At 42.3% G+C, this 42,917-nt stretch carries 46 protein-coding genes, 1 pseudogene and 1 riboswitch; of the genes and pseudogenes, 13 read left to right on the forward strand and 34 right to left on the reverse strand.

Going from position 1 to position 42,917, the window contains the following annotated elements; translation table 11 throughout:
- Positions 1–461: pseudogene (locus JL57_RS09640) on the reverse strand (c-di-GMP phosphodiesterase); the annotation flags it as partial.
- A gap of 170 nt (positions 462–631) precedes the next feature.
- Between JL57_RS09640 and JL57_RS09645 the strand changes: the two are divergent.
- Positions 632–1,384 (forward strand): TSUP family transporter, encoded by a 753-nt coding sequence (locus JL57_RS09645; RefSeq protein WP_034141841.1) that lies wholly within the window; start codon positions 632–634, stop codon positions 1,382–1,384.
- A 99-nt stretch (positions 1,385–1,483) separates the two neighbouring features.
- Here the strand turns inward: JL57_RS09645 and JL57_RS09650 are convergent, their stop codons facing one another.
- From JL57_RS09650 to JL57_RS09660, 3 genes are read right to left on the reverse strand one after another with little or no spacing between them, the layout of a single operon-like run.
- On the reverse strand, positions 1,484–2,608 hold the full coding sequence (locus JL57_RS09650) for a VanW family protein (RefSeq protein WP_034141842.1): 1,125 nt from the start codon (positions 2,606–2,608) through the stop codon (positions 1,484–1,486).
- 24 nt (positions 2,609–2,632) lie between these two features.
- On the reverse strand, positions 2,633–3,415 hold the full coding sequence (locus tag JL57_RS09655) for a PRC-barrel domain-containing protein (protein WP_034141843.1): 783 nt from the start codon (positions 3,413–3,415) through the stop codon (positions 2,633–2,635).
- A 21-nt stretch (positions 3,416–3,436) separates the two neighbouring features.
- Positions 3,437–4,114 carry a hypothetical protein gene (locus tag JL57_RS09660; RefSeq protein ID WP_034141844.1) on the reverse strand — a complete coding sequence of 226 codons (678 nt, stop codon included), beginning with the start codon at positions 4,112–4,114 and terminating at the stop codon, positions 3,437–3,439.
- A 352-nt stretch (positions 4,115–4,466) separates the two neighbouring features.
- On the opposite strand from JL57_RS09660, the gene JL57_RS09665 reads away from it, so the two are divergent.
- Entirely contained in the window at positions 4,467–5,513 is a 1,047-nt protein-coding gene (locus tag JL57_RS09665) for a sensor domain-containing diguanylate cyclase (protein WP_034141845.1), read from the forward strand.
- Positions 5,514–5,618: 105 nt separating this feature from the next.
- Here the strand turns inward: JL57_RS09665 and JL57_RS34015 are convergent, their stop codons facing one another.
- The 10 genes from JL57_RS34015 to JL57_RS09705 form a co-directional block, all read right to left on the reverse strand.
- Entirely contained in the window at positions 5,619–5,765 is a 147-nt protein-coding gene (locus JL57_RS34015; protein ID WP_291299905.1) for a hypothetical protein, read from the reverse strand.
- A gap of 199 nt (positions 5,766–5,964) precedes the next feature.
- Positions 5,965–6,579 (reverse strand): YigZ family protein, encoded by a 615-nt coding sequence (locus JL57_RS09670; protein ID WP_034141846.1) that lies wholly within the window; start codon positions 6,577–6,579, stop codon positions 5,965–5,967.
- Positions 6,580–6,590: 11 nt separating this feature from the next.
- Positions 6,591–6,971: a thioesterase family protein gene (locus JL57_RS09675; RefSeq protein ID WP_291299906.1), complete on the reverse strand. Its 381-nt coding sequence runs from the start codon at positions 6,969–6,971 to the stop codon at positions 6,591–6,593.
- 115 nt (positions 6,972–7,086) lie between these two features.
- Entirely contained in the window at positions 7,087–7,215 is a 129-nt protein-coding gene (locus JL57_RS34020) for a hypothetical protein (RefSeq protein WP_291299907.1), read from the reverse strand.
- A gap of 13 nt (positions 7,216–7,228) precedes the next feature.
- Positions 7,229–7,651 (reverse strand): CBS domain-containing protein, encoded by a 423-nt coding sequence (locus JL57_RS09680; protein WP_034141848.1) that lies wholly within the window; start codon positions 7,649–7,651, stop codon positions 7,229–7,231.
- Between the two features lie 229 nt (positions 7,652–7,880).
- Positions 7,881–8,600 (reverse strand): demethylmenaquinone methyltransferase, encoded by a 720-nt coding sequence (locus JL57_RS09685; RefSeq protein ID WP_034141849.1) that lies wholly within the window; start codon positions 8,598–8,600, stop codon positions 7,881–7,883.
- A 208-nt stretch (positions 8,601–8,808) separates the two neighbouring features.
- Positions 8,809–9,408: a TetR/AcrR family transcriptional regulator gene (locus JL57_RS09690; protein ID WP_034141850.1), complete on the reverse strand. Its 600-nt coding sequence runs from the start codon at positions 9,406–9,408 to the stop codon at positions 8,809–8,811.
- Positions 9,409–9,500: 92 nt separating this feature from the next.
- Complete coding sequence (locus JL57_RS09695; protein WP_034141851.1) at positions 9,501–9,788, reverse strand: FeoC-like transcriptional regulator; 288 nt, start codon at positions 9,786–9,788, stop codon at positions 9,501–9,503.
- 29 nt (positions 9,789–9,817) lie between these two features.
- Positions 9,818–11,905 carry a ferrous iron transport protein B gene (feoB, locus tag JL57_RS09700; protein WP_034141852.1) on the reverse strand — a complete coding sequence of 696 codons (2,088 nt, stop codon included), beginning with the start codon at positions 11,903–11,905 and terminating at the stop codon, positions 9,818–9,820.
- An 81-nt stretch (positions 11,906–11,986) separates the two neighbouring features.
- Positions 11,987–12,253, reverse strand: a complete 267-nt coding sequence (locus JL57_RS09705; RefSeq protein WP_291299908.1) for a FeoA family protein — start codon at positions 12,251–12,253, stop codon at positions 11,987–11,989.
- Positions 12,254–12,521: 268 nt separating this feature from the next.
- A riboswitch (TPP riboswitch) is annotated at positions 12,522–12,626 on the forward strand.
- A gap of 111 nt (positions 12,627–12,737) precedes the next feature.
- On the opposite strand from JL57_RS09705, the gene JL57_RS09710 reads away from it, so the two are divergent.
- The 4 genes from JL57_RS09710 to JL57_RS09725 are packed head-to-tail and all read left to right on the forward strand — an operon-like array spanning position 12,738 to position 15,599.
- Positions 12,738–13,028 (forward strand): thiamine-binding protein, encoded by a 291-nt coding sequence (locus tag JL57_RS09710; RefSeq protein ID WP_034141854.1) that lies wholly within the window; start codon positions 12,738–12,740, stop codon positions 13,026–13,028.
- A 2-nt stretch (positions 13,029–13,030) separates the two neighbouring features.
- Positions 13,031–13,795 (forward strand): ABC transporter permease, encoded by a 765-nt coding sequence (locus tag JL57_RS09715; protein ID WP_034141855.1) that lies wholly within the window; start codon positions 13,031–13,033, stop codon positions 13,793–13,795.
- 36 nt (positions 13,796–13,831) lie between these two features.
- Positions 13,832–14,830 (forward strand): ABC transporter substrate-binding protein, encoded by a 999-nt coding sequence (locus tag JL57_RS09720; RefSeq protein WP_034141856.1) that lies wholly within the window; start codon positions 13,832–13,834, stop codon positions 14,828–14,830.
- Between the two features lie 10 nt (positions 14,831–14,840).
- Positions 14,841–15,599, forward strand: coding sequence for an ABC transporter ATP-binding protein (locus JL57_RS09725; protein WP_034141857.1), 759 nt, complete (start codon positions 14,841–14,843; stop codon positions 15,597–15,599).
- 107 nt (positions 15,600–15,706) lie between these two features.
- Here JL57_RS09725 and JL57_RS09730 read toward each other — a convergent pair whose 3' ends face one another.
- The 6 genes from JL57_RS09730 to JL57_RS09755 form a co-directional block, all read right to left on the reverse strand.
- Positions 15,707–16,201 carry a DinB family protein gene (locus tag JL57_RS09730; protein WP_034141858.1) on the reverse strand — a complete coding sequence of 165 codons (495 nt, stop codon included), beginning with the start codon at positions 16,199–16,201 and terminating at the stop codon, positions 15,707–15,709.
- A 98-nt stretch (positions 16,202–16,299) separates the two neighbouring features.
- Positions 16,300–17,085: a VanW family protein gene (locus tag JL57_RS09735; RefSeq protein WP_045690973.1), complete on the reverse strand. Its 786-nt coding sequence runs from the start codon at positions 17,083–17,085 to the stop codon at positions 16,300–16,302.
- A 248-nt stretch (positions 17,086–17,333) separates the two neighbouring features.
- Entirely contained in the window at positions 17,334–18,479 is a 1,146-nt protein-coding gene (locus tag JL57_RS09740; RefSeq protein ID WP_034141859.1) for an MFS transporter, read from the reverse strand.
- Positions 18,480–18,761: 282 nt separating this feature from the next.
- Complete coding sequence (locus JL57_RS34025; protein WP_291299909.1) at positions 18,762–19,076, reverse strand: zinc-ribbon domain containing protein; 315 nt, start codon at positions 19,074–19,076, stop codon at positions 18,762–18,764.
- A 286-nt stretch (positions 19,077–19,362) separates the two neighbouring features.
- Positions 19,363–20,358, reverse strand: coding sequence for an asparaginase (locus JL57_RS09750; protein ID WP_034141861.1), 996 nt, complete (start codon positions 20,356–20,358; stop codon positions 19,363–19,365).
- 5 nt (positions 20,359–20,363) lie between these two features.
- Complete coding sequence (locus tag JL57_RS09755) at positions 20,364–20,855, reverse strand: HD domain-containing protein (protein WP_034141862.1); 492 nt, start codon at positions 20,853–20,855, stop codon at positions 20,364–20,366.
- 107 nt (positions 20,856–20,962) lie between these two features.
- Here JL57_RS09755 and JL57_RS09760 point away from each other — a divergent pair, with 107 nt between their 5' ends.
- From JL57_RS09760 to JL57_RS09770, 3 genes are all read left to right on the forward strand, one after another.
- A complete protein-coding gene (locus tag JL57_RS09760) occupies positions 20,963–21,943 on the forward strand; it encodes a glycosyl hydrolase family 18 protein (protein ID WP_034141863.1) in 981 nt (326 codons plus the stop codon).
- A gap of 254 nt (positions 21,944–22,197) precedes the next feature.
- Complete coding sequence (locus JL57_RS09765; RefSeq protein WP_034141864.1) at positions 22,198–22,473, forward strand: late competence development ComFB family protein; 276 nt, start codon at positions 22,198–22,200, stop codon at positions 22,471–22,473.
- Between the two features lie 330 nt (positions 22,474–22,803).
- A complete protein-coding gene (locus JL57_RS09770) occupies positions 22,804–23,478 on the forward strand; it encodes a Crp/Fnr family transcriptional regulator (protein ID WP_034141865.1) in 675 nt (224 codons plus the stop codon).
- Here JL57_RS09770 and JL57_RS09775 read toward each other — a convergent pair.
- Positions 23,475–24,335 (reverse strand): hypothetical protein, encoded by an 861-nt coding sequence (locus tag JL57_RS09775; RefSeq protein WP_291299910.1) that lies wholly within the window; start codon positions 24,333–24,335, stop codon positions 23,475–23,477. The genes JL57_RS09770 and JL57_RS09775 overlap by 4 nt on opposite strands.
- Positions 24,336–24,474: 139 nt before the next feature.
- Between JL57_RS09775 and JL57_RS09780 the strand changes: the two genes are divergently transcribed.
- Complete coding sequence (locus tag JL57_RS09780) at positions 24,475–26,721, forward strand: RNA helicase (RefSeq protein ID WP_034141866.1); 2,247 nt, start codon at positions 24,475–24,477, stop codon at positions 26,719–26,721.
- Positions 26,722–26,928: 207 nt separating this feature from the next.
- Here JL57_RS09780 and rd read toward each other — a convergent pair whose 3' ends face one another.
- From rd to JL57_RS09805, 5 genes are all read right to left on the reverse strand, one after another.
- Entirely contained in the window at positions 26,929–27,090 is a 162-nt protein-coding gene (gene rd / locus JL57_RS09785; protein WP_034141867.1) for a rubredoxin, read from the reverse strand.
- A gap of 171 nt (positions 27,091–27,261) precedes the next feature.
- Positions 27,262–27,711, reverse strand: coding sequence for a hypothetical protein (locus JL57_RS09790; protein WP_034141868.1), 450 nt, complete (start codon positions 27,709–27,711; stop codon positions 27,262–27,264).
- 45 nt (positions 27,712–27,756) lie between these two features.
- On the reverse strand, positions 27,757–28,449 hold the full coding sequence (locus JL57_RS09795; RefSeq protein ID WP_034141869.1) for an HAD family hydrolase: 693 nt from the start codon (positions 28,447–28,449) through the stop codon (positions 27,757–27,759).
- 702 nt (positions 28,450–29,151) lie between these two features.
- Complete coding sequence (ldhH, locus tag JL57_RS09800) at positions 29,152–31,320, reverse strand: L-lactate dehydrogenase (quinone) large subunit LdhH (RefSeq protein ID WP_034141870.1); 2,169 nt, start codon at positions 31,318–31,320, stop codon at positions 29,152–29,154.
- Entirely contained in the window at positions 31,321–31,899 is a 579-nt protein-coding gene (locus JL57_RS09805) for a lactate utilization protein (RefSeq protein WP_034141871.1), read from the reverse strand.
- A 695-nt stretch (positions 31,900–32,594) separates the two neighbouring features.
- Here JL57_RS09805 and JL57_RS09810 point away from each other — a divergent pair.
- Both JL57_RS09810 and JL57_RS34030 read left to right on the forward strand, forming a co-directional pair.
- Positions 32,595–33,374: a M48 family metallopeptidase gene (locus JL57_RS09810; protein WP_034141872.1), complete on the forward strand. Its 780-nt coding sequence runs from the start codon at positions 32,595–32,597 to the stop codon at positions 33,372–33,374.
- Positions 33,375–33,543: 169 nt separating this feature from the next.
- Positions 33,544–33,708: a hypothetical protein gene (locus tag JL57_RS34030; protein ID WP_291299911.1), complete on the forward strand. Its 165-nt coding sequence runs from the start codon at positions 33,544–33,546 to the stop codon at positions 33,706–33,708.
- Positions 33,709–33,834: 126 nt separating this feature from the next.
- Here JL57_RS34030 and JL57_RS09815 read toward each other — a convergent pair whose 3' ends face one another.
- Both JL57_RS09815 and JL57_RS09820 read right to left on the reverse strand, forming a co-directional pair.
- Positions 33,835–35,442, reverse strand: a complete 1,608-nt coding sequence (locus JL57_RS09815) for a prenyltransferase/squalene oxidase repeat-containing protein (protein ID WP_034141873.1) — start codon at positions 35,440–35,442, stop codon at positions 33,835–33,837.
- A 175-nt stretch (positions 35,443–35,617) separates the two neighbouring features.
- Positions 35,618–36,070 carry an N-acetyltransferase gene (locus tag JL57_RS09820; protein ID WP_034141874.1) on the reverse strand — a complete coding sequence of 151 codons (453 nt, stop codon included), beginning with the start codon at positions 36,068–36,070 and terminating at the stop codon, positions 35,618–35,620.
- Positions 36,071–36,658: 588 nt separating this feature from the next.
- Here JL57_RS09820 and JL57_RS09825 point away from each other — a divergent pair.
- A complete protein-coding gene (locus JL57_RS09825) occupies positions 36,659–37,876 on the forward strand; it encodes a nitrogen regulation protein NR(II) (RefSeq protein ID WP_291299912.1) in 1,218 nt (405 codons plus the stop codon).
- On the opposite strand, the gene JL57_RS09830 is transcribed toward JL57_RS09825, so the two are convergent.
- The 6 genes from JL57_RS09830 to JL57_RS09855 all read right to left on the reverse strand — a co-directional run.
- Positions 37,854–39,101, reverse strand: a complete 1,248-nt coding sequence (locus JL57_RS09830) for a hypothetical protein (protein ID WP_291299913.1) — start codon at positions 39,099–39,101, stop codon at positions 37,854–37,856. The two genes, JL57_RS09825 and JL57_RS09830, sit on opposite strands and share 23 nt — an antisense overlap.
- Before the next feature lie 67 nt (positions 39,102–39,168).
- Positions 39,169–40,245, reverse strand: a complete 1,077-nt coding sequence (locus JL57_RS09835; protein ID WP_034141876.1) for a P1 family peptidase — start codon at positions 40,243–40,245, stop codon at positions 39,169–39,171.
- 50 nt (positions 40,246–40,295) lie between these two features.
- Positions 40,296–40,877 carry a TetR/AcrR family transcriptional regulator gene (locus JL57_RS09840; RefSeq protein ID WP_034141877.1) on the reverse strand — a complete coding sequence of 194 codons (582 nt, stop codon included), beginning with the start codon at positions 40,875–40,877 and terminating at the stop codon, positions 40,296–40,298.
- A 108-nt stretch (positions 40,878–40,985) separates the two neighbouring features.
- Positions 40,986–42,146: a glycerate kinase gene (locus JL57_RS09845; RefSeq protein ID WP_034141878.1), complete on the reverse strand. Its 1,161-nt coding sequence runs from the start codon at positions 42,144–42,146 to the stop codon at positions 40,986–40,988.
- 9 nt (positions 42,147–42,155) lie between these two features.
- Positions 42,156–42,491 (reverse strand): hypothetical protein, encoded by a 336-nt coding sequence (locus tag JL57_RS09850; RefSeq protein WP_034141879.1) that lies wholly within the window; start codon positions 42,489–42,491, stop codon positions 42,156–42,158.
- A gap of 89 nt (positions 42,492–42,580) precedes the next feature.
- Positions 42,581–42,917 (reverse strand): hypothetical protein (locus JL57_RS09855; RefSeq protein WP_034141880.1); only part of this gene is annotated, 337 nt, incomplete at its 5' end.

Raw genomic sequence — 42,917 nt, forward strand, 5'->3', positions numbered from 1 at the left:
GTTTCAAGTTTTTCACGATCAAATAAGAGGGCCTTCCCTAAGACCGTCGAAAGAACGCATACATTGACAGAGTGGGCCAACAGTTGATTGTCTAAACTACGCATGTCCATCAAATTGACTAGAATATCCTTTTTAAACAAAATCTCTTCGACAATTTTCCTTATAATATTCTTTAAGCCAGAATCGTTAAGATTTTTCCCTAGCTGGATAGACCTCGTACTTTTCTCTAGAAATTCCATAGCTTCGCGACGATGTTCCTCCCTGATAACGTCTTCAACCTGAACGTCATCAAAACGATCATCTTCAATGTACAGAATAGAGAGACCCATATCTTTTAATTTTGCTATAAATAACGGAGTTAGTTTAACCCCTTTTCCTAACAGGATTCTGCCAGAACTGGAGAAGATGGTTTTTCCTAATACATCTCCTATTGTTAACGAATGAACACTTACTTGCCGCACTTAGAGGTTTGCTCCTTCCCTTGAAGCATCTTTATTACTATTACCATAGTATCATACAAACTTAGAAGATTATTAAATTATTTCTCAGTTTCTTGTTCAATGAGATGACGTAAACGTTCCTTGAGAGTATAATCAATAGGCAAATAAAATAGAATGAGGTATTTTTAAAAATGTGGTTTGATCTTTTCCTAATCTGTACCTTAGGTTTTGTGGCTGCGGCAGTCGACGCAATTGCCGGAGGCGGTGGACTTATTAGTCTCCCTGCATTACTGATGGTGGGTGTTCCCCCACATCTTGCACTTGGTACCAATAAATTTGCGGCTTCCATGGCTTCTTTAAACAGTTCCATTACGTTTGCACGCTCTGGAAAAGTGAACTTTTCACTTGTAAAGTGGCAAATTCCATTTACCTTAATAGGTGCTTTTCTGGGCGCTTGGGCAGTTCTCAGTGTAAGCTCAGCTTTTTTAAACAAAGCAGTCTTAGTCTTAATCTTAATTGTAGGAATTTACACCCTGTTACATAAAAATTTAGGAATGGAAAATCAGTTCAAAGGACTCGATTTTCCTAAAATTGTGATAGGATGTCTTTTTGCCTTTGCGTTAGGGTTTTATGACGGATTTTTCGGCCCTGGGACAGGGTCCTTCCTCATCTTCTCGTTTATCGCTCTCTATGGCTTTGACTTTGTCGTGGCTTCTGCAAATTCTAAAGTCTTAAATTTTACAAGCAATATTGCCTCGCTTCTCCTCTTCGCCTGGCATGGAAAGATCGACTTTTTTTATGGTATCCCCATGGCTCTCTCCATGATCTTAGGTTCCTATGTGGGAACCAAACTAGCAATACGACGAGGTGCTCAACTAGTTAAACCAATCTTTATCATTATGTCTCTGTTAGTTGCCGCAAAACTTATTTATCAGTCTATATAACCTCTCAACTAAATCAGCAAATGGGCTGTAAATCTTCAGCAAATAGATTGACCCCCTGCAGACGGCTAACCTTAACTTTGCCATCTATCAGGGAGTCTTCTATTTTGGATCCAGGTGCCAATCCACAGGACTTGTAGGATATCCCTCTGGGTTCTTAAGAGTCGGGTGTCGATCATCTGCCAGTCCAAATAGTCGTATTCTTAACCAGTTCTCCCCCGTTCGGGCACTGATTAATAGATACCCTTGCGTATCATTTCTAAAACGGAAATCAAGAAGACCATAGAAAACGGTGGCATCTTGTCCTTTTAACACGTAGGATATCGGTAAGGAATGCGTGTGCTTCTCTTCAATGGCCAAATTAGCCTGGCGGACGGCTTGGAAAAGAGTGCTTGAGTCTTGGCAGATGCCTCCACCATTCTCTTTAATCATGGAATTATCAACAAAGACAACTGCAGGCAAGTAACCAGCAGCCTCAGTCCTTTCTCCCACAACCCCGTTGAAAGAAAATACTTTGCCCGGTGGTATTAAGTGATCATTGATCGCCTCAGCAGCTATTCGCACGTTTTGGGTGCGTGGCACATTCTGAGAATTAAAATACGTTGTATAATCCCCTAGAATATCGTTAATTTTGGCTAAGTCAGCTGTACTGGGCTGTGCAGGAATTTCTCTGATAACAGCTTCAACCTGCTTGTACTCATGCTCTTGAGAAATCTTCACCCAGGTCGCTTCAACATCCATTTCATGCCCTGATTTTCCTTGTGTCTTTTCTAATCGCCCATGCTTATAAGCTATCGTTGCCTGAAGCATAGGTTGGTTAATAATCCCACTTATAGCCTTCAACTGATCTATAGTCTCATCTCTGTCCATTCCGAGCTGATCCGTCGAAATGTCGTTTTTGGAACGTACTAAGTTACTTAGGTGATCTGCAATCTTAGAGCCAGTTGAACGTGGAAAAACCTGATCTAACCATTGTTCGATTACCTTATGCGTTTGTTCTGCTTTCAAGGGAAAGACTTGATCTTCATAGGTGACAGAATTCGGAATTCTTTCTTTTAATTGAGCGGCTACCTGATCCCTATTTAAACCAGAAAAGTCCAGCCCCCAAACAATCAAACCTGATGGAGCCCGATCATTGGTACTACCATAGGAAACAACGGTCCCAATAACGAGGGTAACACATAATTGCAATAACAAGGCGATCAGAAGAAATCCAGTTTTTTTCATATAGCTTCATCCCATTGAGCTTTCTTAATTTTTTTGTAAATGGGAGGTTACTTCCATCAAGGTACTACGGGTAGTGATGAGAGTTACCATTTCAGGCGTAATCGTTTCTCCAGCCGCCAAAATGTCACCATTATCAAGGACAATGTTTTTCTCTACCTTTTTGCCGATGAAATATTGCAGTTGTCGTTGCTCAAATAAGTTAAAACCAGCTTCTGGTTCTCCGGCAGAATCAACTCCCGCCGTGTCCTGGATATCATCTGCCCTTGGGGTTGGTGCTGTTGAGTTGGAGGACGTTTGAGACAGGTTTTCAGTGTTTTGATCAGGAATCTGACGATTTTGAAGCATTTGATCTCCTTCGATAATCAATAATTCCTTGCCTAGTGTGATAATTTTTTCGGCACTAATTTCATTCATCTGACCCTCTGCTTCAAAAAGGCAAGCGGCAATACGACCTGTTTCCTCATCGATCAGTATTTCTTTCACTTCTCCAATGAGTTGACCCTTTTTAGTCAATACCTTTGTTCCTATAACACGGGTATCTTGCTTTAACAAATTTTGGGCTTCGATATTTTGGGCGACATCTTGGATAACATTGGGATCAGGAATCGTAATCGCAAACGCTCCAAGACCTAGAACGTCGGCAAAAGGAATGACCTTCGCTCCAAAATAATCTGTAGGTTGATCAATAATCAAAAAATCTAAAGTTTTCTCCTGCGGATTAAGGACAAAATCTTTTACAACCCCAACTTGAGTTCCGTCCGAAATACTAATAATACGCAACCCTATAATTTCTTTAGTCGGCTTCATCGTGAACAATCCCCCTAAGATTTAGTTTTTGTAGATATTTTCTTTCGTCATCCAGGCTTCAAACTGATGACTTAGTTCGGAATTGAATAGCGGTATATACCTTTTAACATACCCATCAAGCTGAGTTAGCGCGCATTTACGCTCGCCCAAATTGTTCCAAAGCCAATAACAATCCAGAATTAAATAAAAAGCAATATCAGGCATAGGATCGAGAGATAACGCTCGGAAAAAATAGGAAGCAGCCTGTTCAAAGTTGTCTGTATATTTTGCTTTAAATCCTAGATCAATCAGCTCATCGATGGACAGCTCGTTGTCAATTCCCTTAGGGAATTGATCAACTGTTAATATGTGATCGGTCATCTCCTTAGCAATACTAACTAGAGCCTCTTGAGTTTCGTCTATAGACTCCTGCTCTTCTTGAGCTTCTACTATGTTCTCCTGCTCTTCTTGAGGTTCTACTATGTTCTCCTGCTCTTCTTGAGGTTCTACTTTTCTCTCCTGGATAACAGTGATTTCTTCGGATATGTTTAGTTCGAGAGACACTACATTGATCTTTGATTTGTCCTTTTTAATTCGAATTTTTGGCCATAGTACCCCTGTAGAAATAAGGGTCAAAACGGACAAAATCCACCAATTTGTCCCTCCCATCCGAAGAGCCCAAGGGAACATTAAGACCGCACAACACAAAAAGAAGGCCATCAAAAATGCTCTCCTCTTGGTAATGCCAAATAGTTGGGCTTTCCAAGTCAAATACATTACAAATGGGATACTTCCAATAATGACGGTTATTTGATATGTCAGAATATAGGTCCTCCTTCATCCTGAACAGTCCTCTTAGAAAAATTCGACAGAAATCTCATTTCTCCTTCTTCTTACAATTCCGATTTTCAGGATAATAATTTACATTTGTCGGTATTTCGAACAATTTCTTTGCAACTATAAAAATTATTGCGAAGGATAAATACAATTTAGGGAGAATACTATAAAGGTTCAAAACCTTTTCTTCCATACAAGATTATAACAGCCAGTTACGGGGTGGGAGGCTTATACTATGTCAGATCCTAAAAACGACTCTATAGACATTACTGAGTTGTATCAGAGGATAAACGTCTTAGAAAACCAGCTTGAAGAAATCCGTTTACAAACACACGTCCTTTTAGATATTGCGCGTGCGCTTAATGCATCTCTTGATCCGAAGGTTATTGCTACTAATATAATCAGTGCAATCGTTTCTCTGATTAGTATTAATCAAGCGAGCGTTTGTCTATATAATGAAAAAAAACAAGACTTTGAGGTTATAGGAGTTTTCGACTCAGGAACTCTCTCTCCACAAATACCTCCCCAGCTTGATTTGTCATTTCTCTTCAAGGTACTATCGGACGGGGTTACGTATTATCGATCCCCTACAGGTTGTCAAGATTGGGAATGGATCTGTTGCCTACCTCTTCAGAATGCCCAACACAAAATTGGAACCATAAATATTCATTCCCTCCGACAAACGGAGATCACTCCCGAACAAATGAAATTTTTAGAAACAATAGCAGGTCAAGCCACTTCCGCTTTAGAAAATGCTCTTCTTTATGCCATTGTAGAACGTGAATCCATTACAGATGGACTTACAGGTGTGTATAACCACCGATACTTTCAAAAACGCTTGCGAGAACACATTTCACTCTGCCAACGTCGTAAGCGCTCAGTCACCTTTGGCTTACTTATCATAGATGTCGACAACTTTAAACAGTTTAATGACCGATATGGCCATCAATTTGGAGACACAGTACTTCAAACGATTGTAAGAGAACTCCAGCACAATTTAAGGGAAGAAGACCTGATTGCCCGGTATGGTGGAGAAGAGTTCGTCGTTCTTATACCAGAAGCCACCGAAAAAATTGTTTTACTAATCAGTGAGAAGATTCGAGAAGTTGTGGAAAAAACTACTGTACATTATCCAAAAACAAGCAGCGAGGTTTCTGTCACAGTGAGTATCGGCGTGACACTTTGGCACCCTTCGGATTCTCCAACATCCGTGATTTATAGGGCGGATCACGCCCTACATCAAGCCAAAACTACGGGCCGTAACCAAAGTGTTTTTGAGTAATTATCCTATCAACCGTCCTGCAAACTAAAAATTACACCCCTTCATTTATGAAGGGGTGTAATCATGTTTTTCTAGAAAGTATTGCATTCTGGGAAGGTTGTAATTCTATGCTTGAATAGCTCTGGGGTAAGCTCCTCCATTTTGGGAAGAATTAACTGTTATTCTAATCAGTTGACAACACGATGCCGTGATTACTACAGCACACCCGCCAAGAAATCCTCCAATGATTAAGACTGGAATGAAAGCTAACATGAAATCACCCCCTTAATTTAGTAATTCTTATATGAGCAACTACTTTGTCCCTTTTTTCACTTTCCAAGAAAAGTTTGTTCTTCTTTTCACTTTAATAAATTATAACATGCCGAAATCCAAAAAGAAAGTGATTGTGTTCACTTTCTTAAAGTTCCACTCTTCATAATTTAATAAATTTTCTATTTCTTAAGACAAGGCTTTATCTCCACTCTACCCCTAAGTCCTCATAGTTTACTTGCTTTCGAGTATAATTATCTATCCAATTCATGAATAAATCAGCTTCTTGTTCGGGGACATAGACATGCAGCTTTATGACTTCACAAAATTCCTCTCTTAGTATGGTCCAATTATGTTGAACAAACTGATACTTAAGCATTTCAAACCATTCATAAGGCACACTCAACAAGAAACTCCGATAGGTTACAATTCTTTTTAATTCAGTTTCATTAATAACTTGCCGAGCAGTTCCCCCATAAGCCCTGGACAGTCCCCCTGTTCCAAGCAGGATTCCGCCAAAATATCTCACCACTACTACCAGCACATTCCAGACATTTCGATGTTGGAGGACATCTAGAATAGGTCGTCCTCCCGTCCCTTGCGGCTCACCATCGTCCGAAGACTTCTCGATAAGGCCATTATGCAATCGATAGGCAAAAACGTAATGACGTGCATTGGGGTAATCTGTGCGAATTTTTCGCATTGACGTTTCAACTTGCTCCATCGTCTGTAGGGGAACTGCAACGCCAATGAATTGCGATTTTTCAATGACTTGGTCTCGAATAGTTATTTCAGATAACGTAAAAAATTCTTCCACGTACACATCCCCTATTTTCGGTTTCGAGCTTTTGTCAGAAAAGAATCTACATCGATCACAACTCGTTCATGCTTTCCTGAGCCAATTTGTCCAACTTCATCACGTACTTCCACTGAAAAAGTGAGCCGACGACGGTCTATTTCAACTAATTCAGCAGTAGCATAGACATTAGAACCTATAGGAGTTGCAGCTGAGTGTATAATGTTTAAAGAAATACCGACACTTGATTGCCCATCAGGTAAAGTTAGGGCATTGACTGCAGCTTGTTCCATAAGCGCTACCATTGCTGGCGTGGCGAATACCTCTAAAGTTCCGCTACCCATAGCCTTGGCAGTATTTAATAAAGAAACCGTGGTTTGTGCCTGACCTTGCATCCCAACTAACAACTTCAAAATCCAACACGTCCTTACCTTATTTATTAAACATATTATACAAGTTTATCACAAATATAAAAGCGTTGTGAACTTTTTTCACAACGCTTTTCCTTGATTTTAGCAATTGGTAAGCTTAATACATCCCTGCTATCCAAAAGCCAATATAACCGACAACCAAAATCCCTACAATATGCAGGACCCACCATCCCGTACGAAAGGCTCCCCATGTCCCTAAGTCGAGACGATCACGAAAATCCCCCATTTAATCACCTCATTTAATGATGAGCACCTTGAGATATTTCACTTAGTGCATCTCCCGCTTCATTGACATGGATTTTTTCGATAGCTAAGTCACCTAGGGCGACAATTCCTATAAGTTTCCCCTGTTCTACGACTGGTAGTCTTCGGATTTGATATTTTGACATTAAACTTGCCGCCTCATGCACATCTTGGTCAGCGGTCACAGTGATTACCTTTGAGTTCATGACCTCTTTAGCTGTACGCTTTTCAATATTTTTGCCATCTGCAACTGCTTTTAAAACAATGTCCCGATCAGTAATAATACCAATGACTTTTTGAGCCTCACAAATTGGAATTGAACCAATATCATTATTTTTCATCATTGTTGCTAACTCCACAACTGTGGTATTAGGTGCTGCACATTCAACAGAAGTAGTCATAACCTCACGAACTTTCATGCCCTAGAACCTCCTATACTATTTCATTTAACAAACAAAGATAGTATAGACAACTTTACAAAAATCATACGATGATTCTAATATCTCAAGATAAAAACAGCGTTTAAGGGGACAGTCGGCCATTCAGGGTCAGCGTCGATAGTTGCTATGAACTATAAAAACTCCCAAGCATCATCTTCTATCCGCCTGGAAGTCCTTATTTGTGTGACAATAATTAGTATTAAGTTTGCTAATCGGGTTTAGTGCCAGAAACAATGGCAACAACCCCCCCAGCCAAATTATCGAATCGTGTTTCTACAAGGCCACACTCTGTGAAAATACGAACCAATTCTTCCTGAGCCGGGAATTCCCGGGCCGAGTCATGTAAATATTGATAGGCACTTGCTTTTCTAGCCCAGATTTTGCCCATTAAGGGTATGAGTTTTTCAAAGTATAACCAATAGGCTTGTTTAAATCCCGGGAAAGTTGGTTTAGCCATATCTAGAGATACAATTCTTCCTCCGGGCTTAACCGTACGTACCATTTCTTTGATACCCTGTCGTAAATCCGGTAAATTTCTCAATCCCCAACCTACCGTAGCACCATCAAACGTATTACTCGGAAAAGGAAGTTCCATCGCATTTCCTTGAATAAATTTAATTCTATCCTTATTGAAGGATTGCTCCAAAGAACGTTTTGCTACATCCAGCATTTTATGTGAAAAATCTAAACCTGTAACCGTTCCTTCTACTCCAACCGCACTTCCCAATTCCATAGAAAGTTGACCTGTACCACAGCATACATCCAGCATATGCATCCCTGGCTTTGCGCCAACCCTTTGAACTGCAAGACGCCGCCATCGTTTATCCATTCCGAGGCTCATTAGGCTATTCATGAAATCGTAATGACCAGCAATAGAATTGAAAGTTTCTTGTACATAGGTTGCTTTATCTTTACCTGCAAAATCCATAGTTAATCTCCCTATCATGGTTCTTATTTTTAGTATAGTATAAACATTTTCTTAAATACTACGCGAACATGAGCCTTTTGTCTAGAATTTTTGCTTGAACAAATTTCTTGCTACACTTCAATTCTATAAAAACACACTCAAACAAAGAGCCTTTCCGACTTCAATATGAGATAGCGGAAGGCTCTTCGAATTATTGGCTATATCAATGTCATATTTTACTCTTATGGTTAATTTTGAATGCACCGCACATCAAATCAAAAATGATTTCTTCTACCCCTTCTAAGGAACGTGGTTTCTTGGAATTTACCCAATCGCTGATTGCAGCATCTAAGGTTCCAAAGAACATTTGTCGACCAATCTTAATATCAGCTAAGGCGATTTCGTCCCGTTCAACTCCTTCAGCGAGAACCTGTTCAATGAGTTGAAAATACTCTCTTAGAGGCCCTGAAATTGCCTCCCTAATTTTAGGATCGGACTGACGGATTTCTATCTGAGTGACGATAGCAAGGGCACGATTCTCTTGCATATATCTGAAGTGAGTTCGTATGATGCACAGTAGCCGATCCCGTGTTGTTTTATACTGCACAAGTGCGTGGCGAATCTCTTCAATAAATTGACCCATCCGATCCGAAAAAAGACTAACTAGGATATCTTCCTTATTCTTGAAATATAGATAGATTGTACCATCAGCTACTCCAGCGAGTTTGGCTATTTTGGAAACTTGGCAGGTAAAATAGCCATACTCTGCAAAAGCCTCCGTAGCCGCATCTAGGATAGCCTGATATTTTTCCTCACGGGGCTTAGACATGCAGTACACGGTCTCCCTTCTAATGCATAAGTTTTAAAAGGTATTGTCATATTTTTCTGCATTATATCATTAATCTTTTATTTTTTACACCCTTACATCAACCTAGAACCTACAAGCTGTTCCCCACGTTCTGTAAGCACCCAGAACGTGAACGTTTTGCTGGGTTTAAACCCGCACCCTTCACAGCGATCGCTGGCCTGATCTGAATCACAGCTGAGACCACAGGCTTGCCCCAAGAGTTCACGTCGAATATAACCCATATGTTCCAATTGGTTTAAGAAACCTTCGACTTCTCTTACGGAATAGCCGACTTCCCCGGCTAACTGAGCCAATGATAATGATTCCTTACGTGCCAGTATTTCCATAATGCTGGTAAGCATAGTCATACGCCCCCTTGGGGTAGTTAGAATTATCGAAATCCAAGTGCTTGACCTCCGTGAAATACAATCCATCCCATGACAAAACTCAGAATAAGGCTGTATGCCACTCCAAAACTTGTCCAACCTAAGTTTCGTGATTCTTTATAGGTTGTTACGACGGATGCCAGACAAGGAATATAAAGCATATAAACTACCAGAAATGTATAGGCACCTAAAGGGGTCATAGCCCCTGTCATGGCCTGAGCAATAGATTGCGATGCATCAGCAGCGACACCATACAAAATACCTAAGGTTGATAAGGTCGTTTCTTTCGCTGTAAAGCCAAAAACGATCGCCACCATGATTCGCCAGTCGAACCCTAATGGTTGTCCGATAAATGCTAACCAACCACCCATTATGCCAGCCCAAGTTTCGCTCATGGGGACCCCTTGGGGATAAGAGCTTAAGATCCAGACCACTATCGAAGCCACTAAAATGAACGTCCATGCTCTTTTTAGAAAGGAGTAGGTTTTTTGCCAGGTTGGCACTAGGATATTACGCACTGTGGGAATATGATAGAGCGGCAGTTCCATGACAAAGGCTGATCGCTCCGTATGCTTGACCACTCGTCTTAAAAAGAGCGCAGAAAACATTACAAGCAGCATACTTATCAACAAAAGGCTTATCATAATCAGAGCACCTCGAGAACCTGGAAAAAATGCAGCCACCACAGCACTCATTACCCCTAAGCGTGGCACACAAGGAATTAAAGGATTAATAAGTATGGTGATCAAGCGATCTTTAGGATCCTCCAACGTTCGTGTAGCCATAATTCCCGGAACATTGCACCCGAAACTAGATATCAAGGAAAAAAACGATTTTCCATGCAATCCCATGAGCTGCATAAATCGATCTCCTAAAAATGCAGCCCGCGCTAAATAACCACTGTCCTGCATAAACGAAAAAAGGGCAAAGAATATGGCGATTTGAGGCACAAAGGCTAAAACGGCACCAACTCCAGCAAAGATCCCATCTCTTACTAAACTTTGCATAAATTCTGGAGCCTGAACCCATTGTAGCCAGCCCACCATCACCTCGGCAACCCAGGCCATGCCAAGTGAAACTGCTCCCCCTATAGGCGCACTGGCAATAAAGGACATCCAAAAAACGACTGTTAAGACGACTAACATAATCGGATAACCCCAAAATGGAGAAAGAATCCAACGATCTAGTCTATCTGTAAAGGTAGGTTTAGCTGGATTCTCGTGCTTCCTAAACTGCGGTAAAATTGCCGAAATATATTGGTACTTAGCATCCGCAATGGCCATTTCAAAATGGTCCTTAGTCCAGCCCTCTCTCTCATAGTCCTGCAGCAAAGACTCCCCTGGAAGAGGAGTCGATTCTTGTAGTTCGTAATTAACTGCCTCTCCAAGATCACAGCAAGCATCCCTGCTCTTACCTATTGGCAACTTTCCAGAATTTATCTTCCACGTTTGCCCAATTTCCGGATCTCTCTCCAGACGTTTTATAGCTAACCAGCGCAATGGGTACCTCGTGACCCATAGAGTATCTACCAATAACGCTTCCATTGCGAGAATCTTTTGTTCAAGTACTTTCGGATAACTGACCTCATTCGGTAGAGGGTCGTTTTCCAGCTTTCCAACCCGAATGGCTTCCGTTAAGAACTCCTCAATTCCTTTTCCTTTGGCTGCAACAATTTCGACGACTGGAACATTTAAGGCTAATGCCAAATTTGAAGACTCAATCGTAATTCCTGCAGACTGAGCCAAATCCAGCATATTTAAACCGATCACCACACGAGGCACTAGTTCAAGGATTTGAAGAACTAAATAGAGGTTACGCTCAATATTTGAAGCATCAACCATAGCCATAACAACATCTGGTTTTTCGCGAATAATATATTCACGCGTTATAATCTCTTCTTGTGAGTATGCGGTCAAACTGTAGGTTCCTGGTAAATCAATCAGCTCTATTTCCTGGCTGGCTCTTTTGACGACACCTGACTTGCGTTCAACCGTCTTACCAGCCCAATTTCCGACCTGTTGGTTCGAGCCCGTTAAAGCATTAAATACAGTACTCTTACCTACATTGGGATTTCCAATAAGCGCAATTTTCATGTCCAGCCGCCTCCCCCCTCTGAGCATATGTATGTCCAAGCGGCATCATCACGTTTTAACTTTATTATAAATCGTTTGAATTTATCGACTTGCTAATAAAGGGTCATAACATTTGGGATCTTTTTTACTTACAACAATTTTAGCACATTCTGCACGGCGCATTGCTAAATAATACCCTTTCAGCCGAACTTGAAGCGGACCACCGAAAGGAGCTTGACGAACAACTTCTAATTCGACACCTGGAACAATACCCATATCCATCATCCGGCGACGCAAAGCTCCTCCGCCATCAATGCGCTCCACACGTGCCCATTCACCTGTTTTTAAGTCTCCCAAAAAGCGCTCCATCGTCATCCCTCCTCACGGAAATGATAATCACTCTCACCTTAAGTCGAATAATAACTGAGAATATATCTCATTTATTCTAGAATACTCTTCTTTCTAGTTACTGTCAATATATATTCTCTGAAGTACAACGTAAATTTCTCTACTTTTAATAACCAATCTCAGGATTTGCAAGCTTCAACGAGTGGGGCGCTAAGGCAAATAGCGCAAGTAATATTGGGAAATTATAGATTGCGCCGCAACAATCATTATGTTAGAATGACATAAATTAATATGGTAACAGGGGAGCTAGAACTTATGGCTGAGAGGGGCAATCTGCCCGACCCTTAACCTGATCTGGGTAATGCCAGCGTAGGGAGGGTTGAGAATAAGTACGCCGCATTACATGCGGTATTTTTTATGTACTAATCAGACTCCCATGCCGCTATGCGGCACCACTAACAGACTCTCTCACGAAAAACTTGTTCATAAGAAGGAGGAAAAAACGATGGCAAAAATCATTATGGCCTTACAGGTTATCCCTAAAGTGGAGGAATCCCGCATTTACGAAGTTGTGGACGAGGCGATCAAAGTCATTGCCGCCAGTGGGGTTCCCTATGAAGTTGGTCCTATGGAGACAACAATGGAAGGCGAACCAGACCAGCTTTGGGCTATCATCAAAGAAGCTCAGGAAGCTTGCATTCGTGCTGGAGCCTCAAGAGTGATGGCCTACATTAAAATGGATTATGTCCCGAGTGGCTCAACGATTGCTGAAAAAATCGCTAAGTATCGAACATAATAATGGGTTGTCTGAAGTGGAAAGGGATTCCCGCCCTACTGTTCTTTCTCTTTTTTCTAGGGACATGGCAAATGGTAGTTACAATTGCGCAAGTTCCCCTCTGGCTTCTCCCCACCCCCGCTCAAATAGCCAAAGCCTTATGGGAGACTCGCCAACTAATCTGGATGCATACTCTGATTACTTTAGTTGAAACAACAGTTGGCTTTGCACTTGCCGTCGTCTTCAGCCTGATCACAGCAGGCGTGATGGTCCTATCCCCTTGGCTAAAACGCCTACTATATCCGTTTCTAATTATTTCACAGACGGTTCCACTGATAGCCGTTGCACCTCTTTTGATCCTTTGGCTGGGTTATGGACTTCTGCCTAAAATAATGATTGTCATTATCGTGTGTTTTTTCCCGGTTACTATCAGTCTAATCGAAGGACTAGAATTAACTGATGCTGACCTCCTAAATCTATTAAGAAGTATGGGGGCTTCCCGTTGGCAAATGTTTTATATTGTTCGTTGGCCTAACGCTCTTCCTTCCCTTTTTGCCGGCCTGAAAATCGCCGCTACCTATAGTGTCATGGGGGCCGTGATAGCAGAATGGTTGGGTTCCAGCTCGGGATTAGGAGTTTATCTGACGCGCTCTTCACACTCTTTTTTGACAGACCGTGTTTTTGCCGCAATTTTTACAATTACCGCCTTGAGTTTTCTTTATTACGCCCTCATTACCCTCCTTGCACGACTCGCATTACCGTGGATCCATAGCAAAAACCAAAGTTGATTAATAAAAGAAAATAATCATGAGGGAGATAATAGTATGAAAAAGCTGCTTGCTTTATTAATTATTCCTATTCTTATACTGTCAGGGTGCGGGGTCAAGTCTACATCACCCGCGACCTCCGCGACAGAGCCACTTACCTCAGTAACCTTAATGCTGGACTGGACTCCCAATACGAATCACACTGGGCTATTTGTTGCCCAAGAAAAGGGGTATTTCTCAAAGGAGGGTTTAGATGTTGAATTCATCCAGCCTTCTAGCTCTGGAAATGTCGAGCAGCTTGTGGCGGCTGGAAAATCAGATTTTGGAGTGAGCCATCAGGAACAAGTGACTACGGCACGCGCTAATGATGTACCGATTCTCTCGTTAGCTGCAATTTTACAACACAACACTTCAGGATTTGCTTCTCCAACGTCTAAGAATATTAAAAATGCCAAAGACTTCGAAGGGAAGACTTACGGTGGTTGGGGCCTGCCCTCAGAAGACGCTATTCTCAAAGCACTCATGGAAAATGAAAAGGCTGATTTCTCTAAGATTAAGATGGTTAATATTGGAGAAGCGGATCAACTTATTTCTTTAACCAAAGATATTGATTTAACCTGGATCTTTTATGGTTGGACGGGCAAAGAAGCAGAATTACGAAAACAGACTTTAGATATGCTTTGGCTTAAAGACGTTGACCCTGCTCTCGATTTTTATACGCCAGTCTTGATTACTAGCGAGAAAATGACACAATCCCAACCAGCAGTGATTCGTCATTTTATACAAGCAGTTAGTGACGGTTATCAATACGCAATCCAGAATCCGCAGGAAGCTGCCGAGATATTAATCAAGCATGCACCCGAAGCAAATCCTGACTTAATTCGCAGCAGCCAGACATGGCTCAGCCCTCAATATCAGGCCGATGCACCTCAGTGGGGGATTCAGAAATCAGCCGTTTGGGAAGGCTATGCAAAATGGCTTGTCGAACGTGACCTGTTGCAGAAGATGATTGATCCCGCCAAGGCCTTCACGAACGATTTCTTACCTAAATCCTAAGGAGGTCCAGATGGGACTATCTCTTAAAGGTCTTTCCAAAGCATACTCTAACCCTCAGAAGGACCTATCAATGGAGGTCTTACACTCTCTAGACTTAGTAGTTGAGACAGGGGCCTTTGTTTCCTTAATCGGACCTTCTGGATGTGGCAAGAGTACGATATGCAATCTCTTGGCCGGAATTGAGGTTCCTGATGCAGGGGAAATATTATTGGATGGTAAAGCGATTCATGGGACGTTAGGTAACGTTGGTTATATGCCTCAGAAAGATTTACTCCTACCCTGGCGTACTCTACTAGAAAACGTGCTCTTGGGATGCGAGATCCTGCATAAGAATAAACGAAAAGCACAAGTAGAGGCTAAAGAATGGTTAAATCAGTTCGGTCTTTCACCATTTGCAGATCATTACCCACACCAGTTATCCGGTGGCATGCGACAACGTGGTGCTTTACTACGTACGATTCTCTTTGGCAAAAAAACCTTGCTTCTAGACGAGCCCTTTGGAGCTCTGGACGCTTTGACCCGGCAGGAAATGCAACGCTGGCTTTTAAGTATCTGGAATCGGACTCGGCATACCGTTTTATTGATCACTCACGATATTGATGAAGCGATTCTTCTTTCGGACAAAGTCGTTGTTTTAAGTCAACGTCCCGCTCGAATTATCCACGAGTTTAAAATCCCATTCCCCCACCCACGTGATCCAGATGAGCTCTTGCTCTCAAGTCTAGCCTTAGATCTTAAAAGGCAACTATTACACCTTCTCATACCTTAAACACGAACATTAATGTGACAGGCACTTAGTTTGATAAACTAAGTGCCTGTCGTTCGTTTTCCGGAGGCCACAAGGGCTTCCTGATTGAAGCATCTGTGAAGTGGTTTTTACTTTTCCCCTAGATAATAATAAATCAAGTCTAAGGACGGAGGTAGCTTCTTCAATTGCCTGAGCATTGTGATGACTTGCCCTCGATGGAATGATGAATGATTCGTAACGTGTAACATCTGTTTCCACAAGATCAAAGAGTACGGTGTGCCCTTAAGATTTCTAAATTTGAATTCTTGTTTTATATCTTCTTCCTTTAAGGACTCTAAGAAGTAGTTTAACCGCTTCCTAAAATCATCCCATGGATTGATTATAGAGGCGTAAGTTGGGAAATCGTCTGGATTTAAAAGAGTTCGACCTTGTACTCCTTGCCAACGTGATAACCACAATTCTTCCGCTCCTAAAATATGTACCATTGTATCTCTTATCGAAGTAAAACTGCTTGATAATTCTCGAATAAACTCTTCATCTTCTAATTGGCCTACAGCATTTAACAACTTTATATTCGCCCAATCATTATAGTTAAAAAGTTCGATCAACTGGCTCTTGTTCATTTTAAGTTCCATTCCTTTCGCTGTGCTCTAGGCACGAAAATACCTCAAAATCCATTTCATTAGACTTAGATATTGGTACCTCTCACCCGAGGTGGAGACTAAACAGTCTCCTTGTATTCTGGCAGCATGGGTTCGTACATCATAATGGCATGATTCTCTGTGATAAAGTCATCCCCAATTTGCTGATCGTCAAGGTCAAAAACTCTTCGCCTGATTGCATTATGTCGTAGGTAACCACCCCACCATTCTTGAGAAATTAAATGCTTGCTTTCATAGACCTCATATTTTTGAGTTCTCGGTTGTTCGCATCTCCATTCTCCGTGTAATTCCGAGTCACTTATCCAGAGCAACAGTTGAAAGTTATGAGCGGTATCGTTCCTGATTTGCAGGTCTATGTAATTATAAACTACCGTAGCCCCACTTCCAAAGGGTTGGGTACGGTTGGTATCAGGAAATACGTCATGTGTATGCCTCCATCGTTCTGTGATGGTTAAGGGGGTATGGATTGCCATCCAGTAGATAAGATTGGAAAGTTGACACAGACCGCCTCCCACCCCTGGAGAAAACGATCCGTTGATGAGAACCATGCCTTCCTTAAATCCTTTTACTTTTGTCGGTTTGCCCACTAAACGCCAAAGGGAAAAAGTCTCTCCTGGCTTTAGTATAAGACCGTTTATTTTCGCGGTTGCCAGTTTTAGATTGGTTACTTTATTTTGCTGGAGCCACATATCTACATTCCGCAAAGTTCTGTATAAAGGAGTACTATGTGTGGAAAATAGCTGAGGAAGCGGAGTATTCTTGATGACTGTAGCATATCTTATGGACCGATTAAATGCCCACTCAAAATAACGTCGCCCAGTAAAATACACCTTCCCTAAAAACATGCGAAATCTTGAACGACTGACCGGACGCTTAGAGTGAAAAAAGGCCTTTAACTCCAGAACTACCACTCCCTCGCTCTTTTTGTGCTTAAAGAATGTAAAAACGCTTTTTCGCTAGATTCATTAGGAACTCTTCGTCATTAAGAATTAAATCCCTTCTCACAAGATCATATATTTATAAGCTTACAGTATTTACAATCCCCCAAAGCCACAATCAAAAACGAAGGTTGCAAAGTTCAGAACAACTTATATCATTCATTTCTATTTAAGAAACGCAGCACTAGAATGATACCTACCACAGTAAATAAGGCCGATACTCTGTACATCAGTTGTACCTCACCAACTTGAATCAGCCACCCTGCGCCGACTGTCCCGATAATTGCACTGATTCCAAAGCTTACAGCATTATAGGCAGACTGAGCGCTTCCTTGGACATAGGCTGGTAAAAGCGTGTTTAAATACTCGACACCTGCCAGATAAAAGAGAGCAAAACTAAGACACTGAGTAATTTGCAACAAAATAATGATTCGATAGTCCTGAATTTGACTATACCCAATCCAACGAAAAGCGAAAATAACTCCTGCCAAGGCGATGAGTTGCTGAGGACTAAACCGTCTCAGCCAACTACTACCCATACTAAAAACGATCATTTCACTTAAGGCCGCTATCGTCCACCCAAATCCGATCCACCAACGGCTAGCCCCTAACTCCTGGAGATGCCAGCCGAAAAAAACGGAATAGGCATTATACGGTGCCATGAAAAGAAATGTGACCATAAAGAAGATCAGCAGACTTGGAGCTTTGGCATTACTCAGCAAAGAGAAAGGGATAGCGGGTAAGGATGAGCCTGCTTGCATGGTCTTTCGAGGGTTAGGTAACAATTTAGCCCAGAATAAACACCCGATCAGGATCATCCCTTCCACAACCCCAAACCAGGCCAAATCTAGATATGTAAAAATTAGTCCGCCGAGAGCGGCAGTTAGAGCAAAACCAAAAGAACCCCACCGCCGAATTTTTCCATAATCTTTGCGGTCCTCAAGTGTATTCAACACTAAGGCATCCGATAAAGGTGTGATCGGTGAGTTCGTAAAGGCATAAATTGATAATAACACCGCAAATGAAATAAATCCCTTGCCATATGACAGGGAAAAACAGACAAGTGCTGTTAAAGTTAATGCTAGGAGCAGAAATTCTTTGTGTCTTCTATATCGATCTGCCTGTGTTCCCCAGACAGCTTGAGCAAAAATACCGGCGAAGGGCCCTACTGACATTAGGACACCAATTTCAAGACTGTTTAAGTTCGAATGACTTAAAAATAATGGCAAAAAGGGAATATAAATTCCCACAGCTGCAAAATAGAAAATATAATACCCTGCCATCACAGAATTCCGTTTCACGGTAGTCTCTCCTCCTTTCACTTAAGGGTTTTCCAGGTCCTAGAGGGATCACCAAAAAAATGTTGTTAACCTAGAAAATTGTTAAATATTATGTTCGCAACTCGAAATTAATACTCTCTACATAGTATTAATAACTAGGCTTGTGCCAAGGATCGGCTAAGGCCATCCATGGATCAATCGAAACTAGGCACATCTTAAAAGAAAACAGAACGTTATACTTTCTGAAAAGTACAAAAAAGGCTAGGGATAATCCCTAACCTTTTGTACTATTTATACTATCGTTTAGTACCGACGCATTGATTGGAAGCAATCGCGGCAATACACAGGTTTTTCACCTGAAGGTTGAAACGGAACTTCCGTCTCTACTCCACAGCTTGCGCAAACTGCAGGGAACATTTGTCGTTGCGGTCGACTACCATTACTTCCGAATCCGCCGCTACGGCCACCACCTGATTGTTGTTTGCGGGCATGACGACACGCTGGGCACCGAGTTGGATCGTTTTCGAATCCTTTTTCAATGTAGAAATCTTGTTCTCCCGCCGTGAAAATAAATTCTTGACTGCAATCGCGACATGTTAGAGTTCTGTCCTGAGCCATTCTAACTCCTCCTTATTAGGTGTTCCTTGTACGGATTGGATCCTTCAACAAATTATCATCCGTTGCACCAAATAAGGTCAAAGTATGGATTCCAATTTTGATAGGCCCAAGTCTTAACAAGCACAGGGTCAGTATAGCAGAGCAAATGCTTAGAAGCAATCTAATTTTTTTATGAAATTTTAAGTATATAAGCGAATCAGGAAGAATCTTGAAACCCGCTATCAGAAAAAAACCCTCATGTGTGGTCGATAAAGCATTATTAGTTGGGTGGATCAATTTTATCTGATCAAGAAATATCGACAGCCCCATTAGCTAGCATCTGTCTTAGTTCCTTTTTGTCAATCCCCTGACCTAAGGCAATACTTAAAAACAAGCGGACCTTTTCAGTCGACAGATCTGCTGAAAACCAAGCTCCTACTCGTTCTAAATCTGCGCCTCCACCCGGATATCCATAGATCGGGGCTGTACGCCCAAATAAGCAACGCGATGTGATAACGACAGGGATGCCGTTGGTCACAAGTTTAGCTATCTCTGGGATTAACTGAGGGGGTAAGTTTCCGCGTCCGAACGCTTCAATCACCATGGCATCCGTGTTTTGTTGGGCTATCTTCAAAATTTCCGGTGACATACCCGTAAACGCTTTGCAAATTGCTACATTGGCTAAACTCTTCGGAACTCCAAGTTTAAGTGAGGGTTCCGGTTTACGATGCCAAATAACCTGTCCAGTATCAATACTGCCTAACGCTCCAATATCTCCTGAATCAAAAGCATCCACATGACTTGTGTGAAGTTTGCGCACATCCCGTGCAGCATGTATTTCTTCATTCAGAGCAATTACAATGCCACGCTGCAGAGCTCGAGGATCTAGGGCGATACGCATAGCATTATGTAAATTACGAGGACCATCTGAATCACTCTCTGAAGCGTCCCTTTGCGAAGCGGTAAAGATCACAGGCCGTGGGTCTTTAATAGCAACATCCAGGAAATAAGCTGTTTCTTCAAGTGTATCTGTCCCATGGGTAATGATGATCCCTTTTAGTGAAGGATCGAGAAAAAAATGCTGTTCGACCTTATGTGCTAAAGACCTCATGTGTAGGGGTTGAATATTACAACTGGCAACATTGCTAAAATCACAAATTTCCCAATCAGCCTCTTGGGAAAGATCGGGTAGGCTTTCCACAAGCTCGAGACCGCCAACAGCAGGAACCACCTTTCCCGCCTTATTCTTACGCATGGCAATAGTACCACCCGTTGCAATTAGAAGTACTTTTTCCTTTTTCACGGTGCTCACCCTTCATCAAACAACGAAATTCCTAAGTTGTTTAATGCTTTCTTCAATCTCACCATATGATACGGTTTTTGGATGTGTTCTCCATGCCAATGACAATCTAAGAGATCGGCATCCTTGACGAGTTCCTCGAGCGAAGTTCCGATCTGATCCTTTTTAGAATGATTGATGACCGCTTGCACAATCTGCTCTCTAGATTCATCCGAATACTTCCCCTCGGCTAAGAAACGGCGAATTGGATCCTCTCCTTTTGGGGCATGATCCAACTGTTTTCCAGTCTCCCAGCGACCGATGTCATGTAAAGCACAAGCCAAAGCTGCTTGCTCTATGTCTACATTTCGCATTTCCGCCAACATACGACCGATTTGAGCACAGCTTGTCGCATGAGCCTTTTCCCAAGTGATAGGGTAATCACGCTCAATGGTCGCTGCGTCCAAATGATCCAACAAATCGTATATCCTTTGTAAATCCTTGATAAATTCCCAATTCATTGCCGCTCCCCCTATTTACTTATTTTACCATAAAAAAAAGAAAATTAATTCGTATTCTCCTCATATCTTATCCTAAGAGTATTTGCGACATGAGGAGGAGGTCTGTATTGAATTCTAATTGGACACCCACTGCACGACGTCTTATCAACAAACGCTTATGGATCCTCGGGTATTCTTCCGAGGACTACGAAGGTGATTTTCGCGCCCTTGAAACGCTAAGACAACAGGGCCCCCACATTGATGTTTACGCTGACTTTGCCTATCAACTTCAACCAGATGGTCAGTTCATCGGTCAGGTTAATAAGCTAGTGCTTCAAGAAGCTATAGAACAAGGCACTGCGCCCTTTATTCTCTTCCATAATTTTGACGGCAAAATCTTTGATCCCCTTCCCTTGCGTTCAGTTTTATCTTCAACTGCCTCTCAAAGAAATTGTATACGTCATATGATTAATTTACTACCACCAAATGTAGCCGGAGTACATGTGGATTTTGAAGGGGTAGAAGCTCCATACCGTATTCCTTTCCTCACCTTTCTTGAATCTCTAAAAACCACTTTACATGACCGCGGCTTACTCTTATCGATTGCTATCCCTGCAAAACGCTCGGAGTCGGAGGCTCCTGGCTATGACTTTGCTGGGATTGGGCGCTTATGTGATTCAATTACTCTAATGACCTATGACGAACACTACTCGTGCGGTACACCTGGTCCTATCGCAAGTCTTCCTTGGATGACCCAAGCACTTGACTACGCCATCCACTATATACCCAATGAAAAGATATTACTAGGAATTCCAGTCTATGGCTACGATTGGTCCAACGAACCAACGTGTATGGTCCCAATGCGTGAAATTCCCGAGTTAGTCGCCCAAAATAACGCACGAGTTCTTTGGTCTGACCAAGCGGTAGGGCCCTACTTCTTTTATTGGCGAGGACGAACAAGGCATACTGTGTGGCATGAAAATGAACTTTCTGCCAAGGTTCGCCTTGGGTTTGTCAAAAGTTACCGCTTGCGAGGGATAGCCATTTGGCGCCTTGGCTATGAGACAAACCGTTTCTGGCAAGAGGTCTCCAATAAACTCAAACGATAGGCTTGTCCTCACCTGTCTTCGATTCATTGCTGTACGTCAAGTTAAGTGGCAAGCATCGGATATATAATATGAAAAAAACTGATATTGAAGAGAGGGCTGTATCATCAACATCTGGTGATCCAAGCCTTCATTTTTAACTATATGAGACAGTTATTGGGCCTGTCCTCAAACTATCCGTAAAACCCTACTTGTTCTTTAATCAATAAACGCTTATCATTGAATTATCAATAGCTACTAAGGAGATGAGCACATCCATGTATGAGCTTAAAAATCACACAGAAATAGTGGTCCAACAAGCACTACAAGACTACCTTCGAATTAATCAACTTTCATGCTCCTGTGAACGCTGTCAGGCCGATATAATGGCCCATGCTTTGAATCGTTTGCCAGCGCGCTACTATGTTTCTTCACGAGGCGAGATTATGACGCAATGGGAATCCCAGGCGCTTCCAGATCAAGCGCGTATCATGTCAGAAGTGGTCCGTGCCGCGCAGCAAGTCAATGCTACTCCGTCACATCCACTAGACTAACTTATCCTACGCTACAATTTAGACAGCATTTATTACGATGATCACGGCTAATACCGCTACGACAGCTAATGTTATAACCCTAAATGGAGAGTCTATGACCAGTTCTATCCTGACTGGGGTCACTTCAATGTCGATCATACCATTTCCTCCTCGCTCCTTTCTATTGTATGGTCTTTTCTGACCGCTTGTTAAAATGAGGAGGCCAAAAGGTCTCCTCTTTTTTATTCACTGTTTGAATCGACCTCTGTATCAGTTTATTATAGCACGTTTATATCATCCAAAAAAAAGATTTAACTGAGAACTTAAATTCAGAAAGGAGGTCTTTCTTTTATGCTCAACTCTGAAGAACTTCTCCGTTTTTCTCTGTTTTCGTCTTTAAGCCCCAGTGATGTAGCCCCCCTTCTCCCACATTTAATCGAGCGCCGTTATCGTCGGGGGCAACTATTATTTGTAGAAGGTGAGATTGGTTCATCGGTATATTTTGTCCTTTCTGGGCAAGTTAAACTTAGTAAATCAACCCCTGAAGGTGAAGAACAGATTCTTGATTGGTGTGGTCCCTATGATTGTTTCGCCGAGGTTTTGCTTCTCGAAGCCGGTTCCTACCCAGCAACCGCTGAAGTCCTGCAGGATAGCACCTTATTAGTCCTGCATAACGAAGTAATGTCCCATATTCTGGAATCTAATCCTGCTCTTTCACTAGCCCTCATTCGCACCTTAAGCCGACGCTTAAGACTCGCCCAGGAATTCATCCGAATTTTGACGAATCGTTCAACCGCCGGAATTCTAGCTGCCCTTTTCCTTCGCCTAGCACAACCAGCCAACAATCCTGGCCAGCCTATTTTTATAGATGCTTCTCTCACACATCGAGATTTAGCTAACATGATTGGGACTTCTCGTGAATGCGTCAACCGATCCATCAACAGCTGGAAGCGCTCTGGAATTCTAAAACTAGTAGATAATCGATTAGAAATCATAAAACCTCACGAGTTAGCAGACTGGCCTTAATTAAAGACCAGGGCATTGCTACCGCTTGGTTGTTGTTCAAGTTGGTTTATGATTCGCCAACATTCTTCCCAGCTAATATTCGCCTGTCGGCGCCAAAAAACCATGGCAGCACGAGTTTTTTCACACTCTCGTTCATTAAGCATACTTTGGTTTGGCAGTTTACCACCCCAGGCTTTAACCCACTCTTGATAACCTTGGATCAATTCTGCAGATTGGCTCCTTAAATACCGAATCGTGTAAATACTAGTTAACCAATATATATCTTTTTCTTCTCCACCCCTTACATATACTTGCCCATCTAGATCCGCACCGGCTATCAATAATAGTAAGAACAGGAAATGAACGCGCACGGCTTGTCGCAAAGTGTCCGGATTAATTTGCATTAGTTCTGAAAATCGGCCAAGAGGCTTGAGAAAGATCTTAACTGCTGGATCTCGATAAGTACAAATTCCAAATGCCGCTAAAGGAATTGGATAGATGTCATCCAACCCGCTTTCCTGCAATTGACCCACTAACTCTCGCTCGGCTTGAACCAAGCGTTGCTCTCTGATTAAAAGTTGCTCAGTCGTTTCTTTTAAGAAGGATTCCGCTTCTTTAGGACGATCCGGAAGAGCATCAGCCCATTCACGTAACCGGGAGCGTCGTGGCATGAGAATATCAATGATTGACCCCGTCTCTTGATGCAAAACCTTAAATCCTTGGCGCACGCGATCAGGATCGTGATATAATCCCCGCATCAGCGCTTCAGCCGCTGAGGGAATTTCTACAGATTCCTCAAACCGTATAATCACTTCTCCATGTCTTTCCGGGAACTTGAGTCCCATGGCCTTCTCAATCTCTAACCGTATTGAAGACACATCTGATCCCCCCTAGCCTCGTCTCTTGTTTCATCCTATGGATTCAAGGGACCATTCAGACCATAACGGTGCTAAATTTGACCATTATTGATTGCTTTGTTAAAATTAGCAAAATGACATCAGAAACGAGCTGACTACTATGTCTAAGCGCATCTATCACGATTTTGCCCTAGACCCTTTTCAAGAAGAGGCCCTCGATGCAATTGATGCCGGAAAATCCGTCATTGTTGCTGCACCTACCGGCACAGGAAAAACCCTAGTGGCGGATTATCTAATAGAAAAGTCCATGAACGAACACTTAAGAGTGATCTATACGGCACCCATTAAAGCTCTCAGTAATCAGAAATTCAGAGACTTCAAAAAACAATTTGGCGAAGATGCAGTAGGGATCATGACTGGGGATGTTGTTCTTAATCCAACTGCTCCGTTGCTCATTATGACAACAGAGGTCTTTCGCAACCAAGTCATTACCGAAGACCCTGCCCTAGAGTTTGTTTCTCATATAGTCTTTGATGAAATTCACTGGTTAAATGATGAAGAACGAGGCACTGTTTGGGAAGAGTCTATTATTCTTGCACCCCCTAAAATGAAGATTCTGGGTTTGAGTGCCACCATTGCTAATGCCAAACATTTAGTAGATTGGATTGAGTCCATTCGACATGAAGATGTAGCTTTGATCGAAGAACACAATCGGGTGGTCCCCCTAGAATATTATTACTACACCAAGGACACCGGCCTTGTGGATTATGACCAGCTATGGCGTTACTATCGCCGGAAACTCAAAGATCGAATCAATGATGAAAATCCCTTTGGCCCAACGACTCATTTAGACCTCATTCGCACAATCCAGCGTGAACATCTCCCAGCGCTCTTCTTTGTTTTCAGTCGCAAACAATGTGCCTTAAAAGCCATGGAATTAGCCACCATCGGCAATTACTTAAAAGCGACCGAACGTCGAACCGTTGAAGACAAATTTCTTCAAAGCTTCGGTTCAGAAGTAGACTGGTCCTCATCGACAAGGCAACTCAAGCGCTTGTGTTCAAAGGGAATCGCCTATCATCATGCTGGCTTACTCCCCTCCCAAAAAGTTATAGTTGAAGAACTCTTTTTAGAACGCCTCATCAAAGTACTCTACTGCACAGAAACCTTTAGTGTGGGCATAAATTATCCCGTCAAGGCAGTCTGTTTCGATTCATTGAATAAATATGATGGACGAAACTTTCGACCGCTTGCCAATCATGAATTTTTTCAAATGTCCGGTCGGGCGGGACGACGCGGTCTTGATGAAAAAGGCTTCTCCTTTGCCCTAGTCGATTTAGCCTATATGGAAAAAAGTCCACCCCCTAAATTTCAATTAAATCGTCTTGAACCGCTAACCAGTCAATTTAGACTTACCTATAATACTGTTCTCAATCTCACGGCAACCCTAACCCAAGCTCAAATCGAAATCTACTTTCAAAAAAGTTTTGCAGCCTATAGCTATCGCCTGAGTTCTGATTTCCTTCACACTCAGTTAGCGCAAATCCAACAACAGCTCGCTGGAGCGCAACATCTCTGCGAAGAGGTTGGATCATTTCAGTGTCCGCTTAAACACCATCCTAAACGGAAGGAATTAGAGAGACTTAAGAAAACGTTCAAGGCTTTAGGCCCCCGCAAGCAGTCTCGTGTTTACGGACGAGAAATGGCCCGTAAGATTCGCACTTGGGAAAAACTTTTATCCCTTTCTCCTAAGAGTTGCCCCACAGAAAAGCAAGAAAACTGCCATAGTCAAAGTAAATCTTTCCTTACAATTAAACAACAACAACAAGAGCTTCAAAAGGCCTTAGACGCTCTTCCTGAAGAAAATGCCTTTCTTCAGGAATTTGAATACAAAAAAAATCATCTCCGCCAGCTAGGGTATATGCGGGGAGATGAGCTTTTAGCCCGTGGCACTTGTGCCAGTCGAATTTATGTCCAAGAACTCCTGGTAACTGAATTAATTTACTCAGACGTTTTCCCGCAACTTGATGACGACCAACTTAACGCCTTGCTGTCTAGTATTGACTTCGAAGCAAGAAAAAACGATATGTTTCACCGGACGACAGTTTTTGATTCTGAACCTGTCAAAGTTTTCGTAGAATACCTTCAAAGTGTTTGTGGCCAAGACTCAGTAAGATATGACCCTAGAGTCGCAGGAATTACCTATGCTTGGAGCCAAGGCAGTACGTTTGTGGAAGTTCAAGCGTTATGTAACCTAGACGAGGGAGATATTATCAGCGTTTTCCGACGCACCATTGATCTGATGCGCCAAATGCGAGAGGCCGTAAGCGATATTGCCCTACGCAATCGCCTGAAAGTATGCATGGAAAAACTTGATCGAGATGAAGCGGCTATCATGGAACTATAAGACTAATGCGACGAAAAGAGGCGGTACAACGAAGTTTGTACTGCCTCTTTAATCTGTCATCGTAGGGTTAGCCGTCTATATTAAGGGATTAATAACGGTTTATTAATAGTTAGACACCCACTTTTCGAAGTGGGTGTCTAACTATTCTGCTTCGGTGGGAGTAGAATCCCTCACCGAAGTCTCAATGTCAGCTTTAGCAGAACGAGTTTACTCTGAGACTTCAAACATATCTTTACCTACTCCACAAAGTGGACAAACCCAATCTTCTGGGATATCTTCAAAAGCTGTGCCTGGTGCAATTCCAGAATCAGGATCTCCGGCCTCAGGATCATAAATATAACCACATGCTGAACAAACATATTTTTTCATTAAAAACCCTCCCATTTAATTATTGATTCAATGTATGTATTGAATTATTGTAGCATTTTTTTATTACTTTTGCCAATTTGCTTTCATAAAAGTTCTTATTAAGAGCATAGCGCTGCTCTAGTATCTCCATTTAAGACTCCCACATTTATAAGTGGAAATTGGCATATCCATTTATCTTAAGAATCCATTGTCAAAGGAAATCCTGTAATGCTGCAATGCAAAGCCCCGGAAATTCTCTACACAATGGCAAGGTTCGTGATGATCACAAAACCCCACCTCCAGCTTACCGCTCAAATGATGATGCAAAATATGAACATTAATGTATAAATGACTGGCTCGCTCGTTTACTTCCAGATAATATCGTATTGCCAAACAGAAAAGAATAAGCATCACTAAACTCACAAATACTCCAACTCTCGGCAAAAACCAAGGAATAAGCAAAGCAACTAACCCTAAGAAGAAAAGAATAACCGTCCCAATCATCACTTGAAGTTTAGCGAGTCTCCACTCCTTATAGCGGCCAAGAAATTCATAGAATAATTGGGCCATACGGACAGATGGAAACGCTTGGTCTAGCCTTTCACCCGTTTTATACTGTGCGAACTGGCAAAAACTCACCACGCATATCCTTCCTTCCTTTCTTACTCTGATGATCCGATTAACCCTTTACAAACTCCCAAGACTAATGTTTCGGAGGAGATCGTCAAGTTGTCCAAAATAATCCGACTGAACCTCAGAACTTAACGCACCAACAAAAAAGACTTTCATTCCCAGTTCTCGACAGATTAAATCTTCAGGATTTTCGCTAACCAGCAGGCAGCTTTCCGGTTTAACGCGAAGATTCTCGGCGATTTCTCGATAGAACTCGATATGGGGTTTACAATAATGTAAGTTATCCATGGCTGCAATGATTTTAAAATGTTCTGGTACGAGACCCGCCCAGCGGGCCTGTTCCTGCATGGCAGTTAAAGGCATGATCGGATTCGACACAACTCCAGTTAAAAAGCCTTGCTGAATAGCGTACTCTACTACTTTAACTCCAAGAGGGTTAACTTGAACCAAACAGCGCAAAGCAGGAAAATCCGAAGCATAAAACTCATCAAATAATGGTTTAAGTGTCAGAATTGACTGACCCGTGACTTTACAAAAATCATCATAAAAAGTCTGCATATTAGTTTGCCCAGGTTTAGGTTCCTTTTGAGTGACTTCTATCGATTTCAATAATTGTTTGGAAAACTTATCCGGCGAAAGAAGATGCGCAAATCTTGGCGCTAAAATACCAAGGAAATTTTGCATGAACTTGGCATAATCTACATTTGTCAACGTTTTCTCTAAGTCAAAAAGAATGGCTTGGATCACGTTCATGTCCTCCTATTGAGATCTCAAACCCAACGAGCTATCTATTGTTTCCTACTTCCCCTATACTATTCTCTCTTTTCTTCTGAATTCCTTCCAGTTCTGAGAAGCTTACGTTCAACTCAATAATATTCCCATCTTTAGGAACTTAATCCACAATACCTACATCAGATAGGCATCATGCATTTAATCTGCCCCAGAGAAAATAATCCCCAAGGGATTTCCATCTCCCCTGGGGATCTCAAATAGCTCTCAGCTCTCGCAACGGCCCACTCTGTTTTCCAGAGGTGCAATCCCTGAGATTGCCCTCCTTATTGTGCTGCAGACTCATAAGGAGGGCAATGTTCTCTGTGAGGTTTTGGAAACAGGTCCCCATCAAACCATAAAAACGTTCCATTTAGACTCTTAAGAAGTCACGTAGCGATAATTCATTCTTACCTCTTCATCATCCATCAATCTTCTGAATCGCTCTTTTTAAGTCCACTAAATGAAAAATAACGTTATTGGTAGAAAATGGCTAACCTCTTTCTCCTCTCTTGGTAAACAACCTTTCTCCTTCAACGCGATTTCGCTCGCTTTCGTGGCAACACATTGCCATACAATTTGGATAAAAGGCTGTCTGCTCACACTAGTTTTAATTCTAGGTAGCAGACCAAAATACCTTGGTAGAAAAATACATTTTTTACACTAATAATGTTGAACCAACTATTTCTTAGTGTTTTTTTGCAATTTTTTTCGTTTCTCTAAGAGGAGTTCCGCTGTATGAATGACCTTAATGTCAGGATTTTGCTTATCTAAACCCCCAGAGATTTGCATCAAACATCCAGGACAGTCGACCACGACCACATCTGCACCAGTCTCTTCAATATTATTAAGTTTACGCTCTAAGATAGGGCCGGATAGCTCGGGAAACTTTATCGAATAAGACCCTGCGAAACCACAGCAGCGATCGGATTCCTTCATCTCAATCAGTTGCACTCCAGAAGTATCGGTCAGTATTTTGCGAGGTTCGGCAAAAACTCCCATTGAGCGTTTCAGGTGGCAAGAATCATGATAGGTCACTTTTAGCGGTACTCCGTCGCCCCCAGGAGTTAAACCACCCAAATCAGACAATAATTTAGAAAAGTCCAAAGCTTTATGGCTTAGCTCTTCAGCACGAGCTGCTAACCCTGGATCATCATGAAGCAACTCTTTGAAACTCTCCTTCAGCGCATGGGTACAGGTTGGGCAGGCAGAAACCACATAATCAACCTTTTCTGCCTCTAATGCTTCGATATTCATAATCGCACATTTACGCGCATTACTGCGGTCACCCATGTAGGTAGCCGGTGCACCGCAACAGGATTGTCCCTCAGGAAAGACGACTTCATACCCTTTTTCATTCAGGGCAACTATGACTCCTTCTCCGATCTTCGGATAGACAAAATCGATCAGACAACCAGCATAAAGAGCGATTTTTCCTTTCGGATTTTTCACGTCTTGCTTAACCGTTTTGAAGACATCACGGAAGGGGACCTTGGCCACGGCCGGTAAACTCTTCTTCTCGGTAAGGCCCGAGAGAAACATGGGTAAATGACGAATCACAGGTTGCCCTTTAGTGAATGGCTTTTGGGCAACGGATGCCATACGTAACAGGGAATGGAACAATCGGCGATTAGATACTACATCTAGGGCAAATTTTTGAGTGAAGGTCAGTCCCTCTTTTTCACCCATCCGATTTCTCATTTCCAATATCATTTGTGGTATATCTAATTTTCCAGGACAGACTTCCGAACATTTACCACATTGGAGACAAAGATTTTGGGGATTTTGGGCATCTTTTTCAGAATTCAGGAAATTGGTTAAGATCGTTCCGATTCCACCGGTATAAATATGTCCATAAACATGCCCACCCACCAGTTGGAAGGCTGGGCATACATTGAGACAGGATGCACAGCGAATGCACTGGAAGGTCTTTTTAAACTTCTCATCGTTATACATCTTCCGGCGGCCATTGTCCATCAGAATGATATGGAATTCTTTATCTTTAACCGTTCCATCCGGGTAATAGGCAGGAGTCGGGCCTGTTACCATACTCACATAGCTCGTAATCTGCTGACCAGTCGCACTCCTTGGAAGTGCTTGCAGGATATGTGTGGCATCCTCAAATTTAGGCACGAGTTTCTCGATGCCGACTAAATAAACATGGATGGGGGGCAAGGTGGAGGTTAGTCGGCCGTTTCCTTCATTGGTAAGCATGATCAATGTCCCTGTCTCAGCAATAGCCATATTTGCTCCGGAAATTCCCATATCGGCTTCAAGAAAGGATTTACGCAGTTCTTCTCGAGCGGTTTTAACAAGTTCAGCAATAACCGGTTGGTTCAACTTGTGTAAGTGGCCGGAAAAAACATTAGCAACCTCTTCTTTTGTCATATGGATCGCTGGTAAGACCATATGGGAAGGATGTTGACCTGCCAGCTGAACAATCCACTCTCCCAAGTCTGTTTCCTGTACATCGATACCTTCAGACATCAACCTTTTATTCAGTAAAATTTCTTCCGAAACCATTGATTTTGATTTTACAATTTTCTTAACGTCTTGACCTTTGGCTAAGTCAAGAATATATTGTTTAGCATCCTCACCAGTCGACGCACGGAAAACCTTCGCTCCCCGGGCAGTGGCAGATTGTTCAAATTGATCAATCATCTCTTCTAAATGGCTAGCAGCATACGACTTAACTTCCGCAATATTGTCACTAATCGATTGGAAATCATAACCTTCATACGCTTTGGCGCGAGCTATCGTATATGCATCTCCAAAACGTCCTAAAGCCCCACGTAAAACATCATTTCCTAGCGCCTCTGAAATCTTCTTCTTAAATTGTTTATCTGCCAATTAAATCACTTCCTCTACTTGCTCATCGACAAAGACCACTACAAGTTGTTTCGGGCCATGTACCCCTATCGTCAAAACACGTTCAATATCGGAGGTTCTACTAGGGCCAGTGATAAACCCCACAAACCCTGGTATTTGGGGTAGTTGATGAAGTGTTGCCATCGTCTCTTTTAAGGTTGGTATGATCGCCGACGTCGAAACTAGAGCAATGTGAATGGGAACAAGAGTAGAGCACAAGCGCTGATCAACATTGGCATCAGCATCCGCTTGGACTAGTGTACCAAGTTCTGCAATGGCGTAGTTCACCTGCGTAATACCAGCCTGTGCATTAGGGGTGACTTCACGAAAATGATCAGTATGTACCGTAATGCCAGCTTTACGAATCTGTTGTGCAAAATTTCCTTTTTCCAAAATAGAAGCATTTAAAAGTGCGACAGTATTAATCCCTTTTTCTAGCATAACTTTGCAAACCAATTCTCCAGCCTCATTTGCAGTCTTCACACGATAGCATTCTCCAGATACCACTTCTAATTTGACTTTAAACCGTTCATATAATTCAGTCACTGAATCAATTTCCATCTTGTTATTCCTCCTATGATTATTAAGTTAGTCTATAATTGAACCCACATACTCCTTAGCCTTAAAATCACAATATCCTGTTTAAGTGGTCAGGCCATCATACCATTAATAATTCAATTTTAATCTAAATCTGAGCGAATTACAATATCTTTTGCATTAAAATTTTAATATTTTGATTACCTATGATTTTATTATGCGCAACCATTATCCTAGTGATATGAGGAGAATCAATCGAATGAGTAATGCTTGAAAAGTATTGTTAACAGTAATCTCCTATAATTTACACATTGATTTTCGACAAATTATGCGTTAAGGTTTAAATAAGTAAAGTTTAGTAGCAAATTTACTAGACCTTGCGCAAAAGAGGATTTCCGGACGCGGAAATCCTCTCACTATTTTTATATCTGATAATTTACTTAATCTCTAATTTTTAGTTGTAATCAACTATATTTCTTGTAATTAATAATAATTTGATTATAATACATTGGTTAGGGCCACCTATAAAATCTAATTATTAATGAGCATTCCGTTAGGAGTGCTCATTTTATATTCCCTTCGTACTATGAATTCTGCTAATTGTGAAACACCCAACTTCAAGTGGGAATTTCACCCCGACTCTACGCTATGCGCTATGTTAATCTGAACCCGGTTCTATTTACCTTCTCTCTGTCGTAACTATAAATAGGAGGGATGGGATGGGCAAAGTGCAATACGATCCAGAAATTGTTTATGTGCAAAAATTATATTTTTTTTTGTTCTTGGCAACAATTACAATGCTGGCAAGTGTTATTACTGTCTGGCGCTTCGGCCTAAGATATGCTCTTTGGGTTCTGGTCAGCGGGTTATGCATTTCCTATCTAGCCATGCTTCAGAAGAAAGACTTTAACCCTCCAGATAAGAGAATAACCGCACAACGCATGGCTCATGCCATTTCTCAAGACTCCAGCCCCTTGTCGATTGCTCGTTTTGCATGTCAATTATATTACTACTTTCAAGAACCGACTCAAGCAATAACACTTCTAGAAAAGTTCCTTCCCAGCCACGCACCTTTGCTCTGCTCGACACTTGGAGACATCCTTCTTAAAGAAGGAAACACTAAACGCGCGCTTTATGTTTTACGAGAGAACCCCTATGCCTTAGTCGACCCGCTCCTGCTTTCGACACAAGCACGTATTCTTAAACAAATAGGCAAAACCCATGAAGCGGCAAAAATGTTCGAACATAGCTTAAATCTTGCCAAACAAAATGGATTTCCCCAGAGTGGTGCCCATTGGATAACTCAAAAAATGCTTACGATAAGTTATAAAGCCAGTATTCACCATTCTCTTGCAGATTGTTATGTCATTCTAAATAATCTTCCCCAGGCAAAACGACATTATCGAGCTGGCAACCGCCTTCTACTTGATTGTACACTTTGGCGTCATTGCCCGTCAGATTTATTACATTCTGCAAAAAACAACAATGATTCTTATTAGTTCATCAATATTTACCCTTTTAATCCCAACGCTTATTCCCTATTCCAACACCTTTTTTAGAGTCTATTCATTATAATAATGATAAAGGTCACTAATATAATAATGAATAGACATATATTCTTGTAAAATCGAATAAAACTCATCTACGTTTTGAAATGGAGGGTGAAAAATGTTGTCAACTCATGCTGAAGAGATTCTAGGGTTTATCCGTGATTTTGAAGCGTCCTCTCGTGACTATCTCATATCCAAAGGCTTCAGTGAATACGAGATGACCAATGCCTATCTCGACTTACAATGGAATTTCCTCCATACAATTCTTAAACAACGTCAGTAGATTACATAATACTTCATAATCTCTAATATGACCTCTCTAAGTATTCAAAAAATTAAACGCACATCAATTACCCCTTAACCACCTAACGCTTATGTAGGTGATTAAGGGGTTTTTAATAGCATTAAGTCACCTAAAAAACTTTATACCCCCCCTCTTATTAATGTGTTGCACGCGTTGAAACCTCTGTAAAGCTCGAATGGCCGTGAGTACCGTGGATAAAGGTTCTTCATAATTCCAGCCCTTTGCGTAGACCCCTTGGTAAGATGGTTTAAAAGAACCGTTACTGTTCTGGGCTGCGAGAAGGTTTACTATTCCTTTTTCAAAGACTTCCCATGAAACAACGTTCGAATACCGCAATAACCCTGAAATGGCCAAACTTGTTTCGACTACAGAACCCCAACCTCCATTATTAACCTGAGCATTCAAAAGAAATAGTTGTCCTTTGTTCCCTGCTCCCAAGATATTGCGTGCAGTACTCCAGCGTTTCCAACGAAAGCTTAACTTACTGAATAATTCTAAAGCTTGAGCTGTGCTATAAACAGCCCCCTCATACCAAGTGGCTGGAAATGCACCCTGGTCCTCTTGTTGAGTTAAAATCCAATTTAATCCGCGCCAGATTATTTCATCTTGGGATCGCGGACTAGGCCCTAATGCCTCGAGAACATGAATACTCACGTCGACACTAGGAATATAGACTGGAAATTCCGAAGAAATCCGAGGAGGTATTCCTTGAAAGCTGGGAAATGTTCCCCAACTTCCGTCATTATTTTGTAAACAGTTCAACAGAAGAACTCCCAACTGATTTTGTTCTCCTAACGCCTGATGCAAACCAATCAAAGCAACCGAGGTATCATCCAAGTCTGGATGGGTAAATGGGGGAGTACTGCCATAGCTCCCATCCTCATTCTGACCCCTTTTTAACCAATCGATTGCTTTTTTTAACCATAGGATATCTGAAGGCTTTTGAGTTGTCTCAGAAAAGACGCTTAAGGCCCATCCAATAGCCCATATTTTGAGCTGATCAAATGCAGGCCAACCACCACTTGGATACTGTTTTCGAACCAGCCACTGTGCAGCCCTTTGAGACTGTTCTACATGACTGCCTTTGATCACAAGCGCGAGCATAGCCATGCTTGTGGCGATAATATCCTCTGCCCAAGAGCCATCCGACATTTGTGTCTTGAGAAGATATTCAAGGCCTTGTTGAATGCCCTCTTGTGTGTTCGAGTCAAGCAGCGACGCCGCAACAACGACTGGCCGACCATAGAGTGGTAACTTGGCTAAAATCCTCTCTTCGAGAATCGTTGGCAGCAATATTTCCTCAGGGGTAGGTCCCTCGAGGCCAGGAACCACCCTTTGCCCTAACGATAGAATCACATGAGAAAATTGCCGTGCTTTAGCTAAAAGTCTAAATTTCGCCCTCCATCCGCCTTGACTCCCCTGAAGTACCATACCGACAATCTGAGTTATCTCTTCGTCTGGCTTGTCACCTGGATACTTTCCCCAGCCACCTTGATGTTGATGCTGCTTTAACCATTGGGCCCCATTCTGCTGGGGGAGCTCGTACCCTCTCCCGACTGCCAGCAGAGCAAGATCAGCAAGTGCCGTAGCCCCAAGACTGGGGGAAACGCCATGGGCTTCGTCAATACTTTCTGATAAGATCTGTTCTACTCCCTCTGAGACAAAATTCCGTGCTTGGTCGAGACCCTTTTCAACTTCCCAATCTAATTCCATTGAACTCTCTCCGTCTTCATTATTTGCAGGCCATAGTACGGTTTATGTAATAAAGCAAAAAATTGTTCAACAAATTAAATACCGAACCATAAGGTTCGGTATAATGTTTGTTGATCTTATATTATTAAATCTTTTTTCACTACAGCAATTGACAATTCAGCTTCTACACAGCCATTTATAGAGTGCGCCCCACTGCTATCTCATCGCAATTGGGGAATTTTATACAATTAATGCACTCTGTCCATACTTTTTGGGGCATTTGGTCTTTGCTGACTTCTTCATACCCACAGTATTTAAAAAACTGAGGCTGATAAGTCAAGGCAAAAAGTTTCGTACAGCCCAGTTCTTTCGCTTCTGCTTCAAGTGCTCTGACAATCTGGGTTCCGATCCCTCTTCGTTTGTAGCCACTGGCAACCGCTAACGCCCGTATTTCTGCTAAGTCACTCCAAAGAATATGAAGGGACGCAACCCCCACTAATTGGTCATCCTCTTCAGCCAGCAAGAATTCGCGAATGTTTTCATAAAGCATATTTCTTGATCTTGGCAGCATGAGTCCTTGTTCAGCGTTGCTATTTATTAATAACATCATCGCTTCTACATCCGCTATTCGTGCCTTACGCAATTTCATTGATTATAGCTCCTTTTTGTCTTTTGCATAATTATACAATATTTCTTATATAGTTGCATAATTTTTCTTACGAACTGATCCTTTAAGTTTGCTGAAGACTTTAATGCTTTACTACATAATGGGTTAATTTAACGTTCTTTTTGATTACGAAATATCTAAATATTTAAAAAATACCGAGCCATTTCTACTAATAACCATAGTTCTGCCTTGTTTGTCGGATTTTAGAGTATGAATATTTATTCTAATGTCACGAATTTGAGTGTTTAAGCCTATATCAGATATACTTCCCCAAACATTACATCTCCTTATTTTTACATTTTTTTGCATCTACTTATGATAAACTATGATAGTGTGTTTCTGATAGTTTTCCGAAAGGAGATTAAAATTGTGATTTCCCTAAAGTTACGGTTGAGTTCTCTACTAAGACAAAGTATCTTTATTGTCTTGACCGCTATTATGATTATATTCATTTTTAGCGTTGATTTTTTACCTATTTCTGGCCTCCTTCACTTGATACTTATTTGCATACCTTTCATCACCCTTATTATTTGGTTCGAACTTTGGTACAGTACTTGGGGCAAAGTTTGGATGTTTAGCATTTTGTTGCTTATCTTTTGCAGCCAAGTTTATCCTCCCTCCTCTCATTCCAGCCCCATGTTGATAGTCCATCTTCTCTTTCTCTTCGTCATGTTATTTCTCTTCAACCGTAAGGAGACTCGAGAACGCGCACGACATCAACATCACATCAATACTATGCGGGCCTTACTGTGGCAAAATCCTCCAATCGTCAAAACCGTCGACTATAGTCATGAAGCCATCATTTTAATAGATAATACAGGAGAGATTATCGAGTCAAATCCTCGTTCGACTCACTTATTAGGCTTATCTAAGTCCTCATTAGTTGGCCAACCCATCTCTAAAGCCTTAGGTATTTTGAATAATTTCCAACCTACTAGTTTACCGGAAGTCGGCGAATTCACCTGGAAGAACTCGAAAAAAGAAATTATGCATCTGCGTTTTCAAACTCGCCCTTTACTAAACTTTGACATTCCTTCGGGCACACTATTGACGCTTTTCGATATCAGCGAAGAGAAAAAACGCTCGGAAGCGTATGTACAGGTTGCAAAATTCGCCATTATTAATGAGGTTTCTGCTGGTTTGGCGCATGAAATTCGCAACCCCTTGACAACCATCAAAGGGTTTATGCAACTGATTACTCCCGAACAATGGCCGGAGTCCTACCGTCCGTATCAACAGCTTATTCTGGATGAAATTCACACCTTAGAACAAGTGTTGGGCAAGTTTCTCCTCATTACGAGTCCTTCAGCACCACAAATTAAAGCACTTAGCTTAGCTGATACTATTCATGCCACAACTCAATTAATTCAGCCCCTGAGAGATCGAAAAGGTGTAACCCTTGTGCTCGAACTCTCATCCCATTCAGTCTGTATCATGGGGGACCATGAACAACTTCTTCAAGCGCTTCTATCCATACTCAATAATGCGATTGAAGCTTCACCCCAAGGAGGGAAGGTCATTATTCGTCTCACAGAACACGAATCTCATATAAGAATTAGGGTTATCGATAATGGACCAGGTATTCCAGAAAATTTGCGTAAAAGGGTTCTTGATCCCTTCTTTTCCACCCATAATGAAGGTACCGGACTGGGGTTAACCATTGCACAACAAATTATACTTGCCCATCATGGCAAGCTACACATTTCCGAATCTACAGCATCAAGTGGGACCGAGGTGTTAATAGATTTTCCCAGTTTAGCAACGTTTACGAGTAACCTTTCTGCATAAGCGAATGATTTAACAGTGATCCCTGACAATTTAGTTCATAAATCCCCTTATCTTGCCAGTTTTCTGGCAACGTCCAGATAGGAAACTTATCCACATCCGTTAACCAACAGTACCACCGCCGAAGTTCTTCTTCCTTGCCAAGTGCCGTCAGCCAATGAACACGGCCATCCCAAACTAGTGGATTACCTTTGTCATCCTTGGCAAACACTAATAGCATGCTTCTTTCCAAAACACTCGCTAACAAAACACTCTGAGCAGCTTTGGTAAGTGGCTTTTCAAAGATTGGGCATACAACACTTAACTGCCCATTCCACTGATAAAAATACCATTCTTCTAACTCCATCACCGTGTTTTCTGCACGCTCCTTAGGAAGCCACGGCCAAGACCACGGACTCCCCCAGAGTGACTTTAACACCCCGTCTCCCTGATGTAGCAACAAAGCCAAAAGGTCTTGAGTGCGAAGTTTACCTTCTTGCTCAAGAGATTCTAAGTAATCCAGAATGCTGACAATTGTGGCGCAAAACTCCGGGTTTAGTGAACCGGAAGCATCCACCCAGCCTTGTTTTTGCCACTTGACCATTTGTTCCCCTTTCTTTAACCACTTCACTTTGGTGGATAGTTCAAATTTTTTCCCTTTGCGCCGCACTTCAGCAATTTCAAAGTGACCCCAGAGGAAACTTATGCTCTGAGGTTTAATTTCTATACGAACCCTACGGGCTGTCAAATCACTAAAGAATGACTTCACAGTCGTCAATTGTTGCCTTACCACAGGATTTAAGCCCTCTGCCCAGCGTTTCCAATCTGGCCGTTCCTCTCCTAGGACGTAGCGAGGTTGGTTGCTAGTTTGCTTCTCTGGAATGGGGTATAAACTAGGCGAGAGTTTTTCACGCCAGTAAACCGCTCTTGCAAAAATTGTACCCCCAATTTTAGTGAGTCCAGTTAAAAAAGAAGTTGAAAAATTAGGGGCTACGTAATAAATTACTGTTTTTGCGCCATTACTGAGTCGATTTCCCCATAGTAACCCGGCAAGTAGGAATTCATCTTCGCGTGGAACTGAAGAACTCGCAATGATCCCAACTCTTAACGTGGTCTCGCCGCCCATAAAATAAGCAAACTGGACTGGGAGGCGACTGGCCTTTTTTTTATCGTCTGGATACTCCTTTAAATCTTTTACTATAAATGCATCTGGATGAGCTTCCCAGATCATATTCCAGCTTATACTCACAATGAACCTCCCTTAGCTTTTCTCCCTAAGGATGTTTACGCGTTAAGTGCGAAAATCATGACAAATTCTATGAAAATCCTCCCTGCCAACTTCGAATTATTTGTAACGTTTCTCTAATCGGCAGGGCGTAACGAATATTTCCATCTCGTCCTTCCATAGTCTGAGCCAAAAAGAGAGCATTCCAAATGCTTTCTGCAGTGGACTCCACCACAGCTCTGAAGAATTCATCCAAGGCCCAATCTGATAAAGAACTGCCATTGTTGCCCTCACTACAATGGGTGCTAACCATTAAGCAAAAATCACCACTTCCAGTGCTAGAAATAGACCCCGTCCGAGCCATACCTAAACTAGCCCTACGCGCAAGTAATTGCAATTGCCAGCGTGATAATGGTGCATCTGTGATCCCTATCAGGATTAACGATCCAGGATTGTACCCCTTAGCTTGCAGAGCAAGGAATTTCCCTACTGGAACACCGGATAAAATAAAATCGTTTAAAATACCAAAATTGGCCAGTGCAAGCATACCCACAACATAGTTTTTCACGCCTTGTCGAACAAGGCGTGAAGAACTTCCAATGCCCCCTTTTAGTTGAAAACAGGACATCCCAACCCCAGCCCCGACATTCCCCTGCTCTATCGGTCCTCTCGCAGCCCGTTGAAGGGCAAGGATGGCATCCAAGGGCTTAACATGTCGGCCGCGAATATCATTCAGATAAGAATCGTCACATTCCATGACAACCACATTAGGGGTCCGTGCTTCGTTACCAATCTCTGGGTACTTCTTTAAAAGGTAGGTGATAACACCATGACCCACGTCATGAACGCTTAGAGTATTGGTCAATAAAATGGGGGAATTAAGAATCCCCATTTCTTGAATAAAAGGAACTCCTATCGATTTCCCATACCCATTTATTATGTCAATTGCTGCCTTGCAGGGCTGTCGATAAAGGTCAGGGCGAGGTAGAATAGCAGTCACACCCGTCCTAACAGGACCGCTTCCATTGGGATCTAACGGACCCACTCCTCGAATTAATGACACATTCCCTACTAATACGCCTGGCACATCCGAAATATCATTGTGAGGTCCGACCGGCATCTCTCCCAGCCAAAGCCCAAGACTCCTCGGCGAGTAGCGTGCAGACATAAAAAATCCCCCCACTGTACTCTATGAGCAACAATGGAGGGATATGAATGTCACGCCTCTTGCTTCTTTTCCGAAAGACCGTCTAAAAAGACCATCAGCGCATGATTTAATTCTTCATGTAAATTGCCTGAACCTGAAACAAACCAGCGCATGAAATGTTGAACCATCATACCTTCTAGACTTTCAGCTAAAAAAGCGGGTTCGAACTCACGACTGATTTCGCCGTTTTGTTGTCCTACCGTTATAATAGCCATCAGGGCATAATGTAAACTCAAATCATAATCTGCCCCATCGCGATTTCGCACAGTAACCCAAGCAATTTCACGATCTTTTATCATGAACCCAGCCCAATCTTGCAGAAGGTTTCCTAACCGCTGGCGAGTATCCATACATACCTGTTGACGCCCCTCATTGACAAGATCTTGCCAAGAACGACGTGAAAATTCCAGCACTACAGCTTCCTTTGTTGAAAAATAATTATAGAACGTTCCCTTTCCCACATCAGCTTGCTGAGTAATTTGATCGACTGAGGTGGCTGTAAATCCTTGCAAACGGAAAAGTTGCATAGCATTTGAGAAAATCTTTTCGCGTGTCTCTTTTTTCTTACGTTCTCTTCGAGACATTTCCGTCACTATAAATCCCCCCCTTTATCCATGTTAGCGGACAAATGAACTTCTATGTCAGTCATTCTCCGTATACCATATTTTTCCTGCCTACAAAGGGGGCTTAACAATAAATATTTACGCTTTTTGGTTCTTTTGGGCAACCTCATACCCGAGCTTCCATACCAAAAGAATCCTCCATACTGCCCTCTCCAACTGTTCTTCTGCTTTTAAGAAAGCTTCCTCTAAAGTCGTAATCCCTTCAGAAACGCTGAAACAACAAGTAACCCCCAGTTCTGCTAAAAAATCCGGAGGCCCCTCCACCGATCCCGAGATTGCAAGTACTGGCACCTTATAGTTCTTCGCTAAGGCGGCAACTCCGACTGGTACCTTACCATATGCCGTCTGAAAGTCTGTCCTTCCCTCGCCCGTGAGCACTAAATCTGCTTGCCTAATTTTCTCATCTGCCTTGGCCACCTCTAAGACAATCTGTGACCCTGGTCGTAATTTCGCTCCCAGAAATCCAACCACCCCAGCACCAAGTCCTCCTGCTGCGCCCCCACCGGCTAATTCCAGAAGGTTCATCCCCACCACTTTGCTCAAGCGCTGCCCAAAGTTTTGCAATGCAGCATCCAAAACTTTTACATCTTCAGGCTGAGCGCCCTTTTGCGGACCATAAACTGCACTCGCGCCCTCTGGACCACACAACGGATTTTGAACATCACAGGCCACCTCAATCTTTACCTGAGATAGACGGGGATTTATGCCAGACATATCTAGGCTAACAAGCTTGGCAAGGGCAGCCCCTCCTTGAGGTAACTCTTGTCCTTGAGCATCCAAAAGTTTAACCCCCAACGCGGTTGCCACCCCGGCACCACCATCGTTCGTAGCACTTCCGCCGATACCGAGAAGAATTTTAGTGACTCCACGCTCCAACGCGTCCCGTATCAGTAGGCCGGTTCCGTAGGTTGAGGTCACGAGAGGATTACGTTCATCATCGCGCAAAAGAGGAAGCCCTGAAGCTGCTGCCATTTCAATAATGGCTGTCGCTCCACAGTCGATAAGACCATAAGACGTTTCAATCGGTCGTCCCAGCGGATCTGTCACCTTGACTTTGACCTTGACCCCATCCGCTGCGCTAAGGATCGCCTCGACCGTACCTTCCCCACCGTCTGCCATAGGGATCATATCAATCACACTTTCTGGGTAAACTCGCTGGACCCCCCTACTCATTGCAGCCGCCACGTCATTGGCATTTAAACAACCCTTGAAAGAGTCTGGGGCTATAACAATTCGCATACTTACTTATCACTCCTTAGATTGAGCACGTTGCCCTATATACCTTCCAGCTTTAAGAAAAACGAAGAGGCTGACATAATCTATTACAATCATGATTAAGCTTTCAATAGGAATTTCTAGCAAACTAGCAATTACATAAGATAATAGGTTAAATATCAAAGCCGCAAGGTATGCGGAACGCCAATTTTCATATTGGCGGCAATAACCTACTAGAAAACCCAGTGGATAAAAAAGAGCAAAATTGATGCCCAATTGATTGAGTATACCACCCGAAACGAAAAACTCGCCCCAAAAAATATAGAGCAAGCTTAAAATAAGTACGTAGCGCCAAAAAACAAGGTTCATGCGTCCCTCCTCATACTTAAATAGACTCTCGGCATTCGCCGAGGCGGTTGGGCCAAGGGGTTCCTTGAACCAACCTTATAGCATTCCTCCTACTTTAGTGGGAGGAATTTTGCTTTTTCATACAGTCGAACTGGAAATTCACTAGTAATAAAAATTTTCTTAATCTGCCATAAAACGGCCAGAATTACTTGACTTTCCCAAAACGCCCCCATAATCGCGTGACGAGGGGTTTTATCCCTTTGATTACAAAATATGGGGTGATCTGTTTGAAGCCAATACTTGTTTCTCATAAAACATATCAGGATTCCGTTCTCCTTCGTCTCCGCCAACATTATTCCGGCGGGGTCTTTGTCATCGTTAATGATGACTGGCATTTGGTCGTGAAGCTCTGGATGACTGATTTGTCTTACATCACGACTCTGCTTC

The organism is Desulfosporosinus sp. BICA1-9 (genome assembly GCF_000802135.1).

Excerpts from the sequence above, each read along its gene's own strand:
- JL57_RS09645 (WP_034141841.1), top strand. The coding sequence starts at position 632 with ATGTGGTTTGATCTTTTCCTAATCTGTACCTTAGGTTTTGTGGCTGCG.
- JL57_RS09650 (WP_034141842.1), bottom strand. The coding sequence starts at position 2,608 with ATGAAAAAAACTGGATTTCTTCTGATCGCCTTGTTATTGCAATTATGT.
- JL57_RS09655 (WP_034141843.1), bottom strand. The coding sequence starts at position 3,415 with ATGAAGCCGACTAAAGAAATTATAGGGTTGCGTATTATTAGTATTTCG.
- JL57_RS09660 (WP_034141844.1), bottom strand. The coding sequence starts at position 4,114 with ATGGCCTTCTTTTTGTGTTGTGCGGTCTTAATGTTCCCTTGGGCTCTT.
- JL57_RS09665 (WP_034141845.1), top strand. The coding sequence starts at position 4,467 with ATGTCAGATCCTAAAAACGACTCTATAGACATTACTGAGTTGTATCAG.
- JL57_RS34015 (WP_291299905.1), bottom strand. The coding sequence starts at position 5,765 with ATGTTAGCTTTCATTCCAGTCTTAATCATTGGAGGATTTCTTGGCGGG.
- JL57_RS34020 (WP_291299907.1), bottom strand. The coding sequence starts at position 7,215 with ATGGGGGATTTTCGTGATCGTCTCGACTTAGGGACATGGGGAGCCTTT.
- JL57_RS09680 (WP_034141848.1), bottom strand. The coding sequence starts at position 7,651 with ATGAAAGTTCGTGAGGTTATGACTACTTCTGTTGAATGTGCAGCACCT.
- JL57_RS09685 (WP_034141849.1), bottom strand. The coding sequence starts at position 8,600 with ATGGATTTTGCAGGTAAAGATAAAGCAACCTATGTACAAGAAACTTTC.
- JL57_RS09690 (WP_034141850.1), bottom strand. The coding sequence starts at position 9,408 with ATGTCTAAGCCCCGTGAGGAAAAATATCAGGCTATCCTAGATGCGGCT.
- JL57_RS09695 (WP_034141851.1), bottom strand. The coding sequence starts at position 9,788 with ATGCTTACCAGCATTATGGAAATACTGGCACGTAAGGAATCATTATCA.
- feoB (WP_034141852.1), bottom strand. The coding sequence starts at position 11,905 with ATGAAAATTGCGCTTATTGGAAATCCCAATGTAGGTAAGAGTACTGTA.
- JL57_RS09705 (WP_291299908.1), bottom strand. The coding sequence starts at position 12,253 with ATGGAGCGCTTTTTGGGAGACTTAAAAACAGGTGAATGGGCACGTGTG.
- JL57_RS09710 (WP_034141854.1), top strand. The coding sequence starts at position 12,738 with ATGGCAAAAATCATTATGGCCTTACAGGTTATCCCTAAAGTGGAGGAA.
- JL57_RS09715 (WP_034141855.1), top strand. The coding sequence starts at position 13,031 with ATGGGTTGTCTGAAGTGGAAAGGGATTCCCGCCCTACTGTTCTTTCTC.
- JL57_RS09720 (WP_034141856.1), top strand. The coding sequence starts at position 13,832 with ATGAAAAAGCTGCTTGCTTTATTAATTATTCCTATTCTTATACTGTCA.
- JL57_RS09725 (WP_034141857.1), top strand. The coding sequence starts at position 14,841 with ATGGGACTATCTCTTAAAGGTCTTTCCAAAGCATACTCTAACCCTCAG.
- JL57_RS09730 (WP_034141858.1), bottom strand. The coding sequence starts at position 16,201 with ATGAACAAGAGCCAGTTGATCGAACTTTTTAACTATAATGATTGGGCG.
- JL57_RS09735 (WP_045690973.1), bottom strand. The coding sequence starts at position 17,085 with ATGTTTTTAGGGAAGGTGTATTTTACTGGGCGACGTTATTTTGAGTGG.
- JL57_RS34025 (WP_291299909.1), bottom strand. The coding sequence starts at position 19,076 with ATGGCTCAGGACAGAACTCTAACATGTCGCGATTGCAGTCAAGAATTT.
- JL57_RS09755 (WP_034141862.1), bottom strand. The coding sequence starts at position 20,855 with ATGAATTGGGAATTTATCAAGGATTTACAAAGGATATACGATTTGTTG.
- JL57_RS09765 (WP_034141864.1), top strand. The coding sequence starts at position 22,198 with ATGTATGAGCTTAAAAATCACACAGAAATAGTGGTCCAACAAGCACTA.
- JL57_RS09770 (WP_034141865.1), top strand. The coding sequence starts at position 22,804 with ATGCTCAACTCTGAAGAACTTCTCCGTTTTTCTCTGTTTTCGTCTTTA.
- JL57_RS09780 (WP_034141866.1), top strand. The coding sequence starts at position 24,475 with ATGTCTAAGCGCATCTATCACGATTTTGCCCTAGACCCTTTTCAAGAA.
- rd (WP_034141867.1), bottom strand. The coding sequence starts at position 27,090 with ATGAAAAAATATGTTTGTTCAGCATGTGGTTATATTTATGATCCTGAG.
- JL57_RS09805 (WP_034141871.1), bottom strand. The coding sequence starts at position 31,899 with ATGGAAATTGATTCAGTGACTGAATTATATGAACGGTTTAAAGTCAAA.
- JL57_RS09810 (WP_034141872.1), top strand. The coding sequence starts at position 32,595 with ATGGGCAAAGTGCAATACGATCCAGAAATTGTTTATGTGCAAAAATTA.
- JL57_RS34030 (WP_291299911.1), top strand. The coding sequence starts at position 33,544 with ATGTTGTCAACTCATGCTGAAGAGATTCTAGGGTTTATCCGTGATTTT.
- JL57_RS09815 (WP_034141873.1), bottom strand. The coding sequence starts at position 35,442 with ATGGAATTAGATTGGGAAGTTGAAAAGGGTCTCGACCAAGCACGGAAT.
- JL57_RS09820 (WP_034141874.1), bottom strand. The coding sequence starts at position 36,070 with ATGAAATTGCGTAAGGCACGAATAGCGGATGTAGAAGCGATGATGTTA.
- JL57_RS09825 (WP_291299912.1), top strand. The coding sequence starts at position 36,659 with ATGTTTAGCATTTTGTTGCTTATCTTTTGCAGCCAAGTTTATCCTCCC.
- JL57_RS09835 (WP_034141876.1), bottom strand. The coding sequence starts at position 40,245 with ATGTCTGCACGCTACTCGCCGAGGAGTCTTGGGCTTTGGCTGGGAGAG.
- JL57_RS09845 (WP_034141878.1), bottom strand. The coding sequence starts at position 42,146 with ATGCGAATTGTTATAGCCCCAGACTCTTTCAAGGGTTGTTTAAATGCC.
- JL57_RS09850 (WP_034141879.1), bottom strand. The coding sequence starts at position 42,491 with ATGAACCTTGTTTTTTGGCGCTACGTACTTATTTTAAGCTTGCTCTAT.